This is a genomic window from Geodermatophilus sp. URMC 62 (genome assembly GCF_052931475.1).
Genome location: NZ_JBRFHY010000001.1, coordinates 5,147,975 through 5,203,967, shown reverse-complemented (window position 1 = coordinate 5,203,967; position 55,993 = coordinate 5,147,975). Strand labels below are relative to the sequence as shown.

Annotated in this window: 57 protein-coding genes and 1 pseudogene (2 of these 58 cut by a window edge); 30 read left to right on the top strand and 28 right to left on the bottom strand. The window is 76.2% G+C overall.

Annotation, left to right across the window (positions count from 1 at the left end):
• The 6 genes in view from ribD to hisG are tightly spaced (at most 28 nt apart) and all read left to right on the top strand, a layout consistent with a single transcriptional unit that may run on beyond the window.
• Positions 1-232: the final stretch of a bifunctional diaminohydroxyphosphoribosylaminopyrimidine deaminase/5-amino-6-(5-phosphoribosylamino)uracil reductase RibD gene (ribD, locus tag ACU616_RS24940; RefSeq protein ID WP_446761078.1), read on the top strand. Its footprint begins 827 nt before the window's first position; the window shows 232 of its 1,059 coding nt (coding positions 828-1,059); its start codon lies off the left edge, out of view; it ends in the stop codon at positions 230-232.
• A 1-nt stretch (position 233) separates the two neighbouring features.
• Complete coding sequence (locus ACU616_RS24935) at positions 234-842, top strand: riboflavin synthase (protein WP_446761077.1); 609 nt, start codon at positions 234-236, stop codon at positions 840-842.
• Positions 839-2,161 (top strand): bifunctional 3,4-dihydroxy-2-butanone-4-phosphate synthase/GTP cyclohydrolase II, encoded by a 1,323-nt coding sequence (locus tag ACU616_RS24930; protein ID WP_446761076.1) that lies wholly within the window; start codon positions 839-841, stop codon positions 2,159-2,161. The genes ACU616_RS24935 and ACU616_RS24930 overlap by 4 nt, the downstream gene beginning before the upstream one ends.
• The gene (gene ribH / locus ACU616_RS24925) at positions 2,158-2,697 is read left to right on the top strand and encodes a 6,7-dimethyl-8-ribityllumazine synthase (protein ID WP_446761075.1); all 540 of its coding nucleotides are present in this window, start codon (positions 2,158-2,160) and stop codon (positions 2,695-2,697) included. Before ACU616_RS24930 ends, ribH begins: the two co-directional genes overlap by 4 nt.
• Entirely contained in the window at positions 2,694-2,957 is a 264-nt protein-coding gene (locus ACU616_RS24920) for a phosphoribosyl-ATP diphosphatase (RefSeq protein ID WP_446761074.1), read from the top strand. The genes ribH and ACU616_RS24920 overlap by 4 nt, the downstream gene beginning before the upstream one ends.
• Before the next feature lie 28 nt (positions 2,958-2,985).
• On the top strand, positions 2,986-3,852 hold the full coding sequence (gene hisG / locus ACU616_RS24915; protein ID WP_446761073.1) for an ATP phosphoribosyltransferase: 867 nt from the start codon (positions 2,986-2,988) through the stop codon (positions 3,850-3,852).
• A gap of 178 nt (positions 3,853-4,030) precedes the next feature.
• Here hisG and ACU616_RS24910 read toward each other — a convergent pair whose 3' ends face one another.
• A complete protein-coding gene (locus tag ACU616_RS24910; protein WP_446761072.1) occupies positions 4,031-5,023 on the bottom strand; it encodes a DUF2877 domain-containing protein in 993 nt (330 codons plus the stop codon).
• Positions 5,024-5,310: 287 nt separating this feature from the next.
• Here ACU616_RS24910 and ACU616_RS24905 point away from each other — a divergent pair, with 287 nt between their 5' ends.
• The gene (locus tag ACU616_RS24905; RefSeq protein ID WP_446761071.1) at positions 5,311-7,236 is read left to right on the top strand and encodes a PucR family transcriptional regulator; all 1,926 of its coding nucleotides are present in this window, start codon (positions 5,311-5,313) and stop codon (positions 7,234-7,236) included.
• Here the strand turns inward: ACU616_RS24905 and ACU616_RS24900 are convergent, their stop codons facing one another.
• Positions 7,237-7,533: a hypothetical protein gene (locus tag ACU616_RS24900; protein ID WP_446761070.1), complete on the bottom strand. Its 297-nt coding sequence runs from the start codon at positions 7,531-7,533 to the stop codon at positions 7,237-7,239.
• On the opposite strand from ACU616_RS24900, the gene ACU616_RS24895 reads away from it, so the two are divergent.
• The 4 genes from ACU616_RS24895 to ACU616_RS24880 all read left to right on the top strand — a co-directional run bounded on the left by ACU616_RS24895 (position 7,524) and on the right by ACU616_RS24880 (position 10,423).
• Complete coding sequence (locus ACU616_RS24895; protein WP_446761069.1) at positions 7,524-8,267, top strand: DUF5995 family protein; 744 nt, start codon at positions 7,524-7,526, stop codon at positions 8,265-8,267. The genes ACU616_RS24900 and ACU616_RS24895 overlap by 10 nt on opposite strands.
• A gap of 43 nt (positions 8,268-8,310) precedes the next feature.
• Complete coding sequence (locus ACU616_RS24890; RefSeq protein ID WP_446761068.1) at positions 8,311-9,360, top strand: heparan-alpha-glucosaminide N-acetyltransferase domain-containing protein; 1,050 nt, start codon at positions 8,311-8,313, stop codon at positions 9,358-9,360.
• 65 nt (positions 9,361-9,425) lie between these two features.
• Positions 9,426-9,833: an IS630 transposase-related protein gene (locus ACU616_RS24885; RefSeq protein WP_446759286.1), complete on the top strand. Its 408-nt coding sequence runs from the start codon at positions 9,426-9,428 to the stop codon at positions 9,831-9,833.
• Positions 9,809-10,423: an IS630 family transposase gene (locus tag ACU616_RS24880; RefSeq protein ID WP_446761488.1), complete on the top strand. Its 615-nt coding sequence runs from the start codon at positions 9,809-9,811 to the stop codon at positions 10,421-10,423. The genes ACU616_RS24885 and ACU616_RS24880 overlap by 25 nt, the downstream gene beginning before the upstream one ends.
• A 9-nt stretch (positions 10,424-10,432) precedes the next feature.
• Here the strand turns inward: ACU616_RS24880 and ACU616_RS24875 are convergent, their stop codons facing one another.
• Complete coding sequence (locus ACU616_RS24875) at positions 10,433-11,329, bottom strand: polysaccharide deacetylase family protein (RefSeq protein WP_446761067.1); 897 nt, start codon at positions 11,327-11,329, stop codon at positions 10,433-10,435.
• Between the two features lie 112 nt (positions 11,330-11,441).
• Between ACU616_RS24875 and ACU616_RS24870 the strand changes: the two genes are divergently transcribed.
• The gene (locus ACU616_RS24870) at positions 11,442-12,200 is read left to right on the top strand and encodes an SDR family NAD(P)-dependent oxidoreductase (RefSeq protein ID WP_446761066.1); all 759 of its coding nucleotides are present in this window, start codon (positions 11,442-11,444) and stop codon (positions 12,198-12,200) included.
• Between the two features lie 69 nt (positions 12,201-12,269).
• Here ACU616_RS24870 and ACU616_RS24865 read toward each other — a convergent pair whose 3' ends face one another.
• Positions 12,270-13,853, bottom strand: coding sequence for a helix-turn-helix domain-containing protein (locus ACU616_RS24865; protein ID WP_446761065.1), 1,584 nt, complete (start codon positions 13,851-13,853; stop codon positions 12,270-12,272).
• An 87-nt stretch (positions 13,854-13,940) separates the two neighbouring features.
• Here ACU616_RS24865 and ACU616_RS24860 point away from each other — a divergent pair, with 87 nt between their 5' ends.
• Together ACU616_RS24860 and ACU616_RS24855 are read left to right on the top strand one after the other, a co-directional pair.
• Positions 13,941-14,690, top strand: a complete 750-nt coding sequence (locus tag ACU616_RS24860; RefSeq protein WP_446761064.1) for an SDR family oxidoreductase — start codon at positions 13,941-13,943, stop codon at positions 14,688-14,690.
• A 98-nt stretch (positions 14,691-14,788) separates the two neighbouring features.
• Complete coding sequence (locus ACU616_RS24855; protein ID WP_446761063.1) at positions 14,789-15,745, top strand: DMT family transporter; 957 nt, start codon at positions 14,789-14,791, stop codon at positions 15,743-15,745.
• Here the strand turns inward: ACU616_RS24855 and ACU616_RS24850 are convergent.
• The 5 genes from ACU616_RS24850 to ACU616_RS24830 all read right to left on the bottom strand — a co-directional run bounded on the left by ACU616_RS24850 (position 15,736) and on the right by ACU616_RS24830 (position 18,455).
• A complete protein-coding gene (locus ACU616_RS24850; RefSeq protein ID WP_446761062.1) occupies positions 15,736-16,194 on the bottom strand; it encodes a pyridoxamine 5'-phosphate oxidase family protein in 459 nt (152 codons plus the stop codon). The two genes, ACU616_RS24855 and ACU616_RS24850, sit on opposite strands and share 10 nt — an antisense overlap.
• Before the next feature lie 46 nt (positions 16,195-16,240).
• Complete coding sequence (locus ACU616_RS24845; RefSeq protein WP_446761061.1) at positions 16,241-17,104, bottom strand: DUF998 domain-containing protein; 864 nt, start codon at positions 17,102-17,104, stop codon at positions 16,241-16,243.
• A 74-nt stretch (positions 17,105-17,178) separates the two neighbouring features.
• Positions 17,179-17,592, bottom strand: a complete 414-nt coding sequence (locus ACU616_RS24840; RefSeq protein WP_446761060.1) for a hypothetical protein — start codon at positions 17,590-17,592, stop codon at positions 17,179-17,181.
• 279 nt (positions 17,593-17,871) lie between these two features.
• Positions 17,872-18,075, bottom strand: a complete 204-nt coding sequence (locus ACU616_RS24835) for a hypothetical protein (protein ID WP_446761059.1) — start codon at positions 18,073-18,075, stop codon at positions 17,872-17,874.
• A gap of 74 nt (positions 18,076-18,149) precedes the next feature.
• Positions 18,150-18,455, bottom strand: coding sequence for a hypothetical protein (locus ACU616_RS24830; RefSeq protein WP_446761058.1), 306 nt, complete (start codon positions 18,453-18,455; stop codon positions 18,150-18,152).
• Between the two features lie 224 nt (positions 18,456-18,679).
• Between ACU616_RS24830 and ACU616_RS24825 the strand changes: the two genes are divergently transcribed.
• Positions 18,680-20,551 (top strand): ExeM/NucH family extracellular endonuclease, encoded by a 1,872-nt coding sequence (locus ACU616_RS24825; protein WP_446761057.1) that lies wholly within the window; start codon positions 18,680-18,682, stop codon positions 20,549-20,551.
• Between the two features lie 66 nt (positions 20,552-20,617).
• On the opposite strand, the gene malQ is transcribed toward ACU616_RS24825, so the two are convergent.
• Positions 20,618-22,507 carry a 4-alpha-glucanotransferase gene (malQ, locus tag ACU616_RS24820; protein ID WP_446761056.1) on the bottom strand — a complete coding sequence of 630 codons (1,890 nt, stop codon included), beginning with the start codon at positions 22,505-22,507 and terminating at the stop codon, positions 20,618-20,620.
• Between the two features lie 106 nt (positions 22,508-22,613).
• On the opposite strand from malQ, the gene ACU616_RS24815 reads away from it, so the two are divergent.
• From ACU616_RS24815 to ACU616_RS24800, 4 genes are all read left to right on the top strand, one after another.
• Complete coding sequence (locus tag ACU616_RS24815; RefSeq protein WP_446761055.1) at positions 22,614-23,531, top strand: helix-turn-helix domain-containing protein; 918 nt, start codon at positions 22,614-22,616, stop codon at positions 23,529-23,531.
• Between the two features lie 71 nt (positions 23,532-23,602).
• On the top strand, positions 23,603-24,676 hold the full coding sequence (locus tag ACU616_RS24810) for a TIGR03885 family FMN-dependent LLM class oxidoreductase (RefSeq protein ID WP_446761054.1): 1,074 nt from the start codon (positions 23,603-23,605) through the stop codon (positions 24,674-24,676).
• Between the two features lie 118 nt (positions 24,677-24,794).
• Positions 24,795-26,468, top strand: a complete 1,674-nt coding sequence (locus ACU616_RS24805) for an alpha-amylase family protein (protein ID WP_446761053.1) — start codon at positions 24,795-24,797, stop codon at positions 26,466-26,468.
• Between the two features lie 144 nt (positions 26,469-26,612).
• The gene (locus ACU616_RS24800) at positions 26,613-27,443 is read left to right on the top strand and encodes a hypothetical protein (protein WP_446761052.1); all 831 of its coding nucleotides are present in this window, start codon (positions 26,613-26,615) and stop codon (positions 27,441-27,443) included.
• A 56-nt stretch (positions 27,444-27,499) separates the two neighbouring features.
• On the opposite strand, the gene ACU616_RS24795 is transcribed toward ACU616_RS24800, so the two are convergent.
• The 4 genes from ACU616_RS24795 to ACU616_RS24780 form a co-directional block, all read right to left on the bottom strand.
• Complete coding sequence (locus ACU616_RS24795) at positions 27,500-28,243, bottom strand: hypothetical protein (protein ID WP_446761051.1); 744 nt, start codon at positions 28,241-28,243, stop codon at positions 27,500-27,502.
• A gap of 105 nt (positions 28,244-28,348) precedes the next feature.
• Positions 28,349-29,113, bottom strand: coding sequence for a sulfite exporter TauE/SafE family protein (locus ACU616_RS24790; RefSeq protein WP_446761050.1), 765 nt, complete (start codon positions 29,111-29,113; stop codon positions 28,349-28,351).
• Complete coding sequence (locus ACU616_RS24785; protein ID WP_446761049.1) at positions 29,110-29,892, bottom strand: sulfite exporter TauE/SafE family protein; 783 nt, start codon at positions 29,890-29,892, stop codon at positions 29,110-29,112. The genes ACU616_RS24790 and ACU616_RS24785 overlap by 4 nt, the downstream gene beginning before the upstream one ends.
• A gap of 166 nt (positions 29,893-30,058) precedes the next feature.
• Positions 30,059-32,608 carry a DEAD/DEAH box helicase gene (locus ACU616_RS24780; protein WP_446761048.1) on the bottom strand — a complete coding sequence of 850 codons (2,550 nt, stop codon included), beginning with the start codon at positions 32,606-32,608 and terminating at the stop codon, positions 30,059-30,061.
• Positions 32,609-32,766: 158 nt separating this feature from the next.
• Here ACU616_RS24780 and ACU616_RS24775 point away from each other — a divergent pair, with 158 nt between their 5' ends.
• Together ACU616_RS24775 and ACU616_RS24770 are read left to right on the top strand one after the other, a co-directional pair.
• Positions 32,767-32,895 carry a hypothetical protein gene (locus tag ACU616_RS24775; protein ID WP_446761047.1) on the top strand — a complete coding sequence of 43 codons (129 nt, stop codon included), beginning with the start codon at positions 32,767-32,769 and terminating at the stop codon, positions 32,893-32,895.
• A 133-nt stretch (positions 32,896-33,028) separates the two neighbouring features.
• Positions 33,029-33,886, top strand: coding sequence for an SDR family oxidoreductase (locus tag ACU616_RS24770; RefSeq protein WP_446761046.1), 858 nt, complete (start codon positions 33,029-33,031; stop codon positions 33,884-33,886).
• A gap of 78 nt (positions 33,887-33,964) precedes the next feature.
• Here the strand turns inward: ACU616_RS24770 and mmuM are convergent, their stop codons facing one another.
• Positions 33,965-34,912 carry a homocysteine S-methyltransferase gene (gene mmuM / locus ACU616_RS24765; protein WP_446761045.1) on the bottom strand — a complete coding sequence of 316 codons (948 nt, stop codon included), beginning with the start codon at positions 34,910-34,912 and terminating at the stop codon, positions 33,965-33,967.
• 47 nt (positions 34,913-34,959) lie between these two features.
• Here mmuM and yidD point away from each other — a divergent pair, with 47 nt between their 5' ends.
• Positions 34,960-35,493, top strand: coding sequence for a membrane protein insertion efficiency factor YidD (gene yidD / locus ACU616_RS24760; protein WP_446761044.1), 534 nt, complete (start codon positions 34,960-34,962; stop codon positions 35,491-35,493).
• Positions 35,494-35,580: 87 nt separating this feature from the next.
• On the top strand, positions 35,581-36,021 hold the full coding sequence (gene arfB / locus ACU616_RS24755; protein ID WP_446761043.1) for an alternative ribosome rescue aminoacyl-tRNA hydrolase ArfB: 441 nt from the start codon (positions 35,581-35,583) through the stop codon (positions 36,019-36,021).
• Here arfB and ACU616_RS24750 read toward each other — a convergent pair.
• The 5 genes from ACU616_RS24750 to ACU616_RS24730 all read right to left on the bottom strand — a co-directional run bounded on the left by ACU616_RS24750 (position 35,993) and on the right by ACU616_RS24730 (position 40,424).
• The gene (locus tag ACU616_RS24750) at positions 35,993-37,246 is read right to left on the bottom strand and encodes an RNA polymerase sigma factor (RefSeq protein ID WP_446761042.1); all 1,254 of its coding nucleotides are present in this window, start codon (positions 37,244-37,246) and stop codon (positions 35,993-35,995) included. The genes arfB and ACU616_RS24750 overlap by 29 nt on opposite strands.
• Before the next feature lie 2 nt (positions 37,247-37,248).
• Positions 37,249-37,596: a YciI family protein gene (locus ACU616_RS24745; protein ID WP_446761041.1), complete on the bottom strand. Its 348-nt coding sequence runs from the start codon at positions 37,594-37,596 to the stop codon at positions 37,249-37,251.
• A 98-nt stretch (positions 37,597-37,694) separates the two neighbouring features.
• On the bottom strand, positions 37,695-38,339 hold the full coding sequence (locus ACU616_RS24740; RefSeq protein ID WP_446761040.1) for an N-acetyltransferase: 645 nt from the start codon (positions 38,337-38,339) through the stop codon (positions 37,695-37,697).
• A gap of 152 nt (positions 38,340-38,491) precedes the next feature.
• The gene (locus ACU616_RS24735; protein WP_446761039.1) at positions 38,492-39,475 is read right to left on the bottom strand and encodes a DUF2382 domain-containing protein; all 984 of its coding nucleotides are present in this window, start codon (positions 39,473-39,475) and stop codon (positions 38,492-38,494) included.
• 127 nt (positions 39,476-39,602) lie between these two features.
• Complete coding sequence (locus tag ACU616_RS24730) at positions 39,603-40,424, bottom strand: TetR/AcrR family transcriptional regulator (RefSeq protein WP_446761038.1); 822 nt, start codon at positions 40,422-40,424, stop codon at positions 39,603-39,605.
• 175 nt (positions 40,425-40,599) lie between these two features.
• Here ACU616_RS24730 and ACU616_RS24725 point away from each other — a divergent pair, with 175 nt between their 5' ends.
• From ACU616_RS24725 to ACU616_RS24715, 3 genes are read left to right on the top strand one after another with little or no spacing between them, the layout of a single operon-like run.
• Positions 40,600-43,200: a molybdopterin oxidoreductase family protein gene (locus ACU616_RS24725; protein WP_446761037.1), complete on the top strand. Its 2,601-nt coding sequence runs from the start codon at positions 40,600-40,602 to the stop codon at positions 43,198-43,200.
• A complete protein-coding gene (gene nirB / locus ACU616_RS24720) occupies positions 43,200-45,728 on the top strand; it encodes a nitrite reductase large subunit NirB (RefSeq protein WP_446761036.1) in 2,529 nt (842 codons plus the stop codon). The genes ACU616_RS24725 and nirB overlap by 1 nt, the downstream gene beginning before the upstream one ends.
• A complete protein-coding gene (locus ACU616_RS24715; protein WP_446761035.1) occupies positions 45,725-46,066 on the top strand; it encodes a Rieske (2Fe-2S) protein in 342 nt (113 codons plus the stop codon). Before nirB ends, ACU616_RS24715 begins: the two co-directional genes overlap by 4 nt.
• A 79-nt stretch (positions 46,067-46,145) precedes the next feature.
• Here ACU616_RS24715 and ACU616_RS24710 read toward each other — a convergent pair.
• Positions 46,146-46,942, bottom strand: a pseudogene (locus tag ACU616_RS24710) (SCO6745 family protein).
• Between the two features lie 115 nt (positions 46,943-47,057).
• Here ACU616_RS24710 and ACU616_RS24705 point away from each other — a divergent pair.
• Entirely contained in the window at positions 47,058-47,465 is a 408-nt protein-coding gene (locus ACU616_RS24705; RefSeq protein WP_446757795.1) for an IS630 transposase-related protein, read from the top strand.
• A gap of 47 nt (positions 47,466-47,512) precedes the next feature.
• Positions 47,513-48,043 carry an IS630 family transposase gene (locus ACU616_RS24700; protein ID WP_446760963.1) on the top strand — a complete coding sequence of 177 codons (531 nt, stop codon included), beginning with the start codon at positions 47,513-47,515 and terminating at the stop codon, positions 48,041-48,043.
• Here ACU616_RS24700 and ACU616_RS24695 read toward each other — a convergent pair.
• From ACU616_RS24695 to ACU616_RS24685, 3 genes are all read right to left on the bottom strand, one after another.
• On the bottom strand, positions 47,979-48,674 hold the full coding sequence (locus tag ACU616_RS24695; protein WP_446761034.1) for an MBL fold metallo-hydrolase: 696 nt from the start codon (positions 48,672-48,674) through the stop codon (positions 47,979-47,981). The genes ACU616_RS24700 and ACU616_RS24695 overlap by 65 nt on opposite strands.
• A 172-nt stretch (positions 48,675-48,846) precedes the next feature.
• A complete protein-coding gene (gene arr, locus ACU616_RS24690; RefSeq protein ID WP_446761033.1) occupies positions 48,847-49,302 on the bottom strand; it encodes an NAD(+)--rifampin ADP-ribosyltransferase in 456 nt (151 codons plus the stop codon).
• 15 nt (positions 49,303-49,317) lie between these two features.
• Positions 49,318-49,767, bottom strand: coding sequence for a DUF2000 family protein (locus ACU616_RS24685; protein ID WP_446761032.1), 450 nt, complete (start codon positions 49,765-49,767; stop codon positions 49,318-49,320).
• A gap of 50 nt (positions 49,768-49,817) precedes the next feature.
• Here ACU616_RS24685 and ACU616_RS24680 point away from each other — a divergent pair, with 50 nt between their 5' ends.
• Entirely contained in the window at positions 49,818-50,606 is a 789-nt protein-coding gene (locus tag ACU616_RS24680) for an AraC family transcriptional regulator (protein WP_446761031.1), read from the top strand.
• A gap of 7 nt (positions 50,607-50,613) precedes the next feature.
• Here the strand turns inward: ACU616_RS24680 and ACU616_RS24675 are convergent, their stop codons facing one another.
• Both ACU616_RS24675 and ACU616_RS24670 read right to left on the bottom strand, forming a co-directional pair.
• Entirely contained in the window at positions 50,614-51,588 is a 975-nt protein-coding gene (locus ACU616_RS24675; protein WP_446761030.1) for a methyltransferase, read from the bottom strand.
• A 78-nt stretch (positions 51,589-51,666) separates the two neighbouring features.
• Positions 51,667-52,467 (bottom strand): hypothetical protein, encoded by an 801-nt coding sequence (locus tag ACU616_RS24670; protein ID WP_446761029.1) that lies wholly within the window; start codon positions 52,465-52,467, stop codon positions 51,667-51,669.
• Between the two features lie 136 nt (positions 52,468-52,603).
• On the opposite strand from ACU616_RS24670, the gene ACU616_RS24665 reads away from it, so the two are divergent.
• Positions 52,604-53,992 (top strand): MFS transporter, encoded by a 1,389-nt coding sequence (locus ACU616_RS24665; protein WP_446761028.1) that lies wholly within the window; start codon positions 52,604-52,606, stop codon positions 53,990-53,992.
• Between the two features lie 82 nt (positions 53,993-54,074).
• On the opposite strand, the gene ACU616_RS24660 is transcribed toward ACU616_RS24665, so the two are convergent.
• Positions 54,075-55,217, bottom strand: a complete 1,143-nt coding sequence (locus tag ACU616_RS24660; RefSeq protein WP_446761027.1) for a uroporphyrinogen-III synthase — start codon at positions 55,215-55,217, stop codon at positions 54,075-54,077.
• 116 nt (positions 55,218-55,333) lie between these two features.
• On the bottom strand, positions 55,334-55,993 hold the 3' portion of the coding sequence (locus tag ACU616_RS24655) for a PP2C family protein-serine/threonine phosphatase (protein ID WP_446761026.1). The gene runs 795 nt beyond the window's last position; only the last 660 of its 1,455 coding nucleotides appear in the window; its start codon lies off the right edge, out of view — the gene reads right to left on this strand; the stop codon is at positions 55,334-55,336.

The following is a 55,993-nucleotide window of genomic DNA, read 5'->3' as shown; positions in this document are numbered from 1 at the left end:
CCTGGCCGCGGCGTTCCTGCGCGCCGGCCTGGTCGACGAGGCCGTCGTCCACCTCGCGCCCACGCTGCTCGGGGCCGGCCTCTCCCTGGTGGGCGACCTGGGAATCAGCACGATCTCCGCGGCGCTCTCCCTCGAGGTACGGGACGTCACCCTGCTGGGCGGGGACGTGCAGGTCCGCCTGCGGCCCACCCGTCACACTGGGGACCGACCGCACGCGGACGAGAGGGGTTGAGGTGTTCACCGGCATCGTCGAGGAGGTCGGCTCCCTCGCCGCGCGCGAGGACGCCGGTGACGCCGCGGTCCTGCGCATCCGCGCCCGCCGCGTGCTCGAGGACGTCGCGCTCGGCGACTCGATCGCGGTCAACGGCGTCTGCCTGACCGTCACCGGCACCGACGGCGAGGTGTGGACCACCGACGTCATGGCCGAGACCCTGCGCCGCAGCAGCCTCGGCGCCCTGGTCGACGGCGACCCGGTCAACCTCGAGCGGGCCGTGGCCGCCGGGGGCCGCCTGGGCGGGCACGTGGTGCAGGGCCACGTCGACGGCGTCGGCCGGGTCGTCTCCCGGACGCCGGGCGAGCACTGGGAGGTCGTGCGGGTCGCGCTGCCACCGGACCTGGCCCGCTACGTCGTCGAGAAGGGCTCGATCACCGTCGACGGCGTCTCCCTCACCGTGAGCGCACTGAGCGCCGCCGACGACCCCGAGCCCTGGTTCGAGGTCAGCCTGATCCCCACCACCCTCCGCGAGACCACGCTCGGCCGCCGCGCCCCGGGGGACCCGGTCAACCTGGAGGTCGACGTGATCGCGAAGTACGTGGAACGCCTGCTGGGAGCACGCCGATGACCGGCCCCGTCCGCCTCGACTCCGTCGAGAGCGCCATCGCCGCGATCAAGGACGGCCGCCCCGTCGTCGTCATCGACGACGAGGACCGCGAGAACGAGGGCGACCTCATCTTCGCCTCCGAGCTGGCCACGCCCGAGCTGGTCGCGTTCATGGTCCGGTACACCTCGGGCTACATCTGCGTCTCGGTCACCGAGGCCGACGCCGACCGCCTCGACCTGCCGCCGATGTTCCGGGTCAACCAGGACCGCCGCGGCACCGCCTACACCGTCACCGTCGACGCCCGCGCGGGCGTGACCACCGGCATCTCCGCCGCCGACCGGGCGCACACCATCCGGCTGCTCGCCGGCGCCGAGACCTCCTCGGCCGACCTCGCCCGGCCCGGCCACATCGTGCCGCTGCGTGCCCGGGACGGCGGCGTGCTGCGCCGCCCCGGACACACCGAGGCCGCCGTCGACCTCGCCGTCCTGGCCGGCCTGCGCCCCTCGGGCACGCTGTGCGAGCTGGTCAGCGAGAAGGACCCCACCGGCATGGCCCGCGCCGAGGAGCTGCGGGTCTTCGCCGACGAGCACGAGCTGTGCCTGATCTCCATCGCCGACCTGATCGCCTACCGCAAGCGCTTCGACAAGCTCGTCGAGCGCGTCGCCGAGGCCACCGTGCCGCTCGCGCCGGGCACCTTCACCGCCGTCGGCTACCGCAGCGCCTACGACGAGCGCGAGCACGTCGCCTTCGTCTACGGCGACATTGGCGACGGCGCGGACGTGCTGGTGCGGGTGCACTCCGAGTGCCTCACCGGCGACGTCTTCGGCTCGCTGCGCTGCGACTGCGGCCCGCAGCTGCAGGCGGCGCTGGCCGCCGTCGCCCACGAGGGCCGCGGGGTCGTGCTCTACATCCGCGGGCACGAGGGCCGGGGGATCGGCCTGCTGCACAAGCTGCAGGCCTACCAGCTCCAGGACGCCGGGATCGACACCGTCGACGCCAACCTCGACCTCGGCCTGCCCGCCGACGCCCGCGACTACGGCACCGGCGCGCAGATCCTCGTCGACCTCGGCGTGCACACCATGCGGCTGCTGACCAACAACCCGGCCAAGCGCGCCGGGCTGGAGGGCTACGGCCTCAAGGTCACCGGCCGGGTGCCGCTGCCCAGCCACGTCACCGCCGAGAACCTGGCCTACCTGCGCACCAAGCGCGACCGGATGGGCCATCTGCTCGACATCATCGAGCCCGAGACCGAGTCCGGGCCGGCCGACGTCCCCGCCGGTGGGCGCGCCACCGTCCCTGGCACCGACGTCCCCCACCGCCGGCCGGAGCAGCAGCTGTGAGCGGTCAGGGCCGCCCCGAGGCGCAGGCGGTCGACGCCGCCGGCCTGTCGCTGGGCATCGTGGCCACCACCTGGCACGCCGAGATCACCGAGGCGCTGCTCGCCCGCGCGGTCGAGGCCGCCCGGGCCAGCGGGGTCGCCGAGCCGACCGTCGTGCGCGCGCCGGGTGCGGTGGAGCTGCCGGTGGTCGCCCAGGCGCTGGCCGAGCAGCACGACGCCGTCGTCGCCCTCGGGGTGGTGATCCGCGGCGGCACCCCGCACTTCGAGTACGTCTGCGACGCCGTCACCGCCGGCCTGACCCGGGTCGCCCTCGACGCGGGGCGGCCCGTCGGCAACGGCGTGCTGACCTGTGACACCGAGGTGCAGGCCCGCGACCGGGCCGGGCTGCCCGGCTCGGCCGAGGACAAGGGCTGGGAGGCCACCGTCGCCGCGCTGGCCACCGCGCTGACCCTGCGCGGGCTGCGGGCCCCGCAGCGGGCCACCGGCTTCCAGGCCACGCCCGCCGTCGCACCGGTCCCCGGGCAGGGCATCGCGTGAAGACCTTCGACGAGCTGTTCGCCGAGCTGTCGGGCAAGGTCGCCGCGGCCGACCCCGCCTCGGGCACCGTGACCGCCGTCCGCGACGGTGTGCACGCCGCCGGCAAGAAGGTGGTCGAGGAGGCCGCGGAGTCCTGGATGGCCGCCGAGCACGAGGGCCCCGAGCGGACGGCGGAGGAGATCAGCCAGCTGCTCTACCGGGTGCAGGTCCTCATGCTCGCCCGCGGGCTGACCCTCGACGACGTCTACACCCACCTGTGAACCACCCACGACCCCGAGGAGTACCCCTGTGCTGCGCGTCGCCGTCCCCAACAAGGGCGCCCTGAGCGAGCCCGCGGCCGCGATGCTCGACGAGAGCGGCTACCGCCAGCGGCGCAGCACCAAGGACCTCGCCGTCTACGACCCCGACAGCGACACCGAGTTCTTCTACCTGCGCCCGCGCGACATCGCCGTCTACGTCGCCGCCGGCACGCTCGACGTCGGCATCACCGGTCGGGACATGCTGCTGGAGACCGCGCCGGCCGAGGGCGAGGGCCACTCGGCGGTGGAGGTCATGCCGCTGGGCTTCGGCCGCTCCTCGTTCCGCTTCGCCAGCCCCGTGGAGTCGCCCATCGACACCGTGGAGCAGCTGGCCGGCAAGCGGATCGCCACCGCGTACCCGGTGCTGCTGCAGCGCTTCCTCGACGAGTCGGGGATCAGGGCCGGTGTGGTCAAGCTCGACGGCGCGGTGGAGACCGCCTGCCGGCTCGGCGTGGCCGACGCGGTGTGCGACGTCGTCGAGACCGGGACGACGCTGCGCGCGGCCGGGCTGCGGATCATCGGCGAGCCGGTGCTGAGCAGCGAGGCGGTGCTCGTCCGCCGGGAGGGCGCCGAGGAGATCCCCGCCGTCGCGCAGCTGCGCCGCCGGCTGCGCGGGGTGCTGGTGGCCCGGCAGTACGTGCTGCTCGACTACGACTGCCCCGACGAGCTGCTGGAGAAGGCGACCGCGCTGACGCCCGGGCTCGAGGGCCCCACCGTCAGCCCGCTGCAGACCGAGGGCTGGTCGGCGGTGCGGGCGATGGTCCGCCAGAGCGACACCAACCGGGTCATGGACGAGCTCTGGGAGCTCGGCGCCCGCGCGATCCTGGTCACGAGCATCCACGCCTGCCGCATCTGAAGGAGGACCACCCTGCCCCCACTCGCGAGCTCGCGGCGGGCCCCCGCAGGGCGGCCGGCCACCCTCTGCGCCTCCGGGGCTCGGCGCGGGTCCCTGCGGGGAGGCCGCGCACACCACCCGGTACGACAGCGGCCCGCTCCCGGCGTCGGGAGCGGGCCGCTGCGGTGCGGTGGCCGGGTCAGCGCACCCGGGTGGTGCGGTCGACCAGGTCGATCGCCGTGCACAGGCCCAGTGCCAGGGCCCGCCCGCTGGTGGCGCCGGTGGCCAGCAACCCCGCGATCGCCGGGCCCAGCGGGCGCTCGCCGACCAGGCCGTGCAGCACCGCCGCGTACTCGCCGCTGACGCGGCCGGCCGCGGCGTGCCGCAGCAGGGCCCGCGACAGCTCCGTCGTCCGGCCGGCGGCCAGCGCGTAGACGCCGGCGGCGAACCGCTCGGCGGCCGGGTGCCCCAGCAGCACGAGGCCGGCCATGGTGCCGGCCATGACGTCGTCGCCGGCCGGGGTCAGGCCGGGGCCGAGGCCCACGAGCCGGGCGGCCGTGCGCAGCGCCGCGTCGAGGTCGGCCCGGCGGACGGCGCCGCGCAGCGCAGCCAGCGGACCGCCCGGCCCGGCGGGCAGCCCGGGCAGGGTGAAGGCGCTGTGCGGGACGCCCTCGCCGTACAGGGTGGTGCGCAGCTGCCGGACGCCCTCGGGCAGCAGCGCCGGGCGCGGGCTGGGCAGCCGCGGCCGCGGGTCCCACCACGCCGCCGCGCGCACCACCAGGTCACCGACGACGATCCGGCCGGCACCGACCTCGGCGGGTGCGCCGGGGGGCAGGTTGACCAGCGGCCGGCCGTTGCTGGGCCGGAAGAGCACGCAGCCCAGCGGCAGCCGGGCGGCGTCGCTGCTGAGCACGCCGACGACGTCACCGCCGCGGTCGGTGGGCACCTGCAGGTAGACGGCGGCCGGCGCGCTCATGAGGACGCGCGCGGTGCGCACGGGCCCGCGCAGGAGGTCGGCGATCCCCGTGCTGGCCGACGCGGGGACGGCGGAGGCGGCACGGGCCGGGCGCGCGGTGCGCACCGTCTCCTGGGCCGAGGCCCGCGGGAGGGGGATCGTGGGGAGGCCGGCGCGGGCAGCGCGCCCCCGGACGGCGGCCTCGGGGTCGGTGGTCGTGTGGTCGATGGTGCGCATGGCAGGCCCTTCACCGTCGGCTCGGCGGGGGCGACTCTCCGCTCGGTCCCCCCGCCCGGAGCGGTCCCCCCGCCGGGAGCAGCCGGGGCGCCAGGTACGGCGACCGCCTACCATCCAGCGGACGGAACGGACCGGGTCTCGAAGCTAAGCGGCGCGTCGCACGTCCTCGTATGGCGAATGTGGCCAAGAATGAGGGTGGCCGTCCAGGCACACCTGCCAGGTTCCTGCAACTCGAGAAGGACGACGGCCGACGAGGAGGGTGAGTCGTGACTCACAGTGAGGTCTCGTTGACCTCAGGTTTGTACCCCACCACGCCGCTCCCGCCGCACCGGGGGTGGCACGGGACCGGTGCGTCCCGGACCGCCGCGGTCCGCGACGCCCGGCCGGGGTGGCGGGACCAGAGCGGGCTGCGGGTCGACGAGGCCCTGCAACTGCCCCGGCTCGCGGGCGCGGAGGTGGTGGCGGGCCGGTCCGGCCTGGCGCGGATCGTCCGGCACATGGTCGTGGACGACCCGTCGGCTCCGCTGACCGGCGCGGGTCCCGACGTCCTCCTCGTCCTGGGCGCCCGGCTGCCCCCGGCCGACCCGGCGGACTGCCGCGCGCTGGTCGAGCGCCTGGAGGCCCGGGGCACCGCGGCGCTGGCCTACCGCCGCACCGAGGGGCCGCCGCCGCTGCCCGCCGAGGTGCTGGCCGAGGCTGACCGGCGCGCGCTGCCGGTGGTCGCCCTGCCCGCGACCGTCCGGCTGGACGAGGCGGTCTCGGAGGTCCTCGGTGCGGTGGTCCGCAAGCAGGGCGAGGCCCTGGTCATGTCTGCCCGCATGCACGACCAGTTCATCGACGTCGCGCTGTCCGGCGGCGGGCTGGCCGAGGTGACCGACCAGCTGGCCACCTTCCTCGAGGGCGCCGCGGTGCTGGGCCTGGGGCCCGACCGCGAGATCGTCACCACCGCCGGCCCGCCGGAGGACGTCGCCGAGATCAGCGACTGGCTGTGGCTGCTCGACGCCGAGGCCGAGGACGAGCTGGCGACGATGGCGCCCTCGCGCCGGGTCTCGGGCGTGCGCGCCGACCAGACCGTCGTCACCCCGGCCGACGTGCTCGCCGACGCCGACCTCTCGCCGGCCGACGGCATCCTGCTCGTCCCCGGCCACCACGAGCTGCCCGGCGGGGTGGGGGAGTACGCCGTCGCGCCGATCATGGCCGGCGACCAGCGGCACGGCTGGCTGGTCGCCGTCCACCGGACCGGGCAGATGGTGGTCGGCGCCGGCGCGGTCCTCGAGCGGGCCGCGGTCATCTCGGCGCTGTCGGTCATCCGCCAGCAGGCCGTGCACTCGGTGGAGCTGCGCTTCCAGGGCGACCTGGTGCGCCGGCTGGTCGCCGGCTCGCTGCGGCACACCGAGCGGGCGCTGGCGCAGACCCGGTCCTTCGGCTGGCGGCTCGACGGCCCGGTCGTCGTCCTCGTGACGGCCACCGAGACCGCCGCCGACCCGCAGGCCGACCCCACTCGGGCCCTCGACGTCCTCGACCGGCTGGCCGACGGGTGGCGCGCCGCGCTGGAGACCGAGGTTCCCGGTGCGGCGGTCGCGGGGCTGTCCACCGAGATCGTCACGGTGCTGCCGCTCGACGAGCGCTCCCCGGAGGAGATCACCGCGCTGGTCACCGCCGTCACCTCGCGGGTCAACGCGCGGGTGCGGCGGGTGGGCCGCGTCCTGGCCACCGGCATCGGCCGGCCGGCGCTGTCGCTCTCGGCGCTCGGTGAGGCCCACCAGCAGGCGCAGCGGGCCCTGGGCGTCGGCCAGGAGATCCACGGGCCGGCCACGGTCACCCACTTCGACCAGCTCGGCGTCTTCCGGCTGCTGTCGCTCATCCCCGACTCCACCGAGCTGCGGTCCTACGTCGACGAGGTCCTCGGCTCGCTGGCCGACGCCTCCGACCCCGACTCCGCCGACCTGCGCGAGACGCTGCGGGTGCTGCTGGAGACCAACCTCAACGTCGCGGAGTCCGCCCGCCGGCTGCACTTCCACTACAACACCATGCGCTACCGCATCGGCAAGCTCGAGCGGCTGCTGGGGCCCTTCACGACCGACCCCACGCTGCGGCTGAACCTCCTGCTGGCGCTGCACGCCGCGCGGATGCGCGGGCTCGACCAGCCGCACCGGCCGCCGGTCGACGCCGGCCTGCTCCCCCCGGACGACGGCTTCGACGCGCTGGTGTGATCAAGCCGCCGGCAGCCCGACGAGCTCGGCGCTGACGTCCCACAGGTCGCGGGCCCGGTCGGGGTCGAGGCTCTCCGGCGACGACTGCGCCTCGACGCCGCGCTCGACGTAGCGGCCGCTGCTGCCGGGCGGGCCGGTCACCAGCGCCGCCAGCTGGGCCGCGGCGTCCTCCGGGCGCTGCGCACCCGGTAGCCGCTCCAGCAGCGGCGTGAGCGTGCGGTAGACCGCCTGCGCCGGCGGGGGGTCTCCCGCTGCGACCTCGCGGCGCGACGGGCACGATCGTCGGGGTGACCGCACCGGTGGAGGAACTCGTCGGCCGGATGCAGGAGCTGCTCGAGCAGCTGGAGGCCGACCGCGACCCCGGGCGCTTCTTCCTCGGCACGTACCTGCGCACCACCCGGGCGGTCGACGCCGCCATCGACGGCGGGCTGTTCGAGGACCCGGACTGGGTGACGGCGTGGGACGTCGACTTCGCCGGGCTCTACCTCGACGCCCTCGAGGCGCACCGCCGCGACCCGGCCACCCCGCCCGCGCCGTGGCGGGCGGCGTTCGGCACCGACCCGGCCACCCGCCCCGAGGGGCACGTGCTGCTCGGCATGAACGCGCACATCAACTACGACCTGCCGCAGTCGCTGGTGCGGGTCGTCCCGCCGGCGGAGTTCGCCGACCCCGCGGTGCTGGCGTCCCGGCGTCGCGACCACGAGCGGATCGACGCCGTCCTGGCCGCCCGGGTGACCGCGGAGGACCGCGAGCTGGCGGCGGCCGGCAGCCGGCGCACCGCGCTCGACCGCCTCCTGGGCGGGGCCAACCGCGCCGCCGCCCGCGCCCTGCTGCGGGAGTCCCGCCGCCGGGTGTGGGGGAACACCGAGCAGCTGCACCGCGCCCGGCTGCAGGGGCCCGACGCCTACGCCCGCCGCGTCGCCCAGCTCGAGGCGGCGGCCGCGGCCCGGGTGGCCGACCTGCGCCGTCCCGGCCCGGTGCTGCTGCGGCTGGCCGTGTTCGGCTTCGGGGTGCGGCTGCCACCGGCCTGACCGGTCCCGGTGAGTGCCCAGGTGACCGTCCTAGCGTGGGGGCGTGACGACCCGTCCGGGAGAGGAGCGCCGGCAGGTCGCCGCGCCCGCGGGCGCCCCGGAGCGGCCGGGCCTGCGGCTGCGCGGGGTCGACGTGCTGCGCGGCGCCGCCGTCGTGGGGATGCTGCTGGTCGACAACCGCGGCAACGCCGCGATCCCCGACCAGCTCGAGCACGCCGCGTGGAACGGGCTGCACCTCGCCGACGTCGTCTTCCCGGTGTTCCTGCTGGTGGTGGGGGTGTCGGTGCCCTTCTCCCGGCGCGCCCAGCGGCCGCGCGCGGCGCTGACCCGGGTGGTCAGGCTGGCGCTGCTGGGCTGGCTGGTGGTCGCGGCCAAGTACGGGTCGCTGACCGCCGGGGTGGGCGTCCTCGGCCACATCGCCGGTGCCTACCTGCTGTGCTGGCTGCTGCTGCGGCTGCCCCGCAGGCTGCAGCCGGCCGCCGCCGCCGGGCTGCTCGCCGCGCTGAGCGTCCTTACGCTCACGCTGGGCGGCGACCCCGACCGGTCCTGGGGGCACGCGGTCGACGCCGCGCTCGGCCTGCCCTTCTCCGCCGAGGCGCCGCACTCCTACCTGGGCAGCGCGGTCACCGTCTACCTCGGCGTCCTCGCCGGGCGGGCGCTGCGCTCGGGCGCCGGCCGTGCGGCGCTGGTCCGGCTGACCGCCGGCGGCGCCGCGCTGCTGGTCGCCGGGCCGGCGCTGGCCCCGCTGGTGCCGGTCAACAAGCGGCTGTGGTCGCCGTCGTTCGTGCTGGTCACCGCCGGCATCGCGCTGCTGGCGCTGGCCCTGCTGCACTGGCTGGTCGACCAGCGGGGCGTGGCGCGCCCCTTCCGGCCGTTCGAGGTGCTCGGCGTGGAGGCGGTCGTCGCGTTCGTCTTCTCCGAGGTGGTGTTCCGCGCGCTGCTGTCGGAGGGGGTGCAGCCGACGGTCGACGGCTGGCTCAGCGACGTCGCCGGGCCGGTGACCTCCGCCTGGCTGTACGCGCTGCTGTCGATCGCGGTGACCTGGGCGCTGTCCGGGGCGCTGCTGCGCCGCGGCATCGTCGTCCGGGTCTGAGGCCCGCTCACAGCGGTGTGCTGATTGGTTGACGGTGCGTCGGCAAGGGAGTAGCCCGGATCGGCATGCGGGCGTACTCGATGGATCTGCGTGAGCGGGTGGTAGCCGCGGTTGACGGCGGGATGACGCAGGAACAGGCCGCGGTGGTGTTCGGGCTGTCGGTGCGCAGCGTGGAGCGGTATCTGGCCCGCCGGCGGGCCACTGGCAGCCTGGCGCCGGATCAGCAGCGGCATGGACCGGTGCCGGAGAAGAAGGCGCGGCTGCAGGCGTGGCTACCCGATCGCCTGCAGGTCGTGGCCGATGCCACGCTGGCCGAGCACGCCGCGGCATTCAACGCCGCCACCGGGATGACCGTGTCGCTGGCGACGATGTCGCGGGCCATCGCCGACCTGCCCGCTGACGATCCGGCGCAGGCAGTGACCCCCTCGGGGCGTCGGCGGCGGCCGGGCTGGCCGCTGAAGTCAAAAGTCTGAGCGCCACCGAGCGCGACGAGACCGCGCGCACCCGGTGGCGCACCGACCTGGCCACGATCGACCCGACCCAGTTGGTGTTCGTCGATGAGTGCGGCACGCACACCTCGATGACCCGCCGTCGCGCCCGCGCGCCCCGCGGCAGCCGCGTCCGCGGCGCAGTGCCTCGCAACCGCGGGTCGGTGACCACGCTGATCGCTGGGCTGTCATGGGCCGGGATGACTGCGGCGATGACGGTGGAGGGCGGCACCGACACCGCGGTGTTCGCCACCTACCTGCAGCACTTCCTGCTGCCCGCGCTGCACCCGGGCCAGGTCGTGGTGGTGGACAACGTCGGGGCGCACAAGCCCGACCGGATCCGCGCGCTGGTCGAGGCCGCCGGCTGCCGGCTGGTGTTCCTACCCGCCTACTCACCGGACCTGTCCCCGGTTGAGGAAGCGTTCAGCAAACTCAAAATCCTCATCCGGGCGGCCGCCGCCCGCACCCGGGCGGCGCTGGACGCCGCGATCGCCACCGCGCTGGAGGCGATCACGGCCGCCGATGCCGCCGGCTGGTTCGCCCACGCCGGCTACCCCATCCGACAAACCACCTGAAAACCGCTGTCAGTCGCCGTCGAGCGCCGGGGGCACGCTGCCGCCGACCGGCTCGGGGCTGCTGCGCTCGAGCAGCCGGTTGGCGCTGAGGAGGGTGATGCCGCGGTCGGCGATCTGCCGCAGCGCCGAGGGCAGCGCCCGCACCTCCAGCTCCCGCCGCTCGGCCAGGGCCACCGCGAAGGCCGCCTGCGGGTCGAACGTGCCCCGGCCGATGCCGTCGTGCAGGCCGAGGACGTCGCCGGCCTGCACGGTCTGCCCCATGTAGTCCTCGATCTCGGCGACCTCCTTCTTGTCGCCCGGCCCGCGGGTGACCGACCAGATGAAGGTGTCGTAGCCGAGCTCGGCGGCCACGCGCAGCGCGTAGCCGGTGAGCTCGCCGCGCGGCGGCCGGAAGCTGGTGAACGGCCGGCCCAGCAGCGCCTCGATCTCGTCCTTGCAGCGCACGAGCTCCTCGCGGGTCTCCTGCTGGGTGAGCGTGGTCAGGTCCCGGTGGTCCCAGGTGTGGTTGCCGATCTCGTGCCCGGCGTCGACGACGTCGCGCAGCACGTCGGGGTGGTGCACGCCGTTCCAGCCCATGACGTTGAACGTCGCCGTGACGCCCGCGCGGGCCAGCGCGTCGAGGATGCGCGGGGTGTAGTCCGGCGTCGGGCCGTCGTCGAAGGTGATCGCGGCGACCGGCTCGGTGACCGTGGTGTTCCAGACGACCCGGCGGGTGCCGAGCCGGGCCACCCCCTCGCCCTCGTCGGCCGCGCCGCCGGCCTCCAGGAAGCGCTTCTCGGCGCGTGCGGTCGCCCCGGCCCGCACCTCGTCGTCCTGGTCGGCGACCAGCGCCCCGCCGGCGGCGCCCACCGCCAGCCCGGCGATCCCGGCCCCGGCTCCCAGCAGCACCCGTCGTCTCGTGGTCATGGGGAGGTCCTAGACCCGGTGCGGGGGTGAGGGGAAGCCCGCGCTGCCGGATCGGGCGGGCGGGCGCAGGCTGTCCGGGGTGCCGCACCGGGCGGCGCGGGAGGAGGACCGCATGACCGACGCCGGCCGACCACTGTCCGGGAGGGTCGCCCTGGTCACCGGGGCGTCGTCGGGGATCGGCGAGGCCACCGCCGTCGCCCTCGCCGAGGCGGGGGCCGCCGTCGCCGTCGGCGCGCGCCGCGCCGAGCGGCTCGACGCGTTGGCCGGCAAGCTCCGGGACGACGGCGCGCGGGTGCTCACGCTCGACCTCGACGTCACCGACGAGCAGTCCTGCCGCGACGCCGTCACCCGGACGCGGGAGGAGCTCGGCGGTCTCGACGTCCTGGTCAACAACGCCGGCGTGATGCTGCTGGGCACGATCGTCGGCGCCGACCCCGAGGACTGGCGCCGCATGATGGCGACCAACGTCCTCGGCCTGATGTACACGACCCACGCTGCCATCGACGGCATGGTCGCGCAGGGTTCCGGCGACGTGGTCAACATCTCCAGCGTCGCCGGCCGGCAGGCGCGCAAGGGCGCGGGCGTCTACAACGCGAGCAAGTGGGCGGTGAATGCCTTCAGTGAGTCACTGCGCCAGGAGGTGACCACGAAGGGCGTGCGCGTCTCCCTCGTCGAGCCGGGGGCGGTGGCCACCGAGCTGACCGACCACATCACCCAGCCCGAGGCCAGGGCCGCCTCGCAGCAGATGTACACGAGCATGCGGTCGCTGCAGGCCGAGGACGTCGCCCGCGCGATCGTCTACGTCGTCAGCCAGCCGCCGCACGTGGCGATCAACGAGGTGCTCGTCCGCCCCACCGACCAGGAGCGCTGAGGGCCGCGAGATCTGCACACTGGCCGCCATCAGCGGGCTGAGGGCCGCCAGTGTGCAGATCTCGCGGGGTCAATCCGAGAAGACCTCGATGGAGGCGCCCATCTCGACCAGGCGCTCGTAGAGGTGCTCGTAGCCGCGCGCGATGATGTCGACGTTGCGCAGCACCGACGTACCGCGCGCGGCCAGCATCGCCAGCAGGAGGCAGACGGCGGGCCGCAGCGCCGGCGGGCAGACCACCTCGGCGCTGCGCCAGCGGGTGGGGCCGGTGACGAGCACGCGGTGCGGGTCCATGAGCCGGACGTCGGCGCCGAGCCGGGTGAGGTCGGACAGGTGGATCGCCCGGTTGTCGTAGACCCAGTCGTGGATGAGCGTCGAGCCGGTGGCCGAGGCCGCGATCACCGCGAAGAACGGCAGGTGGTCGATGTTGAGGCCCGGGAACGGCATCGGGTGGATCTTGTCGATCGGGGCCTTGAGCTGTGACGGCGAGATGGTGACGTCGGCCAGCCGGGTGTGCCCGTTGTCGGCGCGGTACTCCGGCGAGAGCGCGTAGCGCAGGCCCATCTCCGAGAGCACCGCCAGCTCGATCTCGAGGAACTCGATCGGCGCGCGGCGGACGGTCAGCTCCGAGCCGGTGACGATGCCCGCGGTGAGCAGGCTCATCGCCTCCACCGGGTCCTCGCTGATCGTGTAGTCGACGTCGGCGTCCAGGACGGCACGGCCGTGCACGGTCAGCGTCGTCGTCCCGAGCCCCTCGACGCCGACGCCGAGCAGCTGCAGGTACAGGCAGAGGTCCTGGACCATGTAGTTGGAGCTGGCGTTGCGGATCACCGTGGTGCCCTCGGTGCGGGCGGCGGCGAGCAGCGCGTTCTCCGTCACGGTGTCCCCGCGCTCGGTGAGCACGATGGTGCGTCGCGCGGTGGCCGTCGGCTCCACGCTGGCCTGGTACTCGCCGGCGTGCGCCTCGACGGCCAGGCCGAACGGGCGCAGCGCGATCATGTGCGGCTCGACGGTGCGGGTGCCGAGGTCGCACCCGCCGGCGTAGGGGAGCCGGAAGGTGCGGGCCCGGTGCAGCAGGGGCCCGAGGAACATGATGATGCTGCGGGTCCGGCGGGCGGCGTCGGCGTCGATGCCGGCCAGGTCCAGCTCGTCGGGCACCTGCAGGGTCAGGTCGCGGCCGGCGTCGTCCCAGGTGGCCGCCACGCCGATCGAGCGCAGCACGTCGAGGATCCGGTCGACCTCCACGATGCGGGCCACGTTGCGCAGCGTCGTCCGGCCGCGGTTGAGCAGCGACGCGCACAGCAGCGCGACCGCGGCGTTCTTCGACGACTTGACCGTGACGCTGCCGCGCAGCGGTGTGCCGCCGGTGACGCGCAGGTGGGTGGGGCCGGCCGGGCCGACGCTGATCAGCTCGCTGTCGAGGGCGTCGGAGAGCCGGCCGAGCAGCTCCAGGGTCAGGTTCTGGCCGCCCTGCTCGATGCGGGCGACGGCGCTCTGGCTGGTGCCCAGCCGCTCGGCCAGCTGCTGCTGGGTGAGCCCCCGGTGCCGCCGGGCGTCACGGACCAGCAGGCCGATCCGGTGGGTCGCGCTGGCCGCGAGGGCCGAGGAGGCCGAGGGGGCGGACGTCGCGGGGGAGGTCGGGTCGGTCGCCGTCACGAGGGGGCACGTTATCTCGCAGGTGAGATGTCGGTGCGGGGGCGCGCCGCTGGATCGAGGGGGACCGGTCCGGTCAGACTGCACGGCGTGGACGTACTGGTCACCGGAGGCAGTGGGCAGCTGGGCCGGGTGCTGGTCCCCGCGCTGCAGGCGGCGGGGCACCAGGTGCGGCAGATGTCGCGTCGCGGGACGGGACCGGGCGGGGTGCGCGGCGACCTCGCCACCGGCCGCGACCTCGCCCAGGCGGTCGCCGGGGCGGAGCTGGTCGTGCACGCCGCCAGCGATCCGCGCGGGGACCTGTGGCAGGTCGACGTCGCCGGCACCCGCCGGCTCGTGCAGGCGCTCGACCGCGACCGGCTGCGGCACCTGGTGTACGTGTCGATCGTCGGCGTGGACCGGGTGCCCTACGGCTACTACCGCGCCAAGTTCGCCGCCGAGCAGGTGCTGCTGGCCTCGGGGCTGCCGGTGACGCTGGCGCGGATCACCCAGTTCCACACGTTCATCGACGAGCTGCTCTCCACCGCCCGCCGCGGGCCGGTGCTCCCGGTGCCGATGGGCTGGCACGCTGCGCCGGTCGACGTCGCCGAGGCCGCCGGTTTCCTCGCCGAGGTGGCGGGGCGTCCGGCGACCGGCGACGTCGTCGAGTTCGGCGGCCCCGAGGAGCTGTCGGCGGCCGACCTGGCCCGGGCGTGGGCGGCCGCGCGGGAGCCGAACGTCCACGTGGTGTCCACCCCGCTGCCCGGGCGGCTCAGCGCGGCCTTCCGCGAGGGCGGCGTGCTGCCGGGGCCGCAGGCGGCCCGGGGACGGCGCACCTACCGCGAGCACCTGCACGGCTGAGGACCCCGCGGGGAGCCGTTCCTGCCGTTCTCCGCACCGCGGCTGCCACGTCCGGGAACCGCCGGACCGTCGGCGTGGGCGGCACCTAGTGTCGGGCCGTGACCCGCTTCCCCGGCGCCCCGGTGCTGGCCGCCGTCGTCGTCACCGTGCTGGCCTGGGCCTCGGCGTTCATCGGCATCCGCGCGGTCGGTGACGACCTCTCGCCCGGCGCGCTGGCGCTGGGCCGGCTGCTGGTCGGCACGGCGGTCCTGGGGCTGCTGGCGCTGCGGCACGGCTGGGTGGCGCCGACCCGGCGCGAGTGGGGGCTGCTCGTCGTCTGCGGGGTGGGGTGGTTCGCCGTCTACAACGTCGCCCTCAACGCCGCCGAGCGCCACCTCGACGCCGGGACGACGGCGATGCTGGTCAACACCGGGCCGATCCTCATCGCCGTCCTCGCCGGGGTGTGGCTGGGGGAGGGCTTCCCGCCGCGGCTGGTCGCCGGCCTCGCCGTCGCCTTCGCGGGCGTGCTGCTCATCGGCCTGGCCGGGCGCGACGGCGGGGCGGACCTGCTCGGGATCGCGCTGTGCCTGGTCGCGGCGGTCACCTACGCGGTCGGGGTGGTGGCGCAGAAGCCGGTGCTGCGCCGGTTGCCGCCGCTGCAGGTGACGTCCACCGCCTGCGCGATCGGCGCGGTGTGCTGCCTGCCGTGGGCCGGCGTCCTGGTGCGGGAGGTGGCCACGGCGCCGGCGTCGTCACTGCTCGGCACGGTCTACCTCGGCGTCGTGCCGACGGCGCTGGCCTTCAGCACCTGGGCCTACGCGCTCGCCCGGACCCCGGCCGGCCGGCTCGGCGTCACCACCTACCTGGTTCCGCCGCTGGTGGTGCTGCTGTCCTGGCTGCTGCTCGACGAGGTGCCGCCGGCGCTCGCCGTCGCCGGCGGTGCGGTGTGCCTGGCCGGGGTGGCGCTCGCACGCAGCCGCGCCCGGGTGCGGCCGCCGGCTGGGACGGCCGCCGTGCAGGGGCCCGACGCGAGCCTGCGAGCGGCGGGGGGCACGGGGGTCCTTCCTCAGAGGTAGGCGCGCGGGTCGACCGCCGGCGGCAGCTCGCCGGGCACGATCCGCCGTCCGGTGATCGACGTGGTGATCAGCCGCAGCCAGGAGCCGTGCTCGCCCGGCGCCCACGGCTGCACACCGGTCGCGTGGGTGCGGGCGACGAGGTCGGCGCGGTGCTCGGAGCCGACCTCCTCGGCGACGCCGCGGACGAGCACGCTCCAGCCGCTGCGGGTCCGCCGGTCGATGTCGTCGACCTCGAAGGTGACGTTGGCGTGGTCGGCGGCGGCCAGCTTGGTGCCCGGCGAGGTGCGGATGACGATCGTGGTGCCGTCCATCGCGTAGTTGACCGGGAAGACCAGCGGGTGGTGCTCGGCGTTGACCGCGAGCCGGCCGATCTCGTGGCCGGCCAGGAGCCGGTGGCACTCGTCGGCGGAGAGCTCCTGCAGGGTGGGTCCGGTCTGTTCGGCGGTCACGTCCCCATCGTGGCCGGGACGCGGGAGGGCCGCGACCGGTTCCGGGCTACTGGCCGCGGCGCCGCCGGGGGTCGGCCCAGGGGTCCTCGGGGTCGAGGTCGTCGTCGGCCCGCTCGTCGGCGTTCCGCTCGTCGGCACGGGTGTCGGCCGGCGCTGCCGGGGACGGGGCGGCCGCCCGGCGGCCCTGCTCCGCCGAGGCCCGCCGGGCGGCGGCCTCGAGGGCGTCGTCGCGCTCGGCGGCGGCGCGGGTGCGCGCATCCCGCTCCGCGGCCCGCTGCCGCGCCCGCAGCTGGCGGCGGGTGGGGCGGTCGGTGTCCGGTTGCGGGCGGGTGCGGGTGAGCCGCCACAGCCCCGGCCCGGCCAGCGCGAGCCCGATCGGCAGCACGTAGGCCGCTGCCCGTTCGGTGCCGCCCTCGCCGAGCAGCTCGACCACCCCGGCGCCGTAGAAGACCGTCATCGCCGTCCCGAACAGCCCGAGCAGGGCCAGTGTGGTGCCCAGCGCCTCCGACCACGGCCGGACGGCGTAGGCCAGCGCCATCAGGCCCAGCCCGCTGCCGAGGAGGTACAGGACGGCGCCGGCCGTGTGCAGCGACGGGGAGGTCAGTCGCGGGAAGACGCCGACGAGCAGCACCCCGAGCGCCGCCGCTCCGAGCAGCGCCACCGCGGGGCGCGCCGCCCTGCCGCGCAGCGCCGGCAGCAGCGCCACCGCGCCGGCGCCGATGAGGCCCGCCTGGACGACGAACGAGGCGTTCATGAGCGCCGAGCCGGGCCAGGTCGCGTCGCCGAGGGCGCTGATGACGTCGGCCGAGCGGGAGTAGGGCAGGCCGGCGCGGAGCTGGACGACCGTCTCGACGACGAAGAACTGCAGGGTCAGGAGCCAGGCCAGGGCGCCCCAGGCGATCCGTCTCATCGGCACACGGCCCATGGTCCCAGCCCCCGCCCGCCCCCCTTCACCGCGCGGGGTGGGCGCAGCGGGGTGCCTGGTCAGGAGAGGTGGGCGAGCAGGGCCGCGTACTGGGTGGGGGTCAGGTACGACGGGTTGCTGCCGGCGGGCATCCGCAGCACCTCGGCGTCGCGGGCTCCGGGGTCGGCCAGCAGGTCGGCCCGCGGCACGGGCGCGGCCAGCAGCGTCAGCCGGACGTGCACCAGCGGCCCCCGCTCGTCCTCGCCGACGTCGCCGGCGAGCACCCCGGCGGCGTGCACCCCGGGGCGGTCGCGGCCGGAGAGCCACAGCAGCACCGGCTGCCCGGGGCTCATCAGCTCCAGCCGGTAGGAGCGGCGCAGGCAGCGGGAGAAGGTGCGCTCCTCCCCGCGGCGCCAGCCGGGGGCGAGCACCGACGGCGGGCGGGCGGTCTTCACCACCCAGCAGGCGACGTCGGCAGGCGACAGGCGGGTCACGGGCCCATCCCAGCAGGGGAGCACGATGGGCCGGTGCCGTGCCCTGACCGTCGACCCCGGCCGCGGCGCTGAGCGGCGCGGCCGCCGGGTGGCCGGGCGTCGCCGCCGTCGCCGGGGCCGGGGTGGGCGGGGCGCTCGTGCCGGCCCTGCTGCTCGGCCGCAGCCGCAGCCTGCGGGCCGCTGATGCGAGCGGGCACCGGGTCGGCCCGGCGCCCGCCCGCGTCGAGTGGCCCTCCTGCAGGGGCCCGCGCCGAGCGTGGGGGGCAGGAGGGTCCGTCCTCAGTCGGTGGCCGCGTGGAACTCCGCGCCGGCCGGGTCGGCGTCATCGCTGCCGACGGCCTGGCGCTCCTGCTCGGTGCGGTGCTGCAGGGCGTCGTCGCTGGGCCGCGGGTCGGTCTTGCCGTGCTCCTGGCGGTCGCGCGGGGCGGACTCCTCGGTGTCCATGACGTCGTCGAGCGTGGGGCGGTCGGGTGGGGTGGTCATCGCGGTACCTCCGCTGCGTCGGTCGGTCGGTCTCGACCGGAGGCCATAGCCGCCCGGCCGCGGGGGAAACCCGCTCACCGCTGCTCCAGGTAGCCGGCCGGGAGCCACGCCTCCACGAGCACGGGCCCGTGCGGGCCGGGGACGGCGTAGGCCACCCGCCCCTGCCACCCGCCGGGCTGCTGCCGCCACTCGACCAGCAGCCCGGGCACCGTGCCGGCCGCCCCGGGTGGCGCGTGCACCCAGCAGTGCCGGCCGGGGTCGTCCCGCGGGGGTGACGGGGGACCGGGGTCCGGAGGTGCGCCCGCGGACGGCACGGCCGCGGCGACGCCCGAGCCGGCGGCCCGCTCACCCAGCGACGGGCGCGACCTGCCCCGGTGCATCCCGCCAGCCACCTGGGCAGTCTGACACGGCCGTCGAACACGTGTTCGGTCGAACGCGTCCGGGCTCCGGTCCAGGTCAGGGCGCGTGTCGGGCCCCCGGCCTGGCGGGCCGACCGGTTCCGGCACAGACTGGATGCGCGGAGTCACCTGGCCACCACGTCCCGTCGCCGGGCGGTGCCGTGCACCAGCGTCGCGCAGGTCCCCGCACCTCCTGGAGGGTCCCCGTGCACTCGTCCCCCGGTCCCCGGCGCGGGCCCGCGCGCCGCGCCGCGGTCGGCTCGGCCGTCGTGTCCCTCGCGGTCCTCGGTCTCCCCGCGGTCGCCCGAGCGGTCCCGTCCACCCCCGCGGAGCCGGCGGCCGTCTGCGACGCGGCGCCGACGCACGAGATCGGCGCCGTCCAGGGCAGCGGGCCCGCCACCCCGCTGGCCGGCGGCACCTCGGTCACCGTCCGCGGCGTCGTCGTCGGCGACGAGCCCGGCCTGTCCGGCTTCTCCCTGCAGGACGCCGACGGCGACGGCAGCGACGCCACCTCCGACGGGGTCTTCGTGTCCAGCCCCGGCACCGCCGTCGACCTCGGCGACACCGTCGCGGTCCGCGGCACCGTGGGCGAGTCCGGGGAGCAGACGCAGATCACCGCGCGCACCGACGTCGCCGTCTGCGCGGAGGGGGACGAGCAGACCCTGCCCGCCGCGGCGCCGCTGGTCCTGCCGGCCGACGACGCCGCCCGCGAGCGCCTCGAGGGCATGCGCGTGGAGCCGGCCGACCCGCTCACGGTCAGCGACGTCTTCGACCTCACCAGCTTCGGCGAGCTCACCCTGGCGCAGGGCGGGGTGCTCGTGCAGCCCACCGAGGTCGCCCGGCCGGGCACCCCGGACGCGGCCGGCGTCGCCGCGGGCAACGCCCTGCGCGGCATCGTCCTGGACGACGGGGTCGCCGCTCGGGTCACCGCGGCCACCCGGCCCTACCTCTCACCGACCACCCCCGTGCGCGTCGGTGACGTCCTCGCCTTCCGGGAGCCGCTCGTGCTCGGCCAGGGCTTCGGCTCCTACCGGCTGCAGCCCGCCGACGGCACCGCGCAGGGCGTGTTCGCGCCGCAGGACACCCGGATCGCGGCACCCGACGAGGTCGGCGGCGACGTCCGGCTGGCCACCTTCAACGTGCTGAACTACTTCCTCACCCTCGCGGCCGACGGGGGCCGCGGCGCCGCGACCCCGGAGGAGCTGGAGGAGCAGGCGGCCAAGGAGGTGGCCGCGATCACCGCGCTGGACGCCGACGTCGTCACGCTGCTGGAGATGGAGGACACCGACACCACCGGGCTCACCCCGGGCGACGCGGACACCGCCCTGGCCGACCTGGTGCGCCGCCTCAACGCCGCCGAGGGTGCCGCCCAGGGAGCCGACGTGTGGGCCTTCGTCCCGATGCCCGACGAGCTCTACGACGTCGACCGCGACCTGATCCGCAACGCGATCGTGTACCGCGCCGACGTCGTGCAGCCGGTGGGCGACCCGGTCGGCCTGGTCGACGAGAGCGTGTGGTCCAACGCCCGCGAGCCACAGGCCCAGACGTTCACCGCGGACGGCGACGCCTTCACCGTGGTGGCGAACCACTTCAAGTCCAAGAGCCCGGGCACCCCGACCGGCGACGACGTCGACGCCGGTGACGGGCAGGGGCAGTGGAACGGCTCCCGCGTGCGGCAGGCGGAGTCGGTGGCCGCCTTCGCCGCGGACCTGACCGAGGCGACCGGTGACCCCGACGTCGTCCTGCAGGGCGACCTCAACGCCTACGGCCAGGAGGACCCCGTCGAGGTCCTGCGCGCGGCCGGGTTCACCGACCTCGGCGAGCGCTTCGACCCCGGCCGGTACAGCTATGTGTTCGACGGGCTCTCCGGCTCCCTCGACCACGCCCTGGCCACGCCGGAGCTGACCGCGAAGGTCACCGGCGTGGCCCACTGGAACGTCAACTCCGGCGAGTCCTCCGCCTACCAGTACGACGGCGACCCGGCGCTCTACGCGCCCGACCCGTACCGGTCCAGCGACCACGACCCGCTGGTGGTCGGGATCGACCTGGACGAACGCTGCGACGGACGGCGGTCCTGAGGTGACCCCTGGACGGCCGGCGCGGTCCCTCCCGGGGACCGCGCCGGCCGCGTGCCGGGTCCTCGGTCAGCCCGCGCGGGCCTCCCCGCCGGGCTGCTCGCCGAGAGCGTCCTCCTCCGGGTCGCTGGTGCGGGTCACGCCCTCGTGCAGCGTCCGGGACACCTCCTGCAGGAGCGGGTGCGCGGCCAGGTCCTCCACCGCCACGGGCAGCGGCAGCGACCAGTTGGGCCGGTCGGTGGTGCCCGGCATGTTGGGGCGGCGCTGCTCGCCGACGGCGTCGTCGAGGGTGGCCGACAGCAGCAGCGACGGCGCCCGGGCGAGCAGCGTGTGCGCTCGCTTGACCGCCGTCTCGGCCCGGGCGTTCCTCCGCAGCCCGGGCAGGTGCTCCAGCAGCGACCGCCGGCCGCGCTCGAGCTCCTCGTCGGTGCCGGTGCCGTGGCGCCGCTGCTCCTCGACGTCGGCGCCGCTCCACAGGCCGGCCACCGTGGGCAGGTCGTGGGTGCTGATCGCCGCCATCGCCTCCTCGGGCCACTCGGCGGGGTCGTCGTCCTCGAACCAGAGCAGGCGGTAGCTCAGGACGCCGTGCTCGGCCATGGCCTCGCGGACGCCGTCCTCGACGGTGCCGAGGTCCTCGCCGACGACGACCGCCTGCGCGCGGTGGCTCTCCAGCGCGACGATGTCGAGCAGGTCCTCGGCCGGGTAGCGCACGTAGGCGCCGTCGGCCGCGCTCCCGCCGGCGGGCACCCACCACAGCCGGAACAGGCCCATGACGTGGTCGATGCGCAGGCCGCCCGCGCCGGCCATCGTGGCGCGGATGGACTCGACGAACGGCTCGTAGTCGGCCTCGCGCAGCCGCCACGGCACCAGCGGGGGCGAGCCCCAGTCCTGCCCCTGGGAGTTGAACGCGTCCGGGGGCGCGCCCACCGTGGCGCCGCCGGCCAGCACGTCCTGCCAGGTCCAGGCGTCGGCGCCGCCGCCGGCCACGCCGATCGGGAGGTCCTGGATGACGGTCATGCCCTCGGTCGCGCGCTCCAGCTGCAGGTGCAGCGCCCACTGCAGCCAGGCGTGGAAGGCGACGTCGTGCTCGTGCTCGGCGGCGAAGGAGGCGACGGCGCCGCCGCGGGGGTCGCGCAGCTCCTCGGGCCAGGTGTGCCAGTCGGGACCGTGGACGTCGGCCAGGGCGCACCAGGTGGCCCAGTCCTGCAGCTTCTGGCCCTGGAACCACCACCAGTCGGGGAAGGCGGGGTCGTCGCGGCCGGCGGCGTCGAAGACCCGGCGCAGCACCTCGCGCTTGCGGGCCCAGACCGCGTCGCGGTCGATCAGGTCGCCGTCGGACAGCGCCCGGCCGGCGTCGGCCTCGAGGTCGACGCGGTCGGCGCCGGGCACCTCCGGCACCCGCAGGTACAGCGGGTTGCGGAAGCGGCGGGTGGCCGGCAGGTAGGGGCTGGCCTCCTGCTGCGGCGTCGGGGCGACGGCGTGCAGCGGGTTGATCAGCACGAACCCGGCGCCCTGCCCGGCCGCCATCTCCCGGACGGCGCGCAGGTCGCCGAGGTCGCCGATGCCCCAGCTGTCGCGGCCGCGGGTGGCGTAGAGCTGCACGGCCCAGCCCCAGGCGCGGTCCTCGGGCAGCCAGCAGCGGCCGGGGGACACGACCAGCCGGCGGCGCGGCCCGTCGGGGACCTGCAGCCAGTGGTAGCCGAGCGGGAAGTCCTCGGGCAGCTCGCCGTCGACGTGCCGGGTGGAGCCGTCCTCGAGGGTCACCTCCGCCTCGTCGACCTCCAGGACGTCGCCGGGGCGGGCGACGATGGGCGCGCGGTGGTCGAGGTCCTCCGGCGGCTCGCCGATCACCTCCCGCAGGCGGTCGATCGTGGCCTGGGCGACCTCGTGTTCCTCGTCGAGGGCGTCGAGCCAGGTGGCGGCGATGCCCCACCGGTCGGTGCTGGGGGTGCGTGTCACCCCCCGATCCTCCGGGGACGCCGGGGTGATCGCAGCGCAGGACCGACGTGGTGCCGGTCTCGTTCCCCTGGACCCTCCAGCGACTGGAGGGTGCAGGCTCCCCGGTGTGGACGACGGGACGCGCCTGACCATCGGCGAGGTGTCCGCCCGGCTCGGGCTGCCCGTGCGCACCGTGCGCTTCTGGACCGACGCCGGGCTGGTCGACCCGCCGGCCCGCACGAGCGGCGGCTACCGGCTCTACGACGCCGCGGCCGTCGCCCGCCTGGACCTGGTGCGCACCCTGCGCGAGCTGGGGCTGGGGCTGACCGCCGTCCGCGAGCTGCTGGCCGCGCGCCGCACGGTGGCCGAGGTCGCCAGCGAGCACGTGCGCGCCCTCGACGCCGAGATCCGCCTGCTGCGGCTGCGCCGGACGCTGCTGCAGGCCGTCGTCCACGCCGGCACCCCGACCGAGGAGATGAGGATCGTGTCCGACCTGGCCGCGCTGTCCGCCCGCGAGCGGCAGCAGATCGTCGACGAGTTCGTCGACCGCGCCTTCGCCGGCCTGCCCGACGACGCGCCCGGCGCCGGCCTGGCCGGGGCGATGCGGTCGCTGCCGGCCGAGCTGCCGGAGGAGCCCACCGCCGAGCAGGTCGCCGCCTGGCTGGAGCTCGGCCGCCTGGTGGCCGACGACGCCTTCGCCGGCCGGGTGCGGGAGATGGCGGTGGCCGGCGCGGGCGCGACCCCGGAGGACCCCGACCCCGGGCTCGACGCCGGCCGGCTGCGGTCCCTCGGTGGGCGCGCGCTGGCCGAGGGGGTGGCGCCGGGCAGCCCGGCCGCCGAGGCGCTGGTGGCCGAGCTGCTCGACGACGGCCGCGGGCAGGACCCCGGCCGGCGGACGGCGCTGGCCGACCGGCTGGCCGTCTTCACCGACGCCCGCGTCGAGCGGTACTGGCAGCTGCTCGGCGTCCTCAACGGCTGGCCGCCGTTCGAGCCGTCGGTGCCGGCCGTCGAGTGGTGGATCGCCGCCCTGCGCGCGGCACCCTGAGACCGTGGAGCGGCTGCTGGTGCACCCGCCGCCGCGTGGCCGCGGTGCCCGCGCTGCGGTAGGCACGACCGATGACCGTGATCGGCTTCCACAACTCGCACGAGCAGGTGCACCCGGCCGATCTGCTGGCCGCCGTCCGGCACGCGGAGGAGGTCGGCTTCACCGCGGCGATGTGCTCCGACCACTTTGCGCCCTGGAACCACAACCAGGGGCACTCGGGCTTCGCCTGGTCCTGGCTGGGCGCCGCCCTGGCCACCACCGGCCTGCCCTGCGGGGTGGTGAACGCCCCGGGGCAGCGCTACCACCCGGCGGTCATCGCCCAGGGCGCCGCCACGCTGGCGGCGATGTTCCCCGGCCGCTTCTGGATGGCCCTGGGCAGCGGGCAGGTGATGAACGAGCGCATCACCGGCACCCCGTGGCCGCCCAAGCGGGTGCGGGACGCCCGGCTGCGCGAGTGCGTCGACGTCATCCGCGCGCTGCTGGCCGGCGAGGAGGTCACCCACCGCGGGCTGGTCGACGTCGAGCGGGCGCGGATCTGGTCGCTGCCCGAGCGGCAGCCGGCGCTCATCGGCCCGGTGATGAGCGTCCCGACGGCGCGCCGGCACGCCGAGTGGGCCGACGGGTTCATCACCATCAACCAGCCGCACGAGACGCTGCGCGAGCTGGTCGGCGCCTACCGGGACGCCGGCGGGCAGGGCCGGCTCGTGCTGCAGGTGCACCTGTGCTGGGACCCCGACCCGGAGCGGGCGAGGCAGATCGCCTACGACCAGTGGTTCACCAACACGTTCCCGCCGCCGCTGTGCTGGGACCTCGACGGCCCGGAGGCGTTCGAGCAGGCCAGCGCGTACACGCCGCAGGAGGCGGTCGAGGGCGCCGTCCGGGTCAGCTCCGACCTCGGGCAGCACGCCGCCTGGCTGGCCGAGTACGTCGACCTCGGCTTCGACGAGGTCTACCTGCACCACGTGGGCAAGGAGCAGGAGCCGTTCCTCGACGCGTTCGGCGAGCACGTGCTGCCGCAGCTCGGCGTCACCCGTCCCGAGCCCGCGGTGGCGCTCGACGGCCCCGGCGGCCCGCGCCGTCCCCGGCAGGAGCCCGAGCCGGGGGCGCCGACGGTGCTGCCCGAGGGCCGGCCGAGCGGGGCGTGACCGCCGTCCGCCCGCCGAGTGGGCACCTGGTGCCGTCCCCGCCGGCGTGTCCGCGCGTGTCGGCGGCAGCAACCGCCCACTCGGCTCCCCGTCCACCCCGAGCTGAGGGGACCCGAACATGAAGATCACCGACACGGCCGACGTCTGGTGGAAGACGGCGGTCGTCTACTGCCTCGACGTCGAGACCTACCTGGACTGGGACGGCGACGGGTGCGGTGACCTCGCCGGCCTGGCGCAGCGCATCGACCACCTGGCCGACCTCGGCGTCACCTGCCTGTGGCTGATGCCCTTCTACCCGACCGCCGAGCGCGACGACGGCTACGACATCACCGACTTCTACGGCGTCGACCCGCGGCTGGGCACGCACGGCGACCTCGTCGAGGTGATCCGGACGGCGAACGACCGCGGGATCCGGGTGATCGCCGACCTCGTGGTCAACCACACCTCGATCCAGCACCCGTGGTTCCAGCAGGGCCGCCGGAGCAGGGACGACCCGTTCCACGACTTCTACGTCTGGCGCGACGACGAGCCGCCCGACACCAGCGACCAGGTGGTCTTCCCCGACCAGGAGGACTCGATCTGGACGTTCAACGAGCCGACGGGGGAGTGGTACCTGCACCGCTTCTACAAGGAGCAGCCCGACCTCGACGTCACCAACCCGCGGGTGCGCGACGAGGTCGCCAAGATCATGGGGTTCTGGCTGCAGCTGGGCCTGTCGGGCTTCCGCGTCGACGCCGTCCCCTTCTTCCTGGAGGCGCAGGGCGGCGCGGACGCCGGGGACTTCCCCGACCCGCACGAGTACCTCCGGGCGCTGCGGTCGTTCCTCGGCCGGCGCACCGGCAGCGGCGTGCTGCTGGGGGAGGTGAACCTGCCGCACGAGCAGCAGCGCGACTTCTTCGGCGGGGACGACGGCGACGAGCTGACCATGCTCTTCGACTTCGTCGGCATGCAGGCTCTGTACCTGTCGCTGGCCCGCGCCGACGCCGGCCCGCTGGTGCAGGCGCTCACCTCGCGGCCCTTCGTCGACCCGGACAGCCAGTGGGCGACCTTCGTCCGCAACCACGACGAGCTCACCCTCGACAAGCTCGGTGACGACGAGCGGCAGGAGGTGTTCGCCGCGTTCGGCCCCGAGGAGCGTATGCAGGTCTACGGCCGCGGCCTGCGCCGCCGCCTCCCGCCGATGCTCGACGGCGACCCGCGGCGGGTCCGGATGGTCTACAGCCTGCTGTTCAGCCTCCCCGGGACGCCGGTGCTGTTCTACGGCGAGGAGATCGGGATGGGGGAGGACCTCGACGCCGAGGGCCGCCTGGCCGTCCGCACGCCGATGCAGTGGACGTCGGGGCCCAACGGCGGCTTCTCGACGGCCGACGCCGACCGGCTGCCCGGTCCGGTGGTCTCCGGCGGGTTCGCGCCGGAGTTCGTCAACGTCGCCGACCAGCGCCGCGACGAGGACTCGCTGCTGTCGTTCGTGAAGCTGCTCATCCGCCGCTACCGGGAGTCGCCGGAGCTGGGCTGGGGCTCCTTCCGCGTCCTGGAGCAGCCGCACGCCGGGGTCCTCGCGCACGTGTGCGAGTGGGACGACGGCACGCTCCTCGCGGTGCACAACCTCGGCCCCGAGCCGCGCGTCGTGCCCCTGACCCTGGACGGCTGCGACGCCTCCCACCGCCTGGAGGACCTGCTGGTCACCCGGACGACACCGATCGGCGACGACGGCGGGGTCGAGCTGGCCCTGGACGGCTACGGCCACCGCTGGCTGCGGGTGGTGGCCGCCGACAGCCGGCGCCTGCTGTGAGCTGCGGGCTCCCCCGACCGCCGGTCATGCGGCCGGGACGGCGCGTGGCCGCGCGCCGTGACCACGCGGTCGGCCGCGGGTCCGGACCGCCGCGCCCGGGGGGCCTGTCCGGGAGCGCCGGAGGGCGCGCCTAGCGTGGCCGGGATGTCCGATCCCGCCGCTCCCGTCCCGTCCGCTCCCGTCCCGTCCGGGCCGCCCACCGCACCGGTGACCGTCCCGGCCGCCGCCGGCCCGGCCGACGCACCCGCCGCGGCGCACCCCGGGCCGGCCGGCGCGACCGCCGTCGGCGCGTCCGCAGGCCCCGGCGGGCAGGGCGGCCCGGCCGGCGTACCCGGTGGCCCGGCCGGCGCACCCGGTGGCCCGGCGGGCGTACCCGGTGGCCCGGCGGGCGTGCCCGGTGGTCCGGCCGGCGTGCCCGGTGGCCCGGGCACGCCGCCGGGAGTCGGTTCCGCGCCGGGTCCGGTGGCCGGTCCGCCCTCCCCGCCGCGCCCGTCCACCGCGGTCGGGCCGGCGATCCCGGCCGGACCGGGGGCGCCGGTCCCGGCGGACGGGCCCGCCGCACCGGGCGAGGGCACCGGGCCGCACGCGACCGGGCCGGTGACCGCCCGCCCCGCGGCGCCGCGGCCCCACCGCCGCGACCCGCTCACGCGGATGGGCCCGTGGGCGCCGGCCGCCGGGGCGACCCTCGGCCTGGTCGCCGGGCTGGTCGCCGTCCTGCTGCTGCGCGGGCGCGCCGACGCCTTCGGTGAGGGGCTGGCGCTGGTCTTCCTCGTCATCGGGCTGACCATGCTCGGCGCGGCCGCCGCGCTGCTGGCCGACGAGGTCCGGCTGGTGCGCCGCGGCGCCCGCGAGGCCGCCGTCCGGCCGGCGTGGGTGGAGGCCACCGCGAGCCTGATCAACGGGCTCACCCCCGCACGGCTGCTGCTGGGCAGCAGTGCCTTCGTGCTCTTCCTGGCCGCCTACGTCGGCCGCTGACCCCGGCCGCCGACCCCGGCCGGCCGCGTCGTCGGCACCCGCCGGGGCGCGGGCGCTCACCTGCCGCGGGCGTCCTCGCGCAGGTCCGCGGGGTCGAGGCGGCCCGCGACGATGTCGTCGGCGACGTCGTCGACCACCCGGCCGGTGGCGAAGGCGTGGGCGCGCAGCACGGCCAGGGTGTCCACGACGTCCATGCCGAGGGCGACCGTCGCGATCCCGGTGGCCTGCCACACGCGGCTGCGCCGCCGCGCGGCCGGCGAGTCCCACCAGCGGCCGGAGCTCTCGTCGCCCGCCACGGCCCCGGCGGACCGCACCAGCTCCTCCGTCAGCGTCACCACGACCGACTCGACGTCGTCCCGCGGGACCTTGGTGAGCGTCTCCAGCTCGCGCGCGTAGAGGTCGACGATGACGGTGGGCCCCAGCGGCGGCGCGAGCGGCACCGAGAAGACGGCGCGGTAGGGCGTGTCGCCGAGCAGGGCGGCGTGCAGGCTGGGCCAGTTGCGGGCGATGTCGTCGAGGTCGAAGACGATGGCGCTGCCGGTGTCGTGCGCGCGCAGGCACGGGCCGTCGCCGGCGGTGAACTGCAGCTGCTCGGCGTGTGCGGTGGTCGAGTCGCTGGCGCCGATCGGCGTCCGCAGGCCCGCCCCCTCGTGGATGCTCAGCGCGGCGCCATCGACCTGGACGGCCTGCGCGCAGGCCCGGGACAGCCGTGAGGGGACCATCTCGGGACCGTCCTCGCCCGGCTGCGCGGGCTCGCGCAGCGCCTCGAGGAAGCGACCCGCCGCGTCACTCGTCTCCACCGTCCGCCGTCCTCTCGTTCCGTCGTCCCTGGTCGTCCACCGGAAGTCGCCAGGTCAGACCCCCGGGGACAGCCTGGCCTCTCGTGCCCGCGCACACCACCCGGGTCAGCCGTAGGCGTCCACGGCCAGCACCACGGCCAGCCCGAGGCCGGCCAGGGCGATGAGCCGGCGCAGCGCCGCCTGCGGCGCCCGGCGCACCAGCCGGGGGCCGAGCCGGCCCCCGGCCAGGCAGCCCAGCGCCAGCGGCAGCGCCGCGCTCCAGGCCACCGGGGACAGCACCACGAAGCCGACGGCGGCCACCGCGTTGGCCGTGCCGAGGACGACGTTCTTGACCGCGTTGCTGCGTGGCAGGCCCTCACCGGTGCCGAGCAGCACGAGCGCCAGGAGCAGCACACCGGCCGCCGCGCCGAAGTAGCCGCCGTAGACGCCGATGACGCCGGTGCCGGGCGCCAGCCACCACGGGTCCCGCCGCCCGTGCACCCTCCGGCCCTCGGTGGCCAGCTCACCCGGCGGGCGCTGCAGGAGGATGGCCAGCGCGGCGCCGCCGATCAGCCACGGCACCACCTGCGCGAAGGCCTCGGCCGGGGTGAGCAGCAGCAGCGCGGCGCCCGCCGCCCCGCCCAGGACCGCCGCGCCCACCAGCGGCGCCAGCCGCCGTCCCTGGCCGGCCAGCTCCGGCCGCGAGGCGCTGATCGAGCCGACGCTGGTGAGCACCAGCGCGACGGTGTTGGTCACGTTCGCCGTCACCGGCGGCAGGCCGGTGGCCAGCAGCGCGGGGTAGCTCACCAGCGACGCGAGCCCGGCGACGCTGCCGGCCAGCCCCGCGCCCACCCCGGCCAGGACGAGCAGGACCCACTCCAGCACGCTCACCGGGTCACCAGCACGCCGATGGCGACGCAACCGAGCACGATGATGGCCGTCCGCAGCACCGCCGAGGGCAGCCGGCGGCCGTAGCGGGCACCGACCGTGCCGCCCACCGCCGAGCCCCCGGCCACCAGCGCGGCGGCGGTCCAGTCGACCCGGTCGGTGGCGACGACGACGTAGGCCAGCGCGGCGACGGCGTTGACCGCCGACGTCAGCACGTTCTTCACCGCGTTGAGCCGCTGCAGCGGCTCGGCCAGCAGCAGCCCGAACACGCCGATCTGCAGGACTCCCTGGCTGGCGGCGAAGTAGCCGCCGTAGCTGCCGGTGCCGTACGCCGCGCCGACCAGGCCGGCCAGCCGCCACCCGTGCGGCCGGGGCGCCGGCGTCCCGGCCGCGGCGCGCCGGGCGGCCAGCCGGCGGGTCAGCAGCGGCTGGACGGCGACCAGCACGACGGCCAGCCCCACCAGCGCGGGCACCACCGCCTCGAACGCCGCGGCGGGCAGGTGCAGCAGCAGGACGGCGCCGGTGAGCGCGCCGAGCACCGAGGCCGGAAGCAGCCGCAGCAGCAGGCCGCGCTGGCCGGCCAGCTCGCGGCGGTAGCCGATCGCGCCGCTGACGCTGCCCGGCACCAGGCCCAGGGTGTTCGACACGGTCGCGGTCACCGGCGGCAGGCCGGTGGCCAGCAGCACGGGGAAGGTCACCAGCGTCCCCGAGCCGACGACGGCGTTGATCGAGCCCGCGGCCAGTCCTGCGGCGGCGACCGCGAGCATCTCCCACCCGGTCACGCGTCCACCGGGTGGAAGCGTGACACGTCGGTCGGGGACGGCAGGCAACCGGGGTGGACCGGTCGCGGGGCCCCGGAGGGGCGCCCGACCGGGACGCGGGCAGCGGATCGGCGACGGTCGGGAACGGCACCGGGACGCGGTGTCGGCCGGTGGGCCGACGAGGTGCTCAGTCCTTGCGGCCGGCGTCGACGACGCGCAGCACGACCGCGCCCTCCTCGTCGGAGGCCCCGAGGTCGACCTCGGCGTCGATGCCCCAGTCGTGGTCGCCGGCGGGGTCGTCGACGATCTGCCGCACCCGCCACACGCCGGGCTCGCTCCTGTCCCAGATCAGCAGCGCCGGGCCGCGGGCGTCGGCGCCGGTGCCCACCTCGTCGTGCTCGGCGAAGTAGGCCCGCACCACCTCGCCCCAGCGCTCGGCGTCCCACCCGGAGCCCGCGTCGAGCTCCCCGAGGTCGTACCAGCGCCGCCGGGCCCACAGCTGCACCCGGGCGAACAGCGCGTTGCGGACCATCGCGGTGAACGCCCGCTCGTTGCCGGTCAGCGGGCGGGCGCGGGTCGGGACGGCGACCGGCTCGTCGATCGCCGAGTCCGGGCTGGTCAGCTGCTCCCACTCGTCGAGCAGCGAGGAGTCGACCTGGCGCACCAGCTCGCCCAGCCACTCGACGAGGTCGGTGACCTCGTCGGTGCGCGCGGCGGTGGGCACCCCGTTGCGCAGCGCCTTGACCGCGTCGGAGAGGTAGCGCAGCACCGCGCCCTCGGCCCGGGTCAGCCCGTAGGTGGAGACGAACTCCTTGAAGGTCATCGCCCGCTCCCACATCTCGCGGACGACCGACTTCGGCGACAGGTGGGCGTCGGCGGCCCAGGGGTTGCTCTGCACGTACACGGCGAAGGCGTGCTCGAGCAGCTCGGCCAGCGGCTTCGGGTAGGTGACCTCCTCGAGCAGCTCGATCCGCTCGTCGTACTCGATGCCCTCGGCCTTCATCTGCGCCACGGCCTCACCGCGGGCCTTGTTCAGCTGCGCGGCGAGCACCTGCCGCGGGTCGTCGAGGGTGGCCTCCAGGACGCTGACGACGTCGAGCGCGTAGGTGTCCGACGCCGGGTCGAGCAGGTCGATGGCGGCCAGCGCGAACGTCGACAGCGGCTGGTTGAGCGCGAAGTCCGGGGGCAGGTCGACCGTCAGCCGGTGCCGCCGTCCGTCGGGCTCGGGCTCGTCGAGCCGCTCCAGGACGCCGGCCTGCAGCAGCGACCGGGCGATGCCGATCGCCTCCCGGACGTGGCGCAGCTGCCGCCTGCGCGGCTCGTGGTTGTCGGTGAGCAGGTGGCGCATCGCCGCCACCGGGTCGCCGGGCCGGGCGACGACGTTGAGCACCATGCCGGTGGTGACCTGGAAGTGGCTGGTCAGCGCCTCGGGCTCGGCCTCGACCAGCCGCCTCATGGTCGCCTCCGACCACGGCACCATGCCCTCGGGCGCCTTGCGGCGCACGAGCTTGCGGCGCTTCTTCGGGTCGTCGGCGACCTTGGCGAACTGCCGCAGGTTCTCCACCTCGTGCTCGGGCGCCTGCACGACGACGGTGCCGGCCGTGTCGTAGCCCGCGCGGCCGGCCCGCCCGGCGATCTGGTGGAACTCGCGCGCGTTGAGCAGCCGCGTGCGGGAGCCGTCGTACTTGCTCAGCGCGGAGAACGCGACGGTGCGGATCGGCACGTTGATGCCGACGCCGAGGGTGTCGGTGCCGCAGATGACCTTGAGCAGCCCGGCCTGGGCCAGCGTCTCGACCAGCCGCCGGTACTTGGGCAGCATCCCGGCGTGGTGGACGCCGATGCCGTGGCGCACCAGCCGCGACAGCGTCGTCCCGAAGGCCGAGGAGAAGCGGAACCCGCCGATCGTCTCGGCGATCGCCGCCTTCTCCTCCTTGGTGCACACGTTGACGCTCATCAGCGCCTGCGCGCGCTCCAGCGCCGCGGCCTGGGTGAAGTGGACGACGTAGACCGGCGCCTGCCTCGTGTCGAGCAGCTCCTGGATCGTCTCGTGGGCCGGCGTCGTCGCGTAGTAGTGGTGCAGCGGGACGGGGCGCTCGGCGCTCGCGACCAGCGCGGTGGGGCGGCCGGTGCGGCGGGTGAGGTCCTCGCGCAGCCAGCCGGTGTCGCCGAGGGTGGCGCTCATCAGCAGGAACTGCGCGTCGGTGAGCTCCAGCAGCGGCACCTGCCAGGCCCAGCCGCGGTCGGGGTCGCCGTAGAAGTGGAACTCGTCCATGACGACCAGGCCGACGTCGGCGTCGGCGCCCTCGCGCAGCGCGACGTTGGCCAGCACCTCGGCGGTGCAGGCGATGACCGGGGCGCCGGCGTTGACGCTCGCGTCGCCGGTGAGCATCCCGACGTTGGCCGCGCCGAAGACGCCGCACAGTGCGAAGAACTTCTCGCTGACCAGGGCCTTGATCGGCGCGGTGTAGAAGCTGCGCCGCCCGGCGGCCAGTGCGGCGTACTGCGCGCCGGTGGCCACCAGCGACTTGCCCGAGCCGGTCGGCGTGGACAGGACGACGTTGGCGCCGCTGACCAGCTCGATCAGCGCCTCCTCCTGGTGCGCGTACAGCGGCGTGCCGCCGGCCTCCGCCCACGCGGCGAAGGAGGTGAACAGCTCGTCGGGGTCGGCGCCGCGACCCCGCAGCGCCGTGAGGTCGCCGGGGTCGTCGAGCAGGGGGAGGGGCGCGGTCGCGGTCATCGTGACTCAACAGCGTGCCCGACCGCCGGTGCCTTCCCGCTGCCGGGACACCGGGACGCGGCAGGTCACGATCCGGTCACGACACCTGCGGCCGGTGCTGGTGTCCGCCGTCCTCCCGGGAGAAGGTGAACGGCAGGTGAACGAGAGGTGGCTGCACGGTGCGCGTCGAGGAACGTCCGCTGGTCCGCTGGGTGCCCGTCGTCGGCCGGGAGGGTCGCCGGCACCTGGAGATGCGCTGGCACGTGCCCGCGGCGGCCGGGGCCCGGCAGCTCCCCGGGCCGGCCTGACCCGGCGGCCGGCCCGCGGGCCCCTCGACCCGGGCCCCGGGTTCCGGCCGGGTGCGACCGGGTAGGCGGGACGACGACGCGCCACGGGGGGAGACGACCCCCGGGGCAGCGCACCCCACCCGGAGGAGCACCCGTGTCGTCACCCCGCCCCGAGTCCCAGCCCGAGCAGCAGCAGACCCCGCCGGGCACCCTCGGCGAGATGGACCCCAAGCCCGACCACGGTGAGGAGAGCTACCGCGGGTCCGGGCGGCTGACCGGCAAGCGCGCGGTCATCACCGGCGGCGACAGCGGCATCGGCCGCGCGGTCGCCATCGCGTTCGCCCGGGAGGGCGCCGACGTCCTGATCTCCTACCTCGACGAGCACGAGGACGCGCGGGACACCGCCAAGTACGTCGAGGAGGCCGGCCGCAGGTGCGTCCTGGTCGCCGGTGACCTCTCCGACCGCAGCCACGCCAAGACGATCATCCCGAAGGCGCTCGAGGAGCTCGGCGGGGTCGACATCCTGGTCAACAACGCGGCCTACCAGATGAGCCACGACACGCTCGAGGAGATCTCCGACGAGGAGTTCGACCTCACCGTCGGACTGAACCTGGGCGCGATGTTCACGCTGTGCAAGGACGCGGTCCCGCACATGCAGCCGGGGTCCTCGATCATCAACTCCTCGTCGGTCAACTCGGACATGCCGAGCCCCTCGCTCGCCGTCTACGCGATGACCAAGGCCGGCATCGCGAACTTCACCGCCAGCCTCGCCCAGCTCTACGCCGAGAAGGGCATCCGGGCCAACAGCGTCGCCCCCGGGCCGGTGTGGACCCCGCTCATCCCGGCGACCATGCCGGAGGAGAAGGTGGCCAGCTTCGGCCAGCAGGTGCCGCTGGGCCGCGCCGCGCAGCCGGCCGAGCTCGCGCCGGTCTACGTGCTGCTGGCCAGCGACGAGGCGTCCTACGTGTCGGGCGCCCGCGTCGCCGTCACCGGGGGCAACCCGATCCTCTGAGGGCCGCCGCGATGATCAGGGGACCTGATCCCAGCGCGTCCTCCCTCACGGTGCACGGTGAGGGAGGACGCACGACGATCAGGGACCCTGATCATCGCCGGGCCCCGGTCGTCGCCGGGCGGTGACCGTCCGGGCCAGCGTGGCGATGCCGGCCGGGCCCACGCGGCAGCACCCCCCGACCAGCCGGGCGCCGGCGTCCAGCCACCCCGGGACGGCGGCCGGGTCGACCCCGCCGCTGCCGGTCCACCGCCGGGCGACGGCGTCCCAGCCCTCGCCGCTGTTCGGGTAGGCGACCAGCGGGACCCCGGCCGTGGCCGCGGCCGCCAGCGCCGGGCCCACGGCCGCCGGGTCGGTGCAGTTGACGCCGACGGCGACCACCGCGCCGACGCCGCGGGCCATCGCGAACACGTCGGCGGCCGGCTCCCCCCGCCGGGTGCGCGCCACCCCCGCCGCGTCGACGACGGTGGTCAGCGACAGCCACACCGGCACCCCCAGCGCCTCCGCCTCGGCCAGCAGCGCCTCGGCCTCGGCGGCGGCCGGCACCGTCTCGCAGGCCAGGACGTCGGCGCCGGCCTCGGCCAGCACGGCCATCCGCGGCCGGTGGAAGGCCCGCAGCCGGGCGACGCCCACCTCGGCCGCGTAGCCGCCGGTGTACTCCGAGCCGTCGGCCAGGGCCGCGCCGTACGGTCCCACCGAGCCGGCCACCCACCCCCCGGGCGCCCCGCGCCGCGCCAGTTCCACCGAGCGGGCCACCAGCGCCAGCGCCTCGTCCCGCCCGACACCGGCGGCGCCGAAGCCCTCGACGGTCGCCTGGTAGCTGGCCGTCGTCGCCACCTGCGCGCCGGCGGCGGCGAAGGCGGCGTGCGCGGCCACGACGGCCTCCGGCTCGTCGCGCAGCAGCCGCGCCGACCACAGCGCCGAGGACACGTCGTGCCCACGGGCCTCCAGCTCGGTGGACAGGCCGCCGTCGAGGACGACGGGACCGGCGGCGAGCGCGTCGGCGAGGGGCGGCAGCACGCCGTCCATCGTGCGCCCGGCCTGCGCGCCCGGCGGCTGCCCCCGAGGATCGGCCCATGGTGTTCATCTGGAGCAGCAACTGGGGGCCGCGACGCCGCCGCCGCGGGTACGGCCCCCGGCCGGGCTGGGGAGGCGGCTGGGGAGGTGGTTACGGCCCGGGGTACGGCCGCGGCTACGGCCCGCCGCCGGGCTACGGGTACCGCGGCCGCTACCGCGACGACCGCGACGGCGGCTGCCTGCGCGACCTGCTGTTCCTCAACACCGGCTGCTGCCTGGCCAACGCCATCGGCTGCGGCATGGACGGGCTGTTCCTCGTCCCGACGACGGTGCGGCACGTGCACCGCGCCGGCACCGGGGCCCGCGGCTCGCGGGTGGCCGAGCGGATGGTCGCCGCCGTCCGCGTCTACCAGCGCGAGGTCAGCCCGAAGCGCCCGCCGTGCTGCTCGTTCAGCCCGACCTGCTCGGCCTACGCCGTCGAGGCGCTCGAGCGGCACGGCGCCCGGCGGGGCGGCTGGCTGACGCTGCGCCGGCTGGTCCGCTGCCGCCCGGGTGCGGCCGGGGGCGCCGACCCGGTGCCCACCGCCGCCTGAGCCCACGCCGCCCCCGACGGGGCCGGGAACGACCGGCTCGCGGGGGCCCGGGCGCAGGCCCGCGACGCGCCCGGTCAGACTCCTCCCGTGCCCGCCGGCGACGAGACCACCGGTGACCTCCCGGTCACCGGCTCCCTCGCCGTGCCCGCGGGCGCCCTGTCGTGGCGGTTCTCCCGCTCGTCCGGGCCCGGGGGGCAGGGCGTCAACACCGCCGACTCCCGGGTCGAGCTGTCGGTGGCGCCGCTCGAGGTCCCCGGCCTCACCGACGCCCAGCGGGCCCGCCTGGCCGAGCGGCTGGCCGGCCGGCTGGTGGACGGCGTCCTGACCGTCACCGCGAGCGAGCACCGCCAGCAGCTGCGCAACCGGCAGGCCGCCCGCGAGCGACTGGCCGCCGTCCTGCGCGCGGCGCTGGCCCCGCCGCCCCCGGCCCGGCGCCGCACGAAGCCGACGAGGGGCTCGCAGGAGCGGCGGATCTCGGCGAAGAAGCAGCGCGGCGAGCTCAAGCGCTCCCGCCGGCGGTGGGACTAGGACCCTCCCACCCGAGCTCCGCCCGCCGCCGCTGCAGGAACGCCCGCTCGGTGGCGTTGCCGGCCAGCGCGGCCGCCTCGTCGTAGGCCGCGGCGGCCTCGGCGGTGCGGCCCAGCCGGCGCAGCAGGTCGGCCCGGACGGCGGGCAGCAGGTGGTGTCGCGGCAGGTCCAGCGCGTCGACCAGGGCCAGCCCCGCCGCGGGTCCGAGGACCTCCGCCACGGCCACCGCCCGGTTCAGTGCCACCACCGGGGAGGGGGCGAGCGCCATCAGGTGGTCGTAGAGCGCGACGACCTGCCGCCAGTCGGTGTCCGCGGCGGTCGGGGCGTCGCTGTGCACCGCCTGGATGGCCGCCTGCACCTGGTAGGGCCCCGGCGCGTTGCGGCGCAGGCAGCGCCGCACCAGCTCCTGCCCCTCGGCGACGAGCCCGGCGTCCCAGCGGCGCCGGTCCTGCTCGGGCAGCGGCACGAGCTCCCCGGAGGGCGTGACCCGGGCGGCCCGGCGGGACTCGACCAGCAGCATCAGCGCCAGCAGGCCGTGCACCTCGGGCTCGTCGGGCATCAGCTCGGCCAGCGCGCGACCCAGCCGGATCGCCTCGGCACACAGGTCGGTGCGCACCAGCCGGTCACCGGAGGAGGCCGTGTGGCCCTCGGTGAAGACCAGGTAGACGACGGCGAGGACACCGCGCAGGCGGTCGGGCAGGTCGGCGTCCTGCGGCACCCGGTAGGGGATGCGCGCATCGCGGATCTTGGCCTTGGCCCGGACCAGGCGCTGCGCCATCGTGGCCTCGGGGACGAGGAACGCGTGCGCGATCTCGGCGGTGGTGAGACCGCCGACCAGCCGCAGGGTCAGCGCGACCCGGGCGGCCGGGGCCAGGGCGGGGTGGCAGCAGGTGAACAGCATGCGGAGCCGGTCGTCGCGCACGGCGCCCTCCTCGGGCGGCTCATCGGGTCCGGCGAGCAGGGCGGCCTCGGTGGCGGCCCGCAGGTACCGCTCGGTCCGGGTGGACTCCCGGCGCACGCGGTCGATCGCCCGGTTGCGGGCGGTGGTGACGATCCAGCCGGCCGGGCTCGGCGGCACGCCGTCGGCCGGCCAGCGCTGCAGTGCGGTGAGGAACGCGTCCTGCACCGCCTCCTCGGCGGCGTCGATGTCGCCGAGGAGGCGGGTGAGGACGGCGACCGCGCGCCCGTAGGACTCGCGGAAGACCGCCTCGACGTCCGGGGCCACGGTCAGGGGCGCTGCCGGAACGGCCGCACCTCGATCGGCAGGCCGCTGGCCAGCGCCGTCCGCCGTCCCCACTCGAGGGCGGCGTCGAGGTCGGGGGCGTCGACGACGGTGAACCCGCCGAGGTGCTCCTTGCCCTCGGCGTAGGGACCGTCGGTGACCAGCACGTCGCCGTCGACCGGCCGCACGACCGTCGAGGCGTCGGGGTCGTGCAGGCCACCGGCGAACACCCACGCCCCGGCGGCCTCCATGTCGCGGCGCAGCGCGTCGAGGTCGGCCATGACCTTCGCGAGGAACTCCGCGTCCGGTGCGGGTCCGACGGGCTGGTGCATCGCGAGCAGGTAGAGAGCCATCGCTCCTCCTCGGGTCCGGCGGGCCGGCCCCTCGCCGGTCCGCTCACCCCCTGTACGAACGGGGACGCCACGGAGCGACAGCGTGCCGCGGGGAGTTCCTACAGCTCCGGCATCGGCACGCCGGGCGGCCGCACGACCACCCACAGCGGCAGCCGGCCGTCGGCCGAGCGGGTCGCCTGCACCACCTCGAAGCCCAGCCCGCGGGCGAACCGCACGACCGCCCACGCCGGCGCCACGAGCGCCGCGGGCACCCCGTCCTCGTCGCAGCGCCGCAGCACCGGCTCGAGCACCGCGCCGCCCAGCCCGCGCCGGCGCGAGCGCGGCCGGGTGGCCAGCGCCCGCAGCCGCCAGTGCGGCCCGCCGGGGAGCGCCGCGGCCAGCTGCTCCTCGGTGCGGGCGACGGCGTCGGCGCGGTCGGCGTGCAGGCGGGGCACCTCGCGCTCCAGTGCCGCGCGGACGTCGGCGGGCACCGGTGTCGCCGCGCCCGCCGGGGCGTCCCAGGAGGCGACGGCGTCGACGTCCTCGCTCACCCACGTGGTGCCGGTGGCGACGCCGCGGTGCCCGTCGAGCTCGGCGAGGCGGGTCAGCCGCTGGGTGCGTCCGTCGTCGGGCAGCGCCCACCGCACCCAGCGCGACTCGGCGAACGCCACGGTCAGGGTGGCGGCGATCCGCGGGACGTCGCGCGGCTCGGCCGGCCGGACGACGGGGACGCCGATGTGGACGGTCGGCCCGGGGTCGCTCATGACCCGATCAGACCACGCGCGCCGCGCCGACGCCGGACCCGCACGACCGGGCCCGGACACGACGACGGGGCCGGCCCTCGGAGAGGACCGGCCCCGTCGGGGGCCCTGCAGGGTCCCGCCGCGAGCGCGCGAGCGGTGGGGCCAGGGGGTCCTTACCCGATCTTGCCGTCGTTGTCGCGGTCGAGGGCGTCCTTGGCCTTCTGGGTCAGGCCGCGGTCGTCGCGACCGGTGGTCCCGGTCGTGGTGCCGCGGGTGCCGGTGGTGGCGGCGTCGGTGTCGACCTCGATCTGCTCCTTGCGCACGTCGCCGCTGACGGTCTCCTGACCGGTCACGGTCTCGGTGTCGAGGCGGACCCGCTCGACCGGCGTGGCCTCCTTGGAGACGACGGGGCGCTCGGCGTGCAGCGTGACTTCGTGCTCCTCCTCGGAGATGGCCGGCCCGTCGAGGGCGTTGCCGATGTTGGCGTCGGTGATGGGCTCGCGCTCGACGCGGACCTGCTCGTGCGAGACCGGCACGGTGGCCGTCTCGGTCTCGGTCACGACGTACTTGCGCAGGCGGGCGCGGCCGGCCTCGACGCGCTGGGTGCCCACCTCGAGGTGCTCCTCGGAGCGGGTCATGGCGTTGTCGGTGGTGGGGCCGGAGGTGTCGCGGCCCACGGTGCCGGCCTGGCCGCTGAGGTCCTGGCGGCCGGTGGTGGCGCGGCCCTCGAGCGAGTCCGGGATGCCGTCGCGGTCGCTGTCCCGGCCGGTGGTGCCGGTCGTGGTGCCGGTCGTCGCCTGACCGGTGGTGGTGCCGGTCGTGGCCTGACCGGTGGTGGTGCCGCTGGTGCCCACGCGGTAGTAGCGGTAGAGCTCCTCCTCCTCCTGGGGGGAGAGGTGCCCGCTGGAGACGTCGACGTGCGGGGCGTTCTTGACCGTGTTCTTGTCGTAGGGCACGCGGAGTTCGCCGCCCTCGACGGTGGCCTCGGCCAGGGGCACGAAGGCCTCCTTGGTGCCGAAGAGGCCGGTGCGGACGGTGGCCCACTCGGGGCGGCCGGTCTCGTCGTCGAGGAAGACCTCGCCGACGCTGCCGTGCTTGCCGTCGGGGCCGACGGCGGTGCTGCCGATGACGCTGCTGATCTGCTGCTCGGTGATCACGGTGCTCCTCAGGGGACGGCGTGCGTGGGACGGCCCGGCTCCCTCGCGGCGTGTCGTGCCGGGGCTCAGCGGGCCACTCTCTGGGTGCCCCTGTCTTTACGTCGTAAACACCGTCCGCCGGATCCGCTCAGTCTCCCGGGGCGCGTCCCTCCTGCCGGACGGTCTCCAGGCGGTCCAGCAGGTTCTCCAGGGCCTCCTCGAACTCCGCGGCCGTCTCGTCGCGGGACAGCAGGGGCTGCAAGCGCACCACCGAGGGGTAGGAGGTCAGGTCGGCACCGGGGGAGGCGGCGCCGTCGCCGGACGCGTCCTCCGCGTTGATCGCCACCCCCTTCTGCGAGACCTCCAGCAGCAGGTGTCCCAGGAGGAAGCTCGAGTAGGCGCGGTAGGCACCCACGGCCGCCTCGTCGGAGAAGCCGCTCCCGGTCATCGCGGTGAGGAAGGACTCCACCCAGCGCAGGCTGCGCAGGGGTGGGCGGACCCAGGGCGCGGCCGGCGGGCGGGTGGCCACGAGCGGGAAGACCTCCGGGTGGGCCAGGGCGATCCGCCGCACGCCGTGCGCCAGCCGCTGCAGGTAGTCCTGCCACCCGTGCGCGGCCTGCAGGTGCACCTCCGGGTCGCCGTAGAGCTCGTCGATGACCGTCTCGACGACGCCGTCGAGCAGCTGCTCGCGGCCGGGCACGTAGCGGTAGAGCGCCATGGCCTCCACGTCCAGCGCGGCACCCAGCCGGCGCATGGTCAGCGCGGCGAGGCCGTGCCGGTCGATGTACTCGACCGCCGCGCCGAGGACCCGCCGGCGGTCCAGCGGCGTGCGCCCGGTCGACGGGGGACCGGCCGGCAGCACCGCGGCGGCGGCGCCGCGCGCCGCCGGGCTGTCGGGGTCGGGGAGGTCTCCGGGGGAGGAGGAGACGGAGGCGCCGGGCGGCGCGTCGTCGGGGAGCTCACCCTGCACGCGTCCATCGTGACCTGCCGGGACGACGGCGAGGCCCGGTACCGGCGCGTCCTGGCGCGGCACGCCGGGGTGACCTCGGCCGCACCGCCCGATCCGGCCGCCGGTGAGGTCACCGGAACGCAGGGTTGACGCCGGTGCCGCTGCGGGGAAACCGGGCCCCCGCAGGCTCGGGGACGTGCCCGCCGCAGTTCCCGGAGCCCTCGCCCCGGCCGGTCCCCGCACCCGGACCACCGCCACCCACTGCCCCTACTGCTCGCTGCAGTGCGGCATGGCGGTGACCGCCGGCGACCGGCCGCCCGCCGTGGTGCCGCTGGACTTCCCGACCAACCGCGGCGGGCTGTGCTCGAAGGGCTGGTCGGCGCCCGAGCTGCTCGACCACCCCGAGCGGCTGACCCGCCCGCTGGTGCGCGCGGTGCCGGGCGACCGCACCAGCCCGCTGGTCGAGTCCACCTGGGACGAGGCGCTCGACCGCGTGGTGGCCGCCGTCCGCCGCACCCAGGACACCCACGGCCGCGACGCCGTCGGCTGCTTCGGCGGTGGCGGGCTGACCAACGAGCAGGCCTACCAGTTCGGGAAGTTCGCCCGCGTCGCGCTGCGCACCAGTGCCATCGACTACAACGGCCGGTTCTGCATGTCCTCGGCGGCGGGCGCGGCCGTGCGCGCCTTCGGCCTCGACCGCGGGCTGCCCTTCCCGCTGTCCGACGTCGCCGAGGCCGACGTCGTCGTGCTGGTCGGCAGCAACCCGGCCGACACGATGCCGCCGGCGGTGGCGCACCTGGAGGCCGGCCGGGCGCGCGGCGCCATGCACGTCGTCGTCGACCCGCGGCGGACGGCGACCGCCCGCCTCGCCGGGCTGCACCTGCAGCCGCTGCCGGGCACCGACCTGGCGCTGGCCAACGGGCTGCTGCACGTCGCGGTCGCCGAGGGGCTGGTCGACGAGGCGTACGTCGCCGCGCGCACCACCGGCTTCGCCGCCGTCCGGGACGCCGTCGCCGGCTACTGGCCCGACCGGGTGGAGCGGATCACCGGCGTGCCCGTCGCCCAGCAGCGGCAAGTCGTCCGGGCCCTGGCCCGCGCGGAGAAGGCGATCGTGCTCACCGCCCGCGGCGCCGAGCAGCACCGCAGCGGCACCGACACCGCCACCGCCTGGATCGACCTGGCGCTCGCTCTCGGGCTGCCCGGCCGCCCCGGCAGCGGCTGGGGCACCGTGACCGGCCAGGGCAACGGGCAGGGCGGCCGCGAGCACGGGCAGAAGGCCGACCAGCTGCCCGGCTACCGCCGGCTCGACGACCCCGCCGCCCGCGCGCACGTCGCCGCCGTCTGGGGCGTCGACCCCGACGAGCTGCCGCGGCCCGGCCGCAGCGCCTTCGAGCTGCTCGACGCCCTGGGCACCGACGGCGGCGTCCGCACGCTGCTGGTGCTCGCCAGCAACGTCGCCGTCTCCGCCCCCGACGCCCGCCGCGTGCTCAGCCGGCTGCGCGACCTGGAGTTCCTCGCCGTCAGCGACTTCTTCCTCTCCGAGACCGCCGAGCTCGCCGACGTCGTGCTGCCCAGCGCGATGTGGGCCGAGGAGGCCGGGACGATGACCAACCTCGAGGGCCGGGTCATCCGCCGCCGGCAGGCGCTCGACCCGCCCGAGGGCGTCCGCGACGACCTGCGGCTGCTCGCCGAGCTGGCCGGCCGGCTGGGGGTACCGGGCTTCTCGGCCGACCCCGAGGCCGTCTTCGCCGAGCTCGGCCGGGCCAGCGCCGGGGGGACGGCGGACTACTCGGGCATCAGCTACGACCGCATCGACGCCGAGCAGGGCGTCTTCTGGCCCTGCCCCGCCGCCCCGGACGACGAGCCCGACCACCCCGGGACGCCCCGGCTGTTCACCGAGCGGTTCGCCACCCCCGACGGCCGCGCCCGCTTCGTGCCGGTGCACCACGTCGAGGCGCACGAGCGCCCGGACGCCGAGTACCCGTACGTGCTGACCACCGGCCGGGTGCTCGCGCAGTACCAGTCGGGCACCCAGACCCGCCGATCGCGGAGCCTGGCGCTGGTGGCGCCCACCCCCCGGGCGGAGCTCCACCCCGACCTGGCCCGCCGGCTGGGCGTCGCCCACGACGACGTCGTCGAGCTGGCCACCCGCCGCGGCTGCGCCCGCTTCACCGCGACGGTCACCGACGCGATCCGGCCCGACGTCGTCTTCGCGCCCTTCCACTGGGGCGGTGGCTCCAGCGCCAACGCGCTCACCGACCCCGCGCTCGACCCGCTCAGCCGGATGCCCGCCTTCAAGGTCTGCGCCGTCGCCGTCCGCCGGGTCGGCGGCCCCGAGGAGCGCATCCCCGCGCCGGACGCCGCGACCCAGCCCGCCCCGCAGCCGCACACCCGACCCGCACCCCCCGCACCACGGACCCCGTCCCGGAGCCCGAGGAGGAGCCATCCCGTGAGAAGCAGCCCGAAGTTCCTGCAAGGCGTGTTCCCGCTGACCGGCGAGGGTCTGGGCAAACCCGGGCCGGTCGATCCCGCCCTGCGCTACCAGGTGCCGGCCGGCGCCACCGCCCAGGCCCTGTACTTCCGCGGCGGCAACTCCACCGCCGAGCTCGTCTACGTCCTGCTGGTGCGCGACGGCGATCCGGTGCGCTGGTTCCCGATCGGCGCCAAGGGGGACGTGCACGTGCCGCTGCGGGTGGTCGAGGACCTCCCCGGCGGCTGCGTGGTCGAGCTGCACGCCGCCGCACCCGCGGGCGTGACCGGCGAGCTGGTCGTCGACCTCGGGCTGGTGGAGGTCTGATGACCGTCCTCGGTGGCCGCCTCGACGGGCTCACCTCGCTGCGCATGGACGACGACGACCTCGACCCCCGCGCCCGCCTGGTCGTCGTCGGCAACGGCATGGCCGGCGCCCGCCTGGTCGAGGAGGTGCTCGAGCGCGGCGGCGGCGAGCAGTTCCGCATCACCGTGCTCGGCGACGAGCCGCACGGCAACTACAACCGGATCATGCTCAGCCCCGTGCTGGCCGGGGAGACCAGCGAGGACGAGATCGTCCTCAACAGCCACGACTGGTACGCCGACAACGGGGTGCAGCTGCGGGCCGGCGTCCGGGTCGAGCGGCTCGACACCGCCGCCAAGCTCGCCCACACCTCCGACGGGACCGCCGTCCCCTACGACCACCTGGTGCTGGCCACCGGCTCGTACTCGTTCGTGCCGCCGATGACCGGGGTCCGGCGCGAGGACGGCAGCCTGCTGCCCGGCGTGTACGGGTTCCGCACCATCGACGAGACCCGCGCGATGCTCGACGCGGTCGGCCGGTGCCGGCGGGCCGTCGTCCTGGGCGGCGGGCTGCTCGGGCTGGAGGCCGCCCGCGCGCTGCAGGGCCACGGGCTGCAGGTGCAGCTCGTGCACGCCATGCCGTGGCTGATGAACGCCCAGCTCGACGCCGAGGCCGGAGCCATCCTGAAGCGCAGCGTGGAGTCCCTCGGCATCACCGTGCACCTCGACGTGCTGGCCACCGAGGTGCTCGGCGACGGGCACGTCGAGGGCGTGCTGCTCAAGGACGGGCGGCGGCTGGACTGCGACCTGCTGGTCGTCGCCGCCGGCGTCCGCCCGCACACCGACGTCGCCGTCCGGTCGGGGCTGGAGGTCGAGCGCGGCGTCGTCGTCGACGACCAGCTGCGCACCGACGACCCCGACGTCTACGCCATCGGCGAGTGCGCCCAGCACCGCGGCTCGGTCTACGGCCTGGTCGCGCCCGCCTGGGAGCACGCGACCGTGCTCGCCGACGTGCTCACCGGCGCCGACCCGACGGCGGAGTACCACGGCAGCCGGACGGCGACCAAGCTCAAGGTCGCCGGGGTCGACGTCGCCACCATGGGCCTGACCACCCCTGAGCGGGACTCCGACGAGTTCCTGGTCATCTCCGAGCCGCGGCGGGGCGTGCACCTGTCGGTGGTGGTCCGCGACGACCGGCTGGTCGGCGCCACGCTGCTCGGCGACACCCGCAAGGTCGCCTACCTCACCCAGGCCCTCGACCGCGGCAGCCCGCTGCCGGAGGAGCGGATCCGGCTGCTGGTCGACCTCTCCGACGGCAGGGAGGAGGTCGGTGTCGCGGACATGCCGGCCGACTCGCAGGTCTGCAACTGCAACGGCGTCACCAAGGGCGCCATCTGCGGGGCGGTGGCCGACGGGTGCAGCAGCGTCGGGGCGGTCATGGACCGCACCCGCGCCGGCAAGGGCTGCGGCTCCTGCAAGGCCCTGGTGAAGCAGGTCGTGGAGTGGGCCGCCGACGGCGACGTCGCCGAGGACCCTGCCGCCTCGTACTACGTGCCCGGCGTCCCGCTGGCCAAGCCCGACCTCGTGGCCGCCATCCGGGAGCGGGACCTGCGCAGCGTGTCGGACGTGTTCGCCGCGCTCGCCCCCGGAGGCAAGGAGGACGCCCGGTCGAAGATGGGCCTGACCTCGCTGCTCAAGACGGTGTGGGGGGTGGACTTCCTCCCCGAGAAGGACGGCGAGTTCATCAACGACCGCGTGCACGCCAACATCCAGCGCGACGGCACCTTCTCCGTCGTCCCGCAGATGAAGGGCGGCGTCACGACGCCGGCCCAGCTGCGGCGGATCGCCGACGTGGCCGAGCAGTACGAGGTGCCGATGGTGAAGGTCACCGGCGGCCAGCGCATCGACCTGCTCGGCGTCCGCAAGGAGGACCTGCCGGCGATGTGGGCCGACCTCGGCATGCCGTCGGGATACGCCTACGGCAAGACCATGCGGACGGTGAAGACCTGCGTGGGCAGCGACTTCTGCCGCTTCGGCCTCGGCGACTCCACGGCCCTGGGCATCGCGATGGAGACGCGCTTCCAGGGCATCGAGAGCCCCGCCAAGATCAAGATGGCCGTCGTCGGGTGCCCGCGGAACTGCGCGGAGGCCTACGTCAAGGACGTCGGCGTCGTCGCGGTCGGCAGCGACCGCTGGGAGGTGTACGTCGGCGGGGCCGCCGGCGCCTCGGTGCGCAAGGGCGACCTGCTGGCCACCGTCGGCTCCCCGGAGGAGGTGCTCACCCTGGCCGGCCGGTTCGTGCAGTACTACCGGGAGAACGCCAACTGGCTCGAGCGGACCTACGACTTCGTGCCGCGGGTGGGGCTGGAGCGGATCCGCTCGGTGGTGGTCGAGGACGCCGAGGGGACCTGCGCCGACCTCGACGCCGCGCTGCAGCGCTCCATCGACGCCTACACCGACCCGTGGGGCCAGGACGGTCCCGAGCCGGCGACGCCGGGGCAGTTCCGGCCCGCGCTGCCGCTGCTCCCGCTGCCGCAGGTGCCGGTCCGGTGAGCGTCACCGACACCCGGCCCGTCGCGCCTCCCGGCGTCCGGGCCCACACGGTCGGGCGGGCCGAGGACGTGCCGCCGGGGGAGGGGCGGGCGTTCGTCGCGGGCGGGGTGCAGGTCGCCGTCTTCCGGCTGCGCGACGGGTCGCTGCACGCCACCCAGGCCGCCTGCCCGCACGCCGGCGGGCCGCTGGCCGACGGGCAGACCGACCCGGACGTGCTCGTCTGCCCGCTGCACCTGTACGCGTTCCGGTGGAGCGACGGGTCCTCGACCGGCGGCGTGGACCCGGTGCGCCGCTACCCGGTGCGCGAGGTCGACGGCCTGCTCGTCGTCGACGCCTGAGCGCCGTGCGCCCACTCCGCGGTCGGAGCCGCCGCGGACCGCGGTGCGTGCACACACCGCTGTCACGAGCGACGTGGTCCTAGTGCTGAGCGGCGAGCAGCAGCGCGGCGAGCGGCTCGAGGGCAGCCACGAGCTCGTCGAGCTCGTCGGGCCCGAGGGCCTCGTAGGGCCTGGCCGCGAGGTCGTCGGTGAGCGCCTCGACCCGCTGCTTGACGGCGGAACCCGATGCGCTCAGCCAGCCGTCGTCCCCGATGAGGCCGCGATCGCGCATCCCGTCGACCACGGCGGCGAGCTGGGCTGCCGGGAGGTGGTGGAGGCGTCCGAACCGCTCCGCCGGGAGGCCCGCGTCGAGGGCGAGGAGGACGTGGGCCTCCAGACCGCCCACGCCCTCGACCATGAGGGCCGCGATGTGCCCGTCGCCACGGTGCTCGCGCAGGAGGGACGCCGCGTGGAAGAGGCGGGCCACCGCGTCGTCGGGCACCGGGAGCGCGCGGAGCGCGGCGTACATCGGCCGGCCCTCGACCGGGGCGCTGGTCGCCGCCGTGGTCAGCAGGTCGGCGGCGCGGGCGAAGGCGGGGAGTCGACGCGGTCGCCGAGCACCCGCCGCAGCGCCTTTCCGCAGCCCGCCTGACGGGCTGCGATGGCCGCCTCGGGCGTGGTCGTGCGCCACACCCCCGGGATGTGGCGGGCCACCTCGCCCGGGGCGAAGTTGTAGAAGAGCGCGTCCACCACCTCCGCCGGGACGGGTCCCAGGGGTGCCGCCCGCCCGGCGAAGTAGGTGTCCCAGTAGTCGGTGAACCCCAGGGCGAACATCGCCTCGTCGGGTTCGTCGGCTGAGTACGGGAGCACACCGATCGGCTCGACGAGCTCGAACATCCGGCGGGCGAGCGGGTTCATCGCCTGGTCCTCCTGCGGCCGAGCCGGCGTCGTCGTGCGCCTGCGTGCTGTCTCACAGCGGTGTGCTGGTTGCTTGGTGGAGTAGGCCTGAGGCATGCGGGCGTACTCGATGGATCTGCGTGAGCGGGTCGTTGCCGCAGTCGATGGCGGGATGACCCAGGAGCAGGCGGCAGTGACCTTCCGGGTGTCGGTGAACACCGTGGGCCGATACCTGGCCCGGCGGCGGAACATCGGCAGTCTGGCCCCGACCGCGCAGCGGCACGGGCCGGTGCCGGAGAAGAGGCAGCAGCTGCAGGCCTGGCTGCCGGATAGGCTGGGCGCGGCGGCCGATGCCACCCTGGCCGAGCATGTCAGCGCCTTCGCCAGCCAGCGGGGCGTGGTGGTGTCGGCGGCGACGATGTCGCGGGCGATCGCCGCCCTGCCGGCCGACGATCCCGATCAGGCGCTGACGCCGCGCGGACGGCGGCGGCGGCCGGGCCGGCCGCTGAAGTCAAAAGCCTGAGCGCCACCGAGCGCGACGAGACCGCGCGCGCCCGGTGGCATCGCGAGGTGGCTACCACCGACGCGGCCCGGCTGGTGTTCGTCGATGAGTGCGGCACGCACATTTCGATGACCCGCCGCCGGGCCCGCGCTCCGCGGGGCACCCGGGCGGTCGGGGCGGTGCCGCGCAACCGCGGGCCGGTGACCACGTTGATCACCGGGCTGGCGCTGTCGGGCATGAGCCCGGCGATGACGGTGGAGGGCGGCACGACCGCGGCGGTGTTCGCCGCCTATCTGCAGCAGGTGCTGCTGCCGGCGCTGCGGCCCGGGCAGGTGGTGGTGGTCGACAACGTCGGCGCGCACAAGCCTGAGCGGATGCGCGCGCTGGTCGAGGCCGCGGGATGCCGGCTGGTGTTCCTGCCGGACTTCTCTCCGGTGGAGGAGGCTTTCAGCAAGATCAAGGCCCTGGTGAAAGCCGCCGGCGCGCGCACCCGCGCGGCCCTGGACGCGGCCATCGCCGTGGCGCTGGCCGCGGTCACCGCCACCGACGCCGCTGGCTGGTTCGCCCATGCCGGCTACTCCACCCACCAAGCCACCTGAAGACCGCTGTCAGACGGTGCGGGGTCGCCACGGCTCGTGCGTGAGCGTGAGCCACACCAGCTCGGGGTCGGGCGCCCGCACCAGCTGCTGGCCCTCGGGTGTGCGGCTCGTCGAGCTCGCCGGACCGGACCGCCACGTCGCCGGCGACGACGGGACGACCGCCGGTCCCGACGACCACCACCTGCGTGCCGGGTGTGTGGCCCGGTGCCGGGAGGAGCCGGGGCCCGGGGAGCAGCTCGAGCTCGCTGTCGACCGGCACGTACCGCACGCCGGGCGCGTCGACCCACGCGCGGATGGTGTGGTCGTCCTGGCTGTGCGCGTCGTCGAGCTCGCGGCGCTGGACGGAGGTCGGTCTGCCGGCGAGGAGGTGGTTGCCGCCGCGGTGGTCGACGTGCAGGTGCGTGTTGACGACGACGTCGATGCCGGCGAGGTCGACGTCCTGCCCGGTCAGGGGCACGAGGCGGGGATCCGTGTCGGCCACCAGCGGGTGCAGCTCCGTCAGGCTGGTGTCGACCAGCACGCGTGCCTCGGGGTGGTCGATGACGTGCACGTGGACCGGCACCCGCTCGCCCTCGGCGAGCAGGTCGGCGACGAGGACCGGCGTGACGGTGACCGGAGCGGGGGCGTTCACCGTGCACGCACCGCCGCGGTGCCGGTCGGGACGAGGGTCATGACGAGCTCCTCCACTGGTCGCTGGCCGGCGCGGCCTGCGCCCCGCTCCTGCGTAGACGGTGCGAGCTGCCCTGACTCATCGGTGCGACCGGCGACCCGGACGACGACCACCGCCGACGACCCGCCCCCTGCTAGTCCTCGATGACGTCGAGGCCCTGCTCCCGCAGCCGCGCCAGGCCGGCCAGCATCCCCGCGACCGCCTCGGGGCTGTGCCCCTCCCACTCCTCCAGCTCGCCGACGACGCGCAGCGGGGAGCGGGTGCGGTAGGACCGCGTGGGGTTGCCCGGGAACCGCTTGTCGGTCACGTTCGGGTCGTCCTCGAAGGGACCCCGGGGCTCGACGACGTAGATGCGGCCCCGTTCCCCGCTGCCGGCGAGCGCCGTCGCGAGCTGCGCGCCCCAGGCCGCCGTCTCCACCAGCGTCGTGAAGTAGACGTGGTTCATCACGCGGCCGGCCTGGAAGTTCGAGCCGCGGCCGGGGACCAGCTCGTCACCCACGGCGAGGTCGGCCCTCGTCCCGTGGAAGAAGGGCCCCGTCACGTGGTCGCAGGAGTCGTAGGTGACGGGGACGCGGGCCGGCTCCTCCACACCGGCGATCGTGCCTCACGGGTGCATGCGGGCACCCTTGGTGAGCTCGTCGACCGTGTTCTTCGGCCCGTGCAGCGCGATCCCCACCAGGTCGAGGTCGGCACCCCGCACGGCGCGGACGGCGGCCCGGTTCTCGGCGTCGCCGCCGGTGGCGAACAGGTCGGCGGTGAACACCGCCGTGGGCAGGCCCCGCTCGATCGCCCCCGCGCGGGCACGGGCGAGCGCGCCGGCGTCGGCCTGCAGCACGAGCACCGGCTGGCGGAACATGGCCAGGTACCGGGTACCGTCGCCGTCCTCGTAGGGCCGGCCGACCAGCTCGGGCACCGCGGCCGCGACCGCGCTCGCGAGGAAGGCGGTCACGTTGAGCTCCTGCCACGGGAGCAGCCCCTCCCGCAGCAGCACGGTGATCTTCGTCGGCCAGGGCGGACCGACGTCCACGGTCTCCTCGGCAGGCAGCGTCTCCACGGCGTCCAGCGTCGGGCCGGCCGTCGTCCCGGCGCTTGTACGTTCCTGACGTGACAGCCGAGGTGGTCGCCTGGCGGCCGGCGGTCCCGGGCCTGACCGAGGTGCTGCACGCCCGGTTCACCGACCACGTCTACCCGCCGCACACGCACGACGCCTGGACGCTGCTCCTGGTCGACGACGGCGCCGTCCGCTACGACCTCGACCGGCACGCGCGCGGCGCCTCACCGGCGGCGGTCACCCTGCTGCCGCCGGGCGTGCCGCACGACGGCCGCTCGCAGTTCCCCGGAGGCTTCCGCAAGCGGGTGCTCTACCTGGAGCCGGAGACCCTGGGGGCCGCCCGCGTCGGCACCGCCGTCGACCGCCCCGCCTACGCCGACCCCGTGCTGCGCGACCGCGTCTCCCGGCTGCACGCCGCCCTGGCACCCGCGCCCGAGGCGCTGGAGGCGGAGAGCCGCCTGGCGTTCGTGCTCGAGCGGCTGCGCCAGCACCTCGACCGCGCCGTCGTCCCCGCCCCCGCCGTGCGGGACGACCCGCTCGCCGACCGGCTGCGCGACCTGCTCGACGCCCGGCTCGCCGAGGGGGTCTCCCTGGAGGCGACCGCCGCCGCGTGGGGCGTGCACCCGACCCACCTGGTGCGCGCGTTCACCCGCCGGCACGGGCTGCCACCGCACCGCTACCTCACCGGACGGCGGGTCGACCGGGCACGGCGGCTGCTGCTCGACGGGGTACCCGCCGCGGAGGTCGCGACGGCGGTCGGCTTCTTCGACCAGGCGCACCTGACCCGGCACTTCCGCCGGATGCTGGCGACGACACCGGCCGCCTACGCCCGCTCGGCGTAGGGCCCGCTCAGGCGGGGCGGGCCTCGAGCACGTGCACGCCGGCGTCGGTCGGGACGTCGCGGGTGAGGCGGAGCCCCGCGTCGGCGAAGAGCCGGCCGTAGCCGGCGGCGGTGCGCTCGCAGCCGCCCAGCAGCAGGAGCATGTGCAGGTCCATGCGCACCGCGGCGGCGTCGTCGGCGGCCCGCTCGGGCAGCACGGCCTCGACGACGAGCAGCACCGAGTCCGGCCGCATCGCCGCCCGGCAGGTGCGCAGCACGCGCAGCGCGTCGCCGTCGTCCCAGTCGTGCAGCACCCGGGACAGCAGGTAGGCGTCGGCGCCGGCGGGCACCTCGGCGAAGAAGTCGCCGCCCACGGCCGGCAGGTCGCTGCCGGCCACGACCTCGGGCAGGTCGAACAGGACGACGTCGGCGCCGGGCACCCGCTCGCGGACGGCGCGCAGCAGCGTGCCGCGGCCCCCGCCGACGTCCACCACCGAGGCGAACCCGCCGGTGTCGTAGGCGGCCACGACCGCGCCGGCCTCCCGCGCCGACCGGTCGGCCATCGCCGCCTGGAACGTGGCCAGCCGGGCGGGCTCGGCGGACAGGTGCGCGAAGAAGGGCCGGCCGTGCACCGCCTCGAACGGGGTGCCCCCGTCCTGCACCGCCGCCAGCAGCCCGGCGGCCGCGTCGTAGTAGAGCCGGCCGCGCATGGCCACCCAGTCGCGCAGCGAGCCCGGCAGGCCCGCGCACAGCAGCCGGCCGGTGTCGGTCAGGGCGAACCGGCCGCCCCCCGTCTCGGCGAGCACGTCCTCGGCGGCCAGCCCGCGCAGCACCCGGTGCAGCGGCCCGGGGACCGCGCCGAGCTCCCGCGCCAGGTCGCCGGCGTCCCGGGGGCCGTCGGCCAGCGCGTCGGGGACCCCCAGCGCGACGGCGACGTGCAGCAGCTGGGTGGCCAGGTAGCCGTCGGCGAGGCGGGCCAGCCGGTCGGCAGCGGAGCCGGGCACGACGGCATGGTGGCACCGCTCCGGCGCCGGTGGAGGGGATCGGGGGACCGCACGCCCGCCGATCCCCGCCTCCGGGGGTCAGGCCAGGTCGGCCAGGGCGGCGGCGACCGCCTCGTCGCGGACGAAGTCCAGCGCCAGCAGCCGGTGCACGAGCACGCCGCGGCGGGTCAGCCGCAGGTCGGCCGGGCGCAGCCGGGGCAGCGCCGCCCCGCCCGGGCGGGGCGTCGCCGGCGGCGGGTCGAGCAGGCCGCGGCGCTGCAGGTCGCCGAGGTCCTCGACCGCGCCCCACGCCGTCCAGCCGCGCGGGTCCCGCGGCACCGGCGTCATCGGCAGCGGGACCCGTTCGCGCCGGCCGACGGCGGCCAGCAGCACCCACTGCCGCCCGGTCAGCTCCGCGGCCAGCCGGAGCCCCTGGGAGACGACGGCGGCGTCGAGGTCGGGGGAGACGGCGGCCTCGGCGAGCAGGTAGCCCAGGTGCCGCACCCGCCACTCCTCGACCGTGGCCCGCGCGGTGAGGACGACGGCCTCGGCGACCTCGTCGGCCCGCGCGCGGTCGCCGGGGCCGGGGGAGAGGAAGCCGTCGGTGCGCACCGCCCGCCCGCCCGCGGCGCGGGTCACCGACAGCTCGGCGGCGAACGCCAGCGCGGCGCCCGCCCGGCAGCGCGCGCGGCTCGAGACGGGTGTGGGCCGGTCGACGTCGGCCGCCGTCGCCGCCCGGCGCAGCCACTCCGCCAGCCGCGCCTCCAGCCGCACCCGCGACCCGTCGGGGTCGAACAGCAGCCCGGCGGCCGTCCGTGCCATCGACCCGGCCACCAGCTCGCCGGACTCCACCAGCGCGCGCCCCGGTGCCTGATCCACGTGGTCCACGACAGCGATCATCGCCGGTCCCGGCGCCCGGCGTCGGCCGGCGGCCGGCGCCCTCACCACTGCGGGGCAGCGCCGGTGAGCACAACGGAACAGGAGGACAGCCCGACGGCGACGGCGGCGAAACGGCGGCCCGCGAGCCTCCCTGGTCATGGCCGCTCCCACCCGCACGTCCCCGACCGCCGTCCCCGCGGCCCCGCCCGCCCCGCCGCGCGGCGGGCGCTGGATCGACGACTGGCGCCCGGAGGACCCCGCCTTCTGGGAGTCCACGGGCAAGCCGGTCGCCCGCCGCAACCTGTTCTTCTCCGTCTTCTCCGAGCACGTCGGCTTCTCCATCTGGAGCCTGTGGTCGGTCCTCGTGCTCTTCCTGCCGGAGGCCGTCTACGGCATCGACCCGGCCGGGAAGTTCCTGCTCACCACGCTGCCGACGGCGCTCGGCGCGTTCGTCCGGCTGCCGTACACCTTCGCCGTCGCGAGGTTCGGCGGGCGCAACTGGACGATCGTCAGCGCCGCGCTGCTGCTGGTGCCCTCGATCGCCACCGCGGTCGTCCTGGAGCCCGGCGTCGACTACACGACGCTGCTGGTCGTCAGCTGCCTGGCCGGCGTCGGCGGCGGCAACTTCGCCAGCTCCATGGCCAACATCAACGCCTTCTACCCCGACCGGCTCAAGGGCTGGGCGCTGGGGCTCAACGCCGGCGGCGGCAACCTCGGCGTCCCCGTCGTCCAGCTCGTCGGACTGCTCGTGCTGGCCACCGCCGGCGTCGAGCACCCGCGGGTCGTGCTGGTCGTCTACATCCCGCTGGTCGTCGTGGCCGCCGTCGGCGCGGCGCTGCTCATGGACAACCTGTCGACGGCGCGCAACCAGCCGCGGGCCCTGCGCGAGGCCACCCGCGAGCCGCATACCTGGGTCGTGTCCTTCCTCTACATCGGCACCTTCGGCTCGTTCATCGGCTTCGGGTTCGCCTTCGGCCAGGTGCTGCAGAACCAGTTCGCGCACTCCTTCGCCACCCCGGTGGCCGCGGCGTCGCTGACCTGGCTGGGCCCGCTGCTGGGCAGCCTCGTCCGCCCGCTCGGCGGCTCGCTGGCCGACCGGTACGGCGGCGCGCGCATCACCTGCTGGACCTTCGTGGCGATGGCCGGCGGCGCCGCGGTGGTGCTCACCGCCAGCCGGGCCGGGTCGCTGCCGCTGTTCGTCGTCGGCTTCGTGTCGCTGTTCGTGCTCAGCGGCATCGGCAACGGCTCGACCTACAAGATGATCCCGGCCATCTCCCGCACCCGGGCGCAGCAGGCGGTCGCCGCGGGGGAGGACGGCGCCGCGGTCGACCGGCGGGCACTGCGGACGTCCGGCGCGCTCATCGGCATCGCCGGCGCGGTGGGCGCCTTCGGCGGGGTGCTGGTGAACCTGGCCTTCCGGCAGTCGTTCCTCACCACCGGCAGCGGGGACGGCGCCTACCTGGCGTTCATCGCCTTCTACGCCGTCTGCGTCGTCGTCACCTGGGCGGTGTACCTGCGGCCGGCGTCCCGCACCGCCGGCGTCTGAGCACCCCGCGAGATCTGCACAGTGGCGGTCATCGCGACCCTGATGGCCACCACTGTGCAGATCTCGCGGTCGGGCTCCTGCGTCAGACCGCCAGGCGGTAGCCGCGCTTGACGACGGTCTCCACCAGGCCGGGCCCGAGCGCGGCGCGCAGCCGGGTCACCGCCATCTCCACGGCGTGGCCGTCACCGCCGCCGGGCAGCCCGCGCACCAGGTCGGCCTTGGCGACGACGGCCCCCGGACGCGCGGCCAGCGCCCGCAGCACCGCCATCGACCCCGGCGGCAGCTCCACCAGCCGGCCGTCGAGCACCGCGGCGTGCCCGCGCACCTGCAGGTCCGCGCCGCCCACGCGCAGCACCGGGTCGCGCTCGGGCAGGCGGGCCACCACCACGCGGGCGAGGGCGCCCAGGCGGGAGCGCTCCGGCTGCACGGTCGGCACCCCGGCGGCGGTCAGCGGGCCTGCGGTCGTCCCGCCGACGGCCACCGCCAGCACCGGGCCGCGGAGCGCGGCGACCACCTCGTCGCGCAGCCCCATCGCGTCGGCCGTGTCCAGCAGGCTGGCCGCGGCGGGTGCGCTGGTGAAGGTCACCGCGTCGACCGCCCCGGTCACCACCGAGCCGACCAGCCGGCGCAGCGGGGCGACGTCCTCGGGCGGCACCCAGCGGTAGACCGGCACGGTCAGCACCTCGGCGCCGGCGGCGCGCAGCCCGGCGACGAGGTCCGGCAGCGGGTCGCCGTGCAGCTGGACGGCGACGCGGCGCCCGGCCAGCGGGCCCTCGGCCCCCGACAGCAGGTGCTCGAGCACCTCGGCCGAGGACTCCGACGGCGGCGACCACGCGTCGACCAGGCCACCGCCGCGGATCGCGCCGCGCGCCTTGGGCCCGCGGGCGAGCACCCGGGCGGAGCGCAGGTGCTCGACCAGCGGCAGGTCCCAGGCCTCGGCGGCCTCCAGCCACCCGCGGAACCCGACGCCGGTGGTGGCGACGACGAGGTCGACCGGCGCGGCGAGCACCGCCTCGGTCGCGGCGACCAGCTCGGCGTCGTCGGCCAGCGGCACGATCCGGATCGCGGGGGCGTACACCACCCGCGCGCCGCGGCGGTCGAGGAGCGCGCCGAGCTCCTCGCGCCGCCGGGCGGCGGTCACGGCCACCGTGTAGCCGGCCAGCGGCGCCGGGCCCGCGGGCCCGGCGACGGGCGCCGTGTCGGGGGCGGTGGGGGAGGAGGTCACGTCCCCCATGGTGTCGCGCCGGCGTTGCGACCGTGTGACGCCGCGGTGTGACGTCGAAGCGTGACCTGACGGGGCGTCGTCCCGGGACGGCGGGCGGTGCGGCCGGGCGGGTGCGCTCAGCGGGCGGCCCAGCAGGCGAGCAGCACGCTGGCGTCGTCCTGCAGCAGCCCGCCCTGGTGCTCGAGGACCGCGTGCACGAGCCGGCGGACGGTCTCCGGCGGCGGCTGTCCGTCCGCGGCCGCCCGGGTCAGGAACTCGACCAGGCGTTCCTCGCCGAACCAGCGCCCGTCGGCGTCGCGCGCCTCGGTGATGCCGTCGGTGTAGAGCGCCAGCCAGTCCCCGGGTTCGAGCACCTCCTCGGCCACGGCGACCCCCGCCGTCCCCAGGCCGAAGGGCACCCGCAGCCCGCCGTCGAGCTGCTTGACCACCCGCCCGGCGCGCAGCAGCAGCGGCGGGGGGTGCCCGGCCCGGACGTAGCGCAGGCGCCCGGAGGTGACGTCGAGCTCCGCCAGCACCCCGGTGACGAAGGCGCTGCCGGAGAAGGTGCCGGCGATGACCTCGTCGACGGCGCCGGCCTGGTCGTGGATGCCGCGCCCGGCCCGCCGGGCGCTGCGGGCGGCGGCGAGGGCCGCGGCGGCCATCAGTCCGGCACCCAGCCCGTGCCCCATGGCGTCGAGGACGGTCATCGACACGGTGTCCTCGGCCAGGGCGTAGTCGAAGGCGTCGCCGCCCACGTCACTGCTGGGCTCGAGGAGGCCGGCCAGGACGAAGTCGTG

Bases quoted from the DNA above. Each gene is read 5' to 3' on its own strand.
- ACU616_RS24665 (WP_446761028.1), top strand. From the start codon at position 52,604: ATGGCCGCTCCCACCCGCACGTCCCCGACCGCCGTCCCCGCGGCCCCG.
- ACU616_RS24875 (WP_446761067.1), bottom strand. From the start codon at position 11,329: ATGACCACGAGACGACGGGTGCTGCTGGGAGCCGGGGCCGGGATCGCC.
- ACU616_RS24835 (WP_446761059.1), bottom strand. From the start codon at position 18,075: ATGACCACCCCACCCGACCGCCCCACGCTCGACGACGTCATGGACACC.
- nirB (WP_446761036.1), top strand. From the start codon at position 43,200: ATGACCGTCCTCGGTGGCCGCCTCGACGGGCTCACCTCGCTGCGCATG.
- ACU616_RS24745 (WP_446761041.1), bottom strand. From the start codon at position 37,596: ATGGCTCTCTACCTGCTCGCGATGCACCAGCCCGTCGGACCCGCACCG.
- ACU616_RS24810 (WP_446761054.1), top strand. From the start codon at position 23,603: ATGACCGTGATCGGCTTCCACAACTCGCACGAGCAGGTGCACCCGGCC.
- ACU616_RS24870 (WP_446761066.1), top strand. From the start codon at position 11,442: ATGACCGACGCCGGCCGACCACTGTCCGGGAGGGTCGCCCTGGTCACC.
- ACU616_RS24930 (WP_446761076.1), top strand. From the start codon at position 839: ATGACCGGCCCCGTCCGCCTCGACTCCGTCGAGAGCGCCATCGCCGCG.
- yidD (WP_446761044.1), top strand. From the start codon at position 34,960: ATGGTGTTCATCTGGAGCAGCAACTGGGGGCCGCGACGCCGCCGCCGC.
- ACU616_RS24800 (WP_446761052.1), top strand. From the start codon at position 26,613: ATGTCCGATCCCGCCGCTCCCGTCCCGTCCGCTCCCGTCCCGTCCGGG.
- ACU616_RS24885 (WP_446759286.1), top strand. From the start codon at position 9,426: ATGCGGGCGTACTCGATGGATCTGCGTGAGCGGGTGGTAGCCGCGGTT.
- ACU616_RS24780 (WP_446761048.1), bottom strand. From the start codon at position 32,608: ATGACCGCGACCGCGCCCCTCCCCCTGCTCGACGACCCCGGCGACCTC.
- ACU616_RS24845 (WP_446761061.1), bottom strand. From the start codon at position 17,104: ATGAGACGGATCGCCTGGGGCGCCCTGGCCTGGCTCCTGACCCTGCAG.
- ACU616_RS24910 (WP_446761072.1), bottom strand. From the start codon at position 5,023: ATGCGCACCATCGACCACACGACCACCGACCCCGAGGCCGCCGTCCGG.
- ACU616_RS24805 (WP_446761053.1), top strand. From the start codon at position 24,795: ATGAAGATCACCGACACGGCCGACGTCTGGTGGAAGACGGCGGTCGTC.
- ACU616_RS24830 (WP_446761058.1), bottom strand. From the start codon at position 18,455: ATGCACCGGGGCAGGTCGCGCCCGTCGCTGGGTGAGCGGGCCGCCGGC.
- ACU616_RS24705 (WP_446757795.1), top strand. From the start codon at position 47,058: ATGCGGGCGTACTCGATGGATCTGCGTGAGCGGGTCGTTGCCGCAGTC.
- mmuM (WP_446761045.1), bottom strand. From the start codon at position 34,912: ATGGACGGCGTGCTGCCGCCCCTCGCCGACGCGCTCGCCGCCGGTCCC.
- ACU616_RS24670 (WP_446761029.1), bottom strand. From the start codon at position 52,467: ATGATCGCTGTCGTGGACCACGTGGATCAGGCACCGGGGCGCGCGCTG.
- ACU616_RS24740 (WP_446761040.1), bottom strand. From the start codon at position 38,339: ATGAGCGACCCCGGGCCGACCGTCCACATCGGCGTCCCCGTCGTCCGG.